This window comes from Dyella sp. CR10, assembly GCF_055814425.1.
The window spans coordinates 3,292,493-3,349,733 of sequence record NZ_CP185986.1; the positions used below are offsets into that span (position 1 = coordinate 3,292,493).

Below are 57,241 nucleotides of genomic sequence, written 5' to 3' on the forward strand. Positions count from 1 at the left end.
ACACATGAGCGCCTTTCGCCGCATCAACGCCGAAACCCTGCGCACGGAAGCCTGGGCCAACGGTGCCGGCACCACTACCGCTCTGGCCAGCGGGCCGGATCCGCAGGCATGGCGCTGGCGCCTGAGCATCGCCAACCTCGAACGCGACGCCGACTTCTCCACCTTGCCCGGCGTGCGCCGGCAGTTCGCCGCACTGGACGCGCCGCTCACCCTGCATTTTCCGCACAGACACGAACAGCCGCTGCTGCGCTTGGCCGTCATCCGTTTCGACGGTGGCGAACCGCCGCACGCGCGCCTCACGGAAGGCCCGACCCGTGCGTTCAACCTGATGCTGCGCGATGACGCCGAAGGCGAACTCATCGCACGGCCCTTGAACGGCGCGATGCTGCTGCCGCCTGCCGCGAAGGCACTCTGGTTCCTGCACATGCTGACGGGACAGACCCGGTTGCAAGCAGACGACGAAAGCCTCGCGCTGAGCCAAGGCGAATCGACGTGGGTCGAAGCGCGCGGACGCTTGCGCATCGAGGGCGGCGGCGAAATCGTGCTGGTCCGCCTGGCGCTTTGATCTGCGGATGGTCTCGCCCGCGAACGTCGGGGTTCGCTGCGCTCACTCCAACCGGCAGCCACGCATCGAGCGGAATAGAAGGTGTCGGTGCTGCGGGGACTCGCTGCGGTTGAGGGGACGCCCGGAGCGGAGCGCATCACTTCCACGCTCCGCCCGAACCCTCACGCCGTCCCCTCCCAGAGGGAGAGAGGCTTACATCGCGGCACGCCTCAGAACGCGGCGCGCCGTCCGCCGCCGTTGATCGAACGCGCTACTTCCGCCAGCGCGAACAAGCGCGCGGTGCGCATCCACGCGATCGCCGCCACCGCCAGCTGAGTCAGCACAAAGGCCAGCAGGAAATTGGCCCCCACCGCCGTCGTATTGGCGCGTGCCACGCCGAACGCGAAGGCGACGCCGAAGCCGATCGCGCTGACGAACAGATAGCCGAACAGGCTGCTGAAGGGCCGCCGCAGCAGTTGCCACAGGCCGCGCCAGATCGCCTTGGTCGCCGAGCGCAGGCCGAGGTCGGCAATGAACGCGGCACGGCCGGATTCGACGATCACCTGCGCCAGCACCACGCACAGCGCGCACAGCACCAGTGCCACGTGCGTCGCCGAGTGCGCCTGCGCCTCCAGCACCGCCAGTTCGGTCTTGTCGTCCAGCGCCTCCATACCCTGCTTCACTGCCCACACTGCGGCCGCGTACGGCAGCAGCGACCACAGCATCAGGCGGAACATGCGCCCGTACTCCACGACGCCGCTCTGCAGCAGATGGCCAAAGCCGAGCGGCCGGCCGGCACGACCGCTGCCCACCACCATGCCGTTGAGCAGCGGCGACAGCAGCACAGTCAGCAGCAACCCGGCAAGGAAGCCGCCGCGCAGCGCGCCGCCGTTGCTCATCAGCTCGCGCACCGAATCGCCGAACATGATCGCGTCGAACTGCCTCGCCCATGCGTCGGCGTGCACCGAATGCCCGAGCAGTTCATCCAGCGCACGCAGCAGCGGCAGTGCGGCGGCAAGCGTCGGCAGCAGCATCAGCAGTGTCCACAGCAGGATCAGGCGCCATTGCAGCGCCGCGAACGGCGCGCCCAGCACGGCGCCGAAGGAAACGCGACGAGAATTCTTGAGAGCCATCACAGCGTCACCAGGAAGGAGTAGAAGGCCTGCAACAGGGCGGCGACATCGGCGGTCCAGCGACGCGAAGCGGCGCCGTTGTACTTGTCGGTGCGGCTGTCGTTGAGCTTGTTGGCGTCGAGCAGGACGGTCCGGTCCGGGTCGAGTTCGGCCGACACGATCCGGGTCGGCTTCTCGAAGGTGAAGCGCGCCCAGCGCCGCGCGTCATTCCAGCGCACGTCTTCGTGGCTGCCGTCGGCGAACGTCACGCGCAGCAGCTGCGGCACCGGCGCGCCATCGCGCACAACGGTGACGGTGCCGCGCCAGGGGAACGGCCCGGCTTCCGATTTCTCGCCGCGATGCGCTTTATGCCAATCCTCACGCTGCTGGTCGAGCTGCTTCTCCAGCGCTTCGGCATCCACTTCGGTGCGCTTGCCGTCCTTGTCGATGACGCCGGCCTGCGGCACGGCCTCTTCGTTGTCGATGGTGGCGATGCGGTCGTCGATGAAGGCGGTGCCATAGACATACTGGTCGAAGATCTCGTTGACGTTCTTCGCATCGCCCGACACGTCGATCAGGGTGGCGCGCAGGTCGGCCACCGAAGGATGGCGGAAATGCCAGCGCCGGTAGTACTCGCGAAAAGCCTTCTCCAGCACCGGCTTGCCCAGGCGTTCCTCCAGGTCATGCATGGCGGTGGCGGTGCGCGAATACACGGTGCCGTAGCTGCTGCTGGAGAAGCGGTCCCACGCGTTCTGCGCGAGCGGGTCGTACGGCGACTTCAGCCCCGCACTCATCCGTTCCATCGCGAACACGTCCATCGACGGCCGGATGCCCAGCCGTGCGGCCCACGAGCCGGGCACCAGGATGCGCTGGTTGCGCTCGCGCAGCATGCGCTGGTCCCAGTACTCATTGAGGCCTTCGTCGAGCATCGGCTCCTCGAATTCGTTCGAGGCGAGCAGGCCGTAGAAATAGCCGTGACCGAACTCGTGGATGGTGACGAAGTCGATCTCCCACTGATCGGAGGTGCGCGGGTCGATCTTCGAATAACCCTCCGCGGTGAAGAACGTGGGGTACTCCATGCCGCCGGCTTCCGCCGCGTTATACGGCGGCACCACCGCCGTCACCGTGCGATATGGATACGGCCCCAGAGTGCGCGAAAAGTAGTCCAGCGAATCCGTGGTCGCCTTCAGCACCGGCTGTGCGCTGGCCTGGTACTCCGGAGGATAGATCACGCGCACCGCCACCTTGGGCACGCCGGGACCCGAGTAGCTGCCGTCCAGCGTCTGGTAGCCCTTGGCGGCCACCCAGGCGAAATCGTGCACGTCACCCTGCACGTAGTGATAGGTGGTCTTGCCGCCGTTCTGCACGGGCCCGCCCTGCAGCTCGCCTACCGCGCCGACGGTGTAGTCGGAGGGCACGGTCAGGCGCACGTCATAGCTGCCGAAGTCGGCGTAGAACTCGCTGTTGAAGTGGAACTCATGGGCGTTCCAGCGTGTTTCCTTTGCGCCACGCTCGCCGGGCAGCTCGAGCACCGCGATCTTCGGGAACCACTGCGCGACGAGATTGAAATCGCCCCACCAGCCGGTGCGCTCGACCACGCGCGGCAGCTGGCTGAGGAAGTCGATGTCTAGCGTCAGCGTCTCGCCCGCACCCACCGGCTGGGCGAGATCCACCTTCACCACGGTCTCGTCGGTCTTCGGTCCGCCGTCCGGCTGCACGAAGTTCCACTTCAGCGCTGCCTCGCCCTGCTGCACGCGGCGCAGGTCGATCCAGCCCCACTGCCCTTTCTTCAGCGTCGCAGCGCCGCGCGAATGCCCGTGTGCGGTCAGCACGCGGCGTTCGCTGAAGAAGGTGCTGCCCTCGTTCTTGAAGGCATTGAGATACAGATGCAGGTACACGCTGCGCACCGGGCGGTCGCTGCGGTTGCGCCAGGTCATCTGCTCGCGACCGCTGACGGCATGCCTGGCCGCATCCAGCTCGGCATCGATGCGGTAGCCGACCACGCGATCGGACAGCGTGGCTTCGCTACCGCTGCGCTCGCCGCCCCAGGCATTCGGCGCGCTCGGTTCGCGCACGCCGGCAGCGTCGGCGCCGGCCAGCGGGATGTCCGTCGCCGCTTCGGCGGCCGGCGGCGCGTTCGCTACCGCGGTACTGGCCGCGGGCACGGGTGCGTCCTGCGCGAGCGCCACCCACGATGCGGCGCCCAGCGCCAGCATCAGCCCAAGGCAAACCTGCTTGCCCCCACGTCCCACCATGCTCGTCTCTCCCCTGGCGATACGCCAGCCTGCGCCATGTGCGCATGCGCCGGCATAGGCCAAAGGTCACGGCGGCGACGTGTATCTCAGTAGACGTCGCGGCGGTAGCGTCCTTCTTCGCGCAATCGCTCGACGGTGGTGGTCCCCAGGGCCTCACGCAACACTTCGTCGACGCCGGGTGCCATGCCCGCCAGGCTGCCGCATACGCAGATCGCCGCGCCCTGTGCGATCCATGCGTGCAATTCAGTGGCGGCTTCGCGCAGGCGCTGCTGCACATAGGCCGGGCTCGCGTCGCGCGACCACGCCAGGTCCAGTCGTTCCAGCCAGCCGCCGCGGTGCCAGCGTTCGATCTCTTCTCGGTGAAAGAAGTCGTGCCGGGCCTGCCTTTCGCCGAACAGCAGCCACTGCCGCCGCGCTCCCGAAGCGATGCGCGCCTTGAGCAAGGCGCGCAGACCCGCCAGTCCGGTGCCATTGCCGATCAGGATCAGCGGCCGCTCCGGCGCGGGCGGGTGGAACGATGGATTGGCGCGTACGCGCAGCGCGATCTCCGCGCCATCCGCCGCATCCCGGGTCAGCCAGCCCGAACCCAGTCCCAGGCGGCCATCGTCGCGGCGCATCTGCCGCACCAGCAGGTGCAGCGCGCCGTCGGCGGGCACCGAGGCAATCGAGTATTCGCGATGCGGCAGCGGCGACAGCGCCGCGTCCAGGCGCGCCACGTCCCAGCCGACGACGTCGGCGACCGGGGGCAGATGGCTGCGCGCGAGGCGATCGGCGAGGGTTTCGCCCGGTACGGCGCCGGCGATTGGCGCCGTGCCGTCGAAGCCTGTAGCGGCGAGCCATCGCGCCACATCGTCCGCGGCATGGCGAGGTTCGATTTCCGCAATGTCGCCGGCTTCCCATGCCAGCTCGCCCTCGATCGGCCGCAGGGCAAGATGGAAGCACGGCGCCCCTATGCTGCCGGGATTGAGCAGGCGACGCCCGACCAGACGCCAGCGCCGATACGGTGCGCGTTGCCAGTCTGGCATCTCGCTGGCGCCGCTAAGCAGGCTCAGATGATGCTGCCAATGGCGCAGCGCGCCGGCATCGCCATCGTCTACTTCCACTGCGTCGAACAGCGGCTGCGCGCCCGATTGCGCCAGCCAGTGACGTAACCGCCGGCCGAAGCCGCAGAACGCCGCGTAGTCCCGATCGCCCAGCGCGAGCAAGCCATAGCGCAACTCCGGCAAGGCGACCGTGCGCGCCAGACAGCGTCTTTCGAACGCGGCTGCGCTATCCGGCGCATCGCCTTCGCCGGTGGTGCTCACCACGAACAGCACGCGGCCGGGGGCGCGCAAGGCCTTGTCGTCGAGGCTGCCGAGTTCGACCACCTGCGCGGGCATGCCGGCGGCACCGAGCTGGTCAGCGGTCCGGCTGGCCAGCTGCGCGGCGAAGCCGGTCTGGCTGGCGTAGGCAATCAGGACGGCGACGCCGTCACTCTCATCGCCTGGTCTGTTCGCACGCTGCCGGTACCGCAACGCGATGAGCATCAGCCATGCGGTGAAGCTCACGGCCGCCGCCCACCAGCGCGCCGGGCCCGGATCGCGCCACTGCATCGCGCCTGTGTGCAGCGCAAAGAACCAGGCAGCGAGCGTCAGCAAAGGCAACAGCGCGAGAACATGGCCCAGCGTTTCGTGCGCGATGGCACGTGCCGTGCCGCGCGTCATGCGTTCAAGGCCGCGGCGAACGCTGGCGACATGCGCGTTTCGAAACCCTGCGCGCCGCGCAGCACGAACAGCACCGCCAGGCCGTGTTCGCGCGCGAAGGCGAGGCCGGCGTCCACACCCAGCAGCGTCATCGCCGTGCCGAGCGGATCGGCCTCGATCGCGTGCGTCGCGAGCACGCTCACGGAAGCCACCGGCGAAGCGACCGGGCTGCCGCTGCGTGGATCGATATGGTGCGAGCGCGCCACGCCGTCATGCGAGTAGCTGCGGCGATAATCGCCCGAGGTAGCGATCGCGCGCCCGCTCAGGACAACCGCATGATCGTACGCACCCGAGCCGTCGGGACGCTCGATCCCCACACGCCAGGGTGAACCGTCTGGCTTCATGCCGCGTGCCTTCATCTCGCCGCCAACTTCCACCAGCCACGCGGATACGCCGGCACCATCCAATGCCTCGCCGGCCCGATCGACTGCGTAGCCCTTGGCGATGGACGAGAGATCCAGATACACGCCGCCCGGCTGATAGACGCGCCGCGCGGCTTCGTCCATGCACAGCTTCCACCAGCCCGTGCGCGCTCGGGCGGCGGCGATCTCAGCATCCCCTGGCGTTTGCGACGGCTGCGCATCGGGGCCGAAACCCCACAGGTTCACCAGCGGCCCCACGGTCGGGTCATAAGCGCCATCGGTGTCGCGAGCGAACCGCAGCGCCTGCGCGATCACCATGAAGCACGCGTCCGGCAATTCGACCCAGGATCCGGCGGTTGCCGTGTTGAAACGCGACAGCGCGGACGCGCTCTTGTACGTGCTCATCTGCGCATCGATGTCGTCGAGGCAGCGCTGCATGCGATCCTGCCAAGCACACACAGGCGCATCGGCCGGTGCGACGATGCGCGCCGACCACGCCGTGCCCATGGTCAGGCCATGCAGCGCGAGCACGCCAAGGGATGATGTTGCCGTCATGGCGTGCTTACTGCGGCAGCACTTCCAGCGTCGCGGTGTAGGCCAGGCGGCGCTGCGTCGCTTGCTTCACGCTGGTCTTGCCGTCCTGCACGCTGGCGTTGATCCAGTACATACCGGCACGCGGCCAGCTCAGCGTGAACTTGCCGTCCTTGCCGGTGGTGGCGGTGAATTCTTCCTGCGCGTTGCGATAGCGCGTCGCACCCGCGATCGCGGTGACCTTCACGTCGCCGGCCGGCTTGCCGTCCAGCAGCAGCTGGAAGGTAGCTCCCTCGCCTGCCACCAGATCGGTGACATGCGTGAACGGCACCAGCTCCAGCCCCTTGCCCTCGGGTTTGAGCGCGGTACCGCTGGGCTTGCCGTTGCTGACGAAGGTCTCCACCCGATTCACCGCTTCGGTGACTTCGACATTCGTCGCACCGGCCGGCAGCTCCTTCGCCAGGTTCGCCGCGTCGCCGCGCCAGCGCTTCTTCTCGCCGCCCAGTTCATAGCTGGCGAACACACCGGCATTCACCAGCGCGAGCTTGTAGGTGCCCTGCTGGGTGAGGTGCAAGTCGAACACGCTGCGGTACTTGCCGGTCACCGCGTTCTCCGGCTTCGCCGACTGGCCGTCCGGCGCGGTGATGACCAGCCGCGACAGATCGCCCGGCACATGATCGGGGTAGAACAGGTCGTTGGACACGGCCGCGTCCACGGTGACCCAAGGGTCGGCGCCGGAGACATTGGTGGCCGAGGGCAGCATCCACATCTTGTGTGCCTGCGCCGCAAGCGGCAGGCACAAGGCGAACGCGGCGAGGATGAGCGAGCGCTTGATCATGGTCGACTCCTTTGGCATGCGGCGATGGAAAAGGCGCACTGGCGCATCAGGGCGCGAGGTCGAGCCTCACCGCGCCCAGCTCGGCGGCGCCCTTCGCATCCAGGTGTTGCGCCGAGACGGCCGGCCAGGTGAACGGCACGCGCACGACCTCGCGCCCGCCGACTTCGCGCGCGGCCTCGACGACCAGCTCGTACTTGCCGGCGGCGAGCTGGCCCAGCGGCGCCTTGCCTACCTTGAACTTCAGCTGCTGCAGGCCAGCCGGGCGCGTGGCGCCGGAGACGCCATCCACCGGCATCTGCAGGTCGCGGCCGCCGCGCCGCCACCACTGGCGCAGCTCGGGCAGCCACTTGGTGCCGGCGCCCTCCTTGCTGTCCTTCTGCGCGTACCACACAGCCAGTTGCGCGGCGACGCTGTGGTCTTCACGCTCGATCCACACCGCCGTGTAGGGGCGGTGGTACTCGGCGACCTCCATCGAAGGAATCTGCACGGTGACGTCCAGATCGGCCGCCGCCACCGGCGCGGCAAGCAGCAAGGCAGGCATGGTGAACAGCAGGCGACGCATCGGACGCGCTCCTCGGTCAGTGAATGAAGATCAGGGCCAGCAGCAGCGGCAGTACCAGGCCGAACGCGACCAGCGGCCAGGTGGCCCCGCGCTGGGCGGCATGCATTTTCAGCAACAGCAGGCCGGTGACGGAGAACACCACGCAGGCCAGCGCGAATACATCGATGAACCAGCCCCACACCGGCCCGGCATGTCGACCCTTGTGCAGGTCGTTGAGATAGGAGATCCAGCCGCGCGATGTGTCCTCGTACTCCAGCTTGCCGTCGACGCGATCGATGCTCAGCCATGCATCGCCACCCGGGCGCGGCATGGACAGATAGATCTCGTCGGCGGACCAGTCGGCGCCGCGCGCGGCCACGTCCACGCCGAGGGTGCTTTCGATCCAGCCGGTGACGTCGACGGGCAGTGCGACGCCCTTGCGCACGTCCTCGCCGGACAGCGCGCGCAGCAGCGGCGCGGGCAGGTGCGCTTCGCGATGTTCGGTGCGCGGCTTCGCTTCGATGCCGGCGGCGTGATTGAGGGTGAAGCCGGTGAGCGCAAACAGCAGCATGCCGACCAGGCACAGGGCGGAGCTGATCCAATGCCAGCGATGCAGCTGCTTGAGCCAGAACGCGCGGCCTGCCCGTTCCCGTCCTGCTTGTGCCGTCTCGACCGGAAGCCTTCCCATGCGTGTGCCCGAAGTGATGTGCGGGCCGTGCAACTCCACAGCCTTCCATCTGTCCCAGCGAACCATCCGGGCGCTAAGCTGCCCGGCGCCCGGACCGCTGGAATGCGGCCGCAGCGGATAGTGTCATAAATGAGAATCACTCGCAATTACTCGTCCCGACCGGCCCGCCATGCCCGGGGCGATCTCCGGAGCTCCCCATGCGCATCCTCATCGCCGAAGACGATCCCGCCATCGCCGCCGGTGTAAGCGCCTCGCTGCGCCAGAGCGGCCACGCGGTCGATCACGTGAACGACGGCGCGCGCGCCGACAACGCGCTACGCGATACCCCTTACGACCTGCTCATCCTCGACCTGGGCCTGCCCAATCTCGATGGCAGCGAGGTGCTGCAGCGCCTGCGCAAGCGCGGCGCCGGCATGCCGGTCCTGGTGATCACCGCGCGCGAAGGCCTGCGCGAACGCGTGCGCGTACTCGACCTGGGCGCCGACGACTATCTGGTGAAACCGTTCGCCCTGGCCGAATTCGAAGCGCGCGTGCGCGCCCTGCTCCGCCGCTATACCGCGCAGGGCGCGCCGGAACTGGCGATCGGGCGGCTGCGCCTGGATCTGCCCGGCCACCGCGCCTGGGTCGACGACAAGCCGCTGGAACTGACCGCCCGCGAGTTCGGCCTGCTCGAAGCCCTTGCCGCACGCCCGGATCGCGTCACCAGCCGCGCGCAATTGGTCGAGGCGCTGTGCAACTGGGACGAGGAGCTCACCGACAACGGCCTGGACATCGCCATCTATCGCCTGCGCCGCAAGCTGTCCGGCTCCGGCACGCAGGTGCGCACCATCCGCGGCCTGGGCTACCTGCTGGAAGAATCCAAGGAAGGCGCCGCGTGAACGAAGCCAGCGAGCCGCAGCCCTGGCTGTACCGCGTGCTGGAGCCGGACGGACGGCAGAGCCTGCGCCGCCGCCTGCTGGCCTTCCTGCTGGTGCCGCTGATGGGGATGCTGCTGATCGAAAGCCTCATCACCTACACCGGCGCGCTGGTCTATTCCAACCACGTGCACGACCGCGATCTCGCCGGCGGCGCCGAAACCGTGGCGCGCATGCTGCAGATGGGCCTGGACGGCCCGCTCTCGGAGCAGGCCAGTTTCCTGCTGCAGTACGACCCGGAAGGGCACAACAACATCAATTACTTCAGCATCGTCAGCCAGCGCCACGGACTGATCGCCGGCACCGACGGACTCGCCCCGCCCTCGCGCCTGGGCCTGGCCGTCAACGGCGAACCCATGCTGTTCGACGTCATGCTGGACCGTCGCCGCGTGCGCGCGGCCGGCGTCATGATCGACAGCGCGCACGAAGCCGGGGACGTGCTCACGGTGACCGTCGCCGAGACCCTGCGCGACCGTCGCCTGCGCGCGCGCGAAATCCTCCTGCTGAGCATCCCGGCGCAGGCCCTGCTGATCGCGGCGGTCTTCGTGCTGGTGTGGTTCGGCGTTCGCGTGGGCTTGCGCCAGCTCGATCCGCTCACCGCGCGCCTGGCGTCGCGCGAGCACGACCTCGCGCCGATCGGCGACGCCGACGTGCCGGTGGAAATCCTGCCGCTGACGCGCACCATCGACGGCCTGTTCGCGCGCCTTCGCGGCATGCTCGCGTTGCAGGAGCGCTTCATCGCCGATGCGGCGCACCAGCTGCGCACCCCCCTGGCCGGACTGCGCGTGCATGTGGAGCGCGCGCAGATCGATCCGTCACCTGAAACGGTCAAGGATGCGCTGGCGCACATCCTGCGCCTCACCCAGCGCGCCACGCGCACCTCGGCGCAGCTGCTGGCGCTCACGCGCGCGCAATCCCCCGAGCATGAAGATCCGCATGCGCTGCTCGACCTCGCCCGGTTGATACCGGACATGCTCGCGCTGCGCGTGCACGAAGCGCTGGCCGCAGGCGTAGACCTGGGCTATGACGGCCCGTCGCATCCGGTATGGATCGACGGCGATCGCATCACCTTGCAGGAACTGCTGGATAACCTGCTGGACAACGCCCTGCGCTATGCCGGCCGCGGCAGTATGGTGACGGTCGGCGTCGCCAGCGACGAGCGCGGCGCCTGCATGAGCGTGGAGGACAACGGACCCGGCGTGCCGCCGGCGTTCCTGGCGCGACTGGGCGAGCGCTTCTTCCGCGTGCCCGGCAGCAGTGAGGAAGGCACCGGCCTGGGTCTGGCGATCGTGCAGCGCATCGCCGAACGCCATCATGCGCAAGTGCGCTATCTGTCCGGCAGTGCGGGTGGCCTGCGCGTGGAAGTCTGGTTCCCGCCGGCACGCACCGAAAAAAAAGACGGCGACGCATGAGCGTCGCCGGGTCGGCATCCCCTGCATGGGAGCGCTCGACACAAGAAAAAACCATGGACGGGCGGCGCCATCGGACGCCGCACGCGTAAGGCTTACATCGCCTTCTTGGCCTTGGTCAGCAGCTGGTCGAGCAGCGCGATGGCCAAGTCGATTTCTTCGTGGGTGATGTCCAGCGACGGCGCGAAGGTGATCACGTTCTTGTACCAGCCGCCCACGTCCAGCACGAGGCCGATCTTCTTGCCCTTGTGCTCCAGGTCGCCGGCGAGGCCGATGTCGACCATCTTGTCCAGCAGCGCCTTGTTCGGGGTGAAGCCGTCGTCGGTGCAGATCTCCGCACGCAGCGCCAGGCCCAGGCCGTCGACGTCGCCGATTTCCTTATGGCGCTTCTGCAGGTCCTTCAGCGCATCCAGGAAGTGCGCACCCTTCTTCGCCACGCTGGTCTCGTAGTCGAGCTCGTAGCCCATCTTGATGACTTCGAGGCCGAGCGAGGTGCCGAGCGGGTTGGAGTTGAAGGTGGAGTGCGTCGAGCCCGGCGGGAAGATCTCCGGATTGATCATTTCCTCGCGCGCCCACAGGCCGGACAGCGGGTTCAGGCCGTTGGTCAGCGCCTTGCCGAACACCAGCACGTCCGGCGTCACGCCGAAGTGCTCGATCGACCACAGCTTGCCTGTGCGCCAGAAGCCCATCTGGATCTCGTCGACCACCATCAGAATGCCGTACTTGTCCAGCACCTTCTTCAGATCCTTGAAGAAGTTCTTGGGCGGGATCACGTAGCCGCCGGTGCCCTGGATCGGCTCGACGTAGAAGGCGGCGTATTCGGCCTGGTTGACCTTAGGGTCCCACACGCCGTTGTACTCGGTCTCGAACAGGCGCTCGAACTGGCGCACGCAGGCGTCGGAGTACTCCTCCGGCGACATGCCCTTCGGGCGCCGGAACGGATACGGGAACGGGATGAACATCGCGCGCTCGCCGAAGTGACCGAAGCGGCGGCGGTAGCGGTAGCTGGAGGTGATCGACGAAGCACCCAGCGTGCGGCCGTGATATCCGCCCTCGAAGGCGAACATCAGGCTCTTGCCGTTCTTGAAGTTGCGCACCAGCTTGAGCGAGTCCTCGACCGCCTGCGCGCCGCCCACGTTGAAGTGCACGCGGCCCTTCAGGCCGAACTTCTGCTGGGCATCGACGGCGATCGTCTTGGCCAGCTCGATGCGGGTCTGGTGCAGATACTGGCTGGCCACCTGCGGCAGCACGTCGATCTGCTGCTTCAGCGTGTCGTTCAGGCGCTTGTTGCCGTAGCCGAAGTTGACCGCCGAGTACCACATCTGCAGGTCCAGGAACGGCACGCCGGCAGTGTCGTACATCCAGCTGCCCTGACCGTGGCGGAAGATCTTCGGCGGATCGACGTAATGCACGGTGTCGCCGAAGGAGCTGTACTGCGCCTCGTCGGCGAGCAGCTGCGCGTCAGGAATCACACCGGTAGCGGCGTTGGGATCGTAGGCGTTCATCGAGAAGTCCGAATGGGGAATTGCGGGGTACGGAAAAAGCGCGACCGCGGGCTCAGCCCGCAGCGATGGCCGGCGCCGGGCGCGCGTGCTCGGCGAGCAGGCTGCCGTCCAGGAGACGCGGCAGCAGTTCCAGCGCGTCCTCGAAACCAGTGATCGGCACGTAGGGAATGCCGGCGGCGCGGCAATGCTCGATCAGGCGATGCTTGGCGAACACGAAGTCCACGCGGTCGGCGGCGCAGAAATCGGAAGCGCCATCGCCGATCAGCAGCGTCTTGGCGCCGCCCTTGCGGGCCTGCGCCACGCAGGCGCACTTGCAGGTGCCGCTGCGGCAGCCTTCGGCCTGGAACGGCGAAGTCAGCTGCCACTGGCGCGGCGGCTCGGCCGGCGACAGATGGTTGGCGGCCAGCGGCAGGTCGTCCAGGCCGTAGCGGCCGAGGATCTGGTGGATGGCGTAGTCGAGGCCGTCGCTGACCACGCGAATCGGGGTGCCCAGCTCGCGCGTCTTCGCCACGAACGCCGGGAACGCATGGTCGATCCACAGACCTTCCAGGTGCTTGTTCAACTGCTCGCGGCTCATGTCCAGCAGGGCGACCTGGCCGCTCATGCACTCGCGCGAACCGATGCGGCCCGCGCGCCAGTCCTGCTCCAGCGCTTCCCAGCCGGGACGGCCGAAACGGTCCAGCAGCGAGTCGATCACGTCCTCGACGGAGATGGTGCCGTCGAAGTCGCAGAGGATGTTCCAAGCCGTCACGCGGACACTCCGGTTTTCACGATGCGCTCACCATAGGCGCCTACCCCTTTCGGCCTCCTTTCCGCTCCTGGCGCGCGAACGGACGCTACCGTGCCGAAGGTCATATGTCACAAGCAGGCCTGATGATCGTCGTATGACCGCCAGCGGTATGCTTGGCCGCCATGGATGGCATTGCCGATGGTCACCCTGGCCCGATACCCTGCACGGCTTGGCTCGCCGCCATCCCCGTGCTGCCGCGTCTTGCGATGCCGGCCGGCACTTCGGCGCTCCATGGCAGTCCAAGCGGCCGCGACCTTGCAGCCATCCTCCGCTCATGATCTGGAAACACGTGTCCTCATCCGCAGCCAACCCGTCGAATGCGCGTCCCGGCAAGGCGGGCAGGCGCACCGCCCTGTTCCTGTGCTGCACGGCGTTCTGCCTCACGCTCGCCGGTTGCGCCGTCGCGCCCCTGCCCGAGCTGAAGGCGCCGATCCCCGACGCATGGCGCAATGCGCCGGCTGGCGTGGCGCCGCCCGCCGCCGACCTGCGCGGGTGGTGGCAGGCTCTGGGCGACCCGGCGCTGGACGGACTGATCGACCGCGCGCTGCGCAACAACCTCGACGTGGCCCAGGCCGCCGAGCGCCTGCAGGCCGCGCGGCAGCTCAGCGGCCACGCGCACGACGGCTATTTCCCCAACGTGCATGCACGCACCAACGACGTGGTGAACCCGGACACCAGCGCGTCGTATTTCATGGTCGGCTTCGACGCGAGCTGGGAGTTCCCGCTGTTCGGCGCCTGGCAAAGCACCAGGCGCGTCGCCGACGGCCAGCTCAATGGCGCCCAGGCCGCGCTGCGCGGCGCCCAGGTCTCGCTGGTGGCCGAAGTCACCCGGCGCTGGGTGGAGCTGCGCTCGGCGCAACGGCAGGAGGCCCTGCTGCTGGCCATCCATGACGCGCAGCAGGAAAAGGCGCGTCTGCTGCAGACCCGGGTGAAACTGAAGCTGGCCGCGCCGGCGGAAGCCGCGCGCGCGCAGGCCGAGCTGGCCCGCGCCGAAGCTGCCCTGGCCGAGCCGCGCCAGGCGATCAATGCGGCCGCCCAGCAGCTGGCCGTGCTGCTGGGCCAGAACGAACCCGACCAGGCCTGGCTGGAACCCGGCACGCAACCGCGCCTGGGCGCCTGGCAACTCACCTCCGCCCCGGCCGACCTGCTGCGCACGCGGCCGGAGATCGCGAACGCCGAGGCCGAGGTACTGCGCGCCGCCGGCGAACTGGGGCTCGCGCGCAAGGACATCTATCCGCACATCGGCTTCGGTTCGTCAATGATGTGGTCGATCAACATCGCCAGCAATCATCGCGCGCGCAATCACGAAGGTATCTTCTCGATCGGCCCGGTCATCGATATCCCGTTGCTGGACTGGGGCCAGCGCGTGGCCGCGGCCCACGCCAAGGGACACGAGCTCAACGCCGCGCTGTTCGCCTACCGCCAGGCGGTGCTGCAGGGCGTGGCCGAAACCGAAGTGGCGATGGGCGACCTCGAACAGCTGCGTTCCCGCGAACAAGCGCTGACGCAGGCCGCCGACGCCTCGCGCAGCGGCGCCGACGCCGCGCGCAAGCGCGCCGAGCTCGGCCTGGGCAGCGGCCTGGACGTGCAGGACAGCATGATCGATGGCCATCGCGCCGAACTGGAACTGGCCAGCGCGATCGCCGCGCGCGACCTCGCCTACGTCTCTCTCTACAAAGCCCTGGGCGGCGCGCCGATGCCGACACCGCCCGCGCCACTCCCGCCGCGGAGTACGGACTGATGGTGGCGCTCGCCCGCAAGACGCTGGTCTACGAATGGCGACGCTTCCTGCCAGCGATCCTCGCCGTGGGCTTCGCCGGCCTGCTGCAATTGCTGCAGGCCGCCCTGGTGCTGGGCATCTTCGGCAGCGCCAGCGTGTACATCACCGGCTCCTCCGCTGACCTGTGGGCCGGCTACCCCGGCACGCAGAGCGTGAACCTCGGACGGCCGATCGACGCGGGCGTGGAAATGCGCCTGCGCATGGATCCGGCGGTGACCCAGGTCGAACCCTTCCACTGGGTGGACGCCGACTGGCGCGGCCCGCATGACACCGGCGGCGTGTCGGTCTTCGTCTCCGGTATCGACACGCGCGCGGACGGCATGATGTTCGCGCATGCCTTGCCCGCCAGCCTGCGCGCTCGCCTCAACGAACCCGATGCGGTGATCGTCGATCGCGCCGACCTGGACAGCCTCGGTGTCAGCGTGGGTGACAACGCAGTCATCAATGGCCACCGCGTCCGCGTGGCCGGTGTGAGCAGCGGCCTGCGCGCGCTCGGCGGCGTCAACGTGGTGGCCTCGCTGGTCACCGCGGCGGAACTGGACACCGATCCGGCCAATGCCAGCCGCATGACCTACTTCGTCGCCCGGCTGCAGGATCCGGACCAGGCCGACGCCGTGGCCGAACGCCTGCGCGGCACCACTTCCTTCGGCAAGTACGACGTATGGACCGCGCGCGACTTCGCGCGCCGCTCGCAGCTCTACTGGATGTTCGACACCGGCGCCGGCGCCGGCGTGCTGTTCCTGGCCGGCATCGTGTTCCTGGTCGGCGCGGTGATTACCAGCCAGACCCTGGTCGCGGCGGTGATCGGCTCGGTGCGCGAATACGCCACGCTCAACGCGCTCGGCGTGGGCGTCGGCGCGCTGCGCAAGGTGGTGATGGAGCAGGCTTTCTGGGTGGGCGCGATCGGCCTGGTCGGCAGCGCCGTGCTGGGCGGGATTCTGTTCGCCTTCGCGCGCAGCCGCAGCGTGCCGGTGGCACTGGATCCGCTCACCACCGTCGCCTGCCTGCTGCTGGGCATGGGCCTGGCGATCGTGTCGGGACTGGCGGCGATGCGCAGCCTGCGCCGCGCCGACCCCGCGAGCCTGCTGAGGTAAGCCATGGCCCGCACCACGCCCTCCGCACCCACCATTTCGCTGCAGGCTCGCGGCGTAGCCAAGTCGTTCGAGTCCGGCCGCGTGCGCAGCACCGTGCTGCACGACCTCACGTTGGACATCCGCTCCGGCGAACTGACCCTGATCTCCGGCCCCTCGGGCTGCGGCAAGAGCACGCTGCTGGCGATCCTCAGCGGGCTGCAGCGTCCCGACAGCGGCCAGGTGAGCGCGCTGGGCCAGGACCTGGGACAGCTCGACATCCGCGCGCTGGAGCGCTTCCGCCTGCTACACACCGGCTTCGTGTTCCAGGGCTTCAATCTCTTCCCCGCGCTCAATGCGGTCGAACAAGTGGAGCTGCCGTTGAGCTATCTCGGCCTTTCGCCGGGCGAGGCGCGCCGCCGCGCGATCTCCTCGCTGGAGGAAGTGGGACTCGGTCCGCGCATGCGCCTGCGTCCGTCCGAACTGTCCGGCGGCGAGAAGCAACGCGTGGCGATCGCGCGCGCGCTCGCCAAGGAGCCGGAGCTGCTGTTCGCCGATGAGCCGACCAGCGCGCTCGACGCGGCCAACGGCCAGACCATCATCGACATCCTGCATCGCATCGCGCGCGCGCATGGCACCACCGTGCTGTGCGTCAGCCATGATCCGCGCCTGGTCGGCCATGCCGACCGCGTCCTCGCCATGGAGGACGGCCGCATCCTCAGTGACCGCACTCAGCCGTCGCTGCCGGACGCCGTCCCGGGCCTCAAGGAATCTTCCGCATGACTTCGCGCCCGCTCTTTTCGGCCCTGCCCTTTCCGCTGTTCGCCCTGGCCGCCGCGCTTGCGCTGGCCGGGTGCTCGCGCGATGACACCGCCAGCTCCGGCAAGCAGGCGCCCGCCACGCAGGCCGCCGCTGCGTATGCCGCGGTCGCGCGCGGCAAGATCGACATCGAAGGCGGCCTGCTCAAGCTGAGCGTGCCGCGCGATGGCGTGGTCGCCGAGATCAAGGTTCACGAGGGCGACCACGTGAAGAAGGGCCAGCTGCTGGCCATGCTCGACACCGAGCCGGCCAAGCTCGCGGTGACCGCCGCCGAAGCCGAACAGAAGCAGATCGAAGCGCAGACCCGCCTGCTGGACTCGCGCCTGCAGGCCGCCGACCAGCGCGCGCAGCGCCTCGAAGCCGCAGCGAAAGCCGGCGCCGGCGACGCACAGAGCGCCGACGACGCGCGCGAAGCCGCGCGGCAATTGCAGGGCGAACTCGACAACGCGCGCGCCAGCGCCGCGCTGGCCGCGCAAAAGCTCGCCGGCGCCCGCTATGAACTGGCCCAGCGCAGCCTGCTCGCGCCGGTGGACGGCGAGATCGTGCAACGGCTGATCCAGCCCGGCGCGCTCGCTTCGCCGCAGAGCGGCCCGGCCTTCGTGCTGTTGCCCGAACAGCCGCGCATCGTGCGCGCCGAGCTCAACGAATCGTTCGTGCGTGTGGTCAATGCCGGCATGCGCGCCGAAGTGATCGACGACAGCGGCAGCGGCATGCCCAACCTCACCGCGCATGTGCTGCGCGTCGGCACCGTGTTCGGTGCCAGCGCGCTGGAAGAAGATCCGCTGGTACGCGCCAACACCCGCACGGTGGAATGCGTGCTCGCCTTCGACCAGCCGCCGCCGGCCTCCGCGCGCATCGGCCAGCGCGTGCTGGTGCGTTTCGCCGCTGCCGGCGCGGAGAACAAGGCGCCGTGACCATGCGCGGCTTGCTCGCCTTCGCCGCGCTGCTCGGCGCCGCGATGGCCAGTCACGCCGACAGCGCGCCCGGTACGGGCGCCGACGAAAACCTGCTCGGCGCCGGCTTCATCCGCCTGCCCAACTGGCAGGGTTCGCGCGCGCACCGCGACCAGCTGGCGCCCTACGTGCAGGTGAAGCTCGGCGATCGCCTCACGCTGTCCACCGACGACGGTGCCACGCTGGACCTGATCGATGGCCGGCACTGGCACGCCGGCCCCTACGGCAACTACCAGTGGGGACGCAGCCACGAAGACCTCGGCAAGCTCGGCGGCAAGGTCGCCAGCCTGTCGCCGCGCCTCAACGCCGGCGGCTATGTGGAGTACGACTTCAGCGACGCGCAGAACATCGGCGTCACGCTATCGCACGACACCCTCGGTGCGGGAGCCTACGCTACCGCCTACGCCTTTACCGCGCTGCCGCCGCTGGGCGGCTACGAGCACGGCCTGCAGCTGCAATGGCAATGGATGAACGGCCCGGCGATGCGCCGCTTCTTCGGCCTGACCGCCGTGGAGGCCGCGACGCTGGGCGTGGCACCATGGCAACCCGGCGCGGGCGGCCAGCAGGTCGGCATCGAATACGACGGGCTGATTCCGCTCGGCCCTCATTTCGCCACGGTGTTCTCGCTGTCTTACGCGCGCCTGCTCGGCAAGGCGGCGGACAGCCCGCTCGTGCGCACGTACGGCACGCCCAATCAGGTCACCGGCTCGATGGCGGTGGTGTACCGCATGAGTCCCTGAGGACCGTGCCCGTGCGTCAGCCGCGGTCGTCGCGCGTCCAGATCCCGCCGTGCGCCTCGCGCACCGGAAAGCTCGCGATCGGTTCGTAGGCCGGCGGGCACAGCACCGCTCCGGTGCGCAAATCGAAGCGTGCGCCATGCCGCGGGCATTCCACTTCGAAACCGTGCACCTCGCCGCCGGCCAGGTCGCCGCCGTCGTGCGTGCACAGGTCCTGCACCGCATAAAGCTGGCCGTCGATGTTGTAGACGGCGATCGGCTCTTGCGTGACTTCGTCGTAGACCACCTTGAACTCGCCGGGCAGCAGTTCGGCGCGCGTACCCACGTAGGTCCAGCCGCTCACGTCGTCGCTCATGCGGCGTTTCCCGCCAGCGGCTTCACCAGCCATTCGAAACGCAGGTCGTCGCGGCGCGGGATGCCGAAGCGCTCGTCGCCGTAGGGAAACGGACGGTACTCGCCGGTGCGCTGGTAGCCGCGACGCTCGTACCATGCGATCAGCTCCGCACGTTGCTCGATCACCGTCATGCGCATGGCCAGGCATTGCCACTGCTCGCGCGCATGGCGCTCGGCCTCGGCCAGCACGGCCTTGCCGATACCGCCGTTCTGCAGCTGCGGATTGACCGCGAACATGCCGAAGTAACCGGCCTCGCCCTGCCGCTCGACATGGCAGCACGCCACGAGCTCACCGTCGCGCTCGGCCAGCAGCACGATGCTATCGGCCTGTTCGAGCAGCGCACCCACGCCGTCGACATCCGTACGGCGCCCATCGAGGAGATCGGATTCGGTGGTCCAGCCGAGCCGACCCGAATCGCCGCGGTAGGCGGATTCGACCAGCGCGACGATGCCGGGGACGTCGGCAACGGTGGCGGTACGGAAGATGGGAAGGGAGGTCGTGGTCATGCGCGGCATGATAATGCCCGTCCTGCCCGCCGGCCATGGCGCCGGCCATGGCGCCGGCGGGCGCGATGGTCAGTGCGGCGCCGCCACCAGCAGGGTGAAGCCCTCCACCGGCTTGCCTTTCTCGTGCGCCGCGGCGGCCACGAGATAGACCTCGTGCGAAGCCGGATCCAGCGCCATGGTGCGGGCGCTTTTCTGCGTGGGAACGTTGCCGAGCAGGTGGTAATGATCGGCATCGTCCTGCGCCACGACACTGAGCAGCCCCTCATCTCCGCCCGAACTCAGCACGAGGTGGCGCTCGGCGTCGTAGATCACCGCGTCGGGCCCCTTGCCCACTTCGATCTTGGCGACCTGATGGCCGTCGCCGGCATCGGTCACGATCACCCAGCCGTTGTCGCAGGCGGAAAACAGGCGGCCGTGCGCGGCGTCCAGCGCCAATCCCGTCGGACCTTCGCAAGGCGCCAAGGTCCACACGGCGGTCACCTTGCCAGCCTTCAGATCCACGCGCGCCAACTGGTTCTTGTCTTCCAGGTTCAGATACAGCGTGCCCTTGCCGTCCGCCACGGCGAACTCCGGGCGTCCTGGCACGGCGATGGTCGACAGTTCCTTGCCGGCATGCGCGTCGATCACGCTGATGTCGTTCGTGCGGCCGTTCATGGTCAGGAGATGGCCGGAGTCGCTATCGAACAGGATCGCGTCGGGGTTCTTGCCGCTGACCGCGATATGCCCTGTCACCTTGAGCGTCTGCGTGTCCATGATGCTGACATCATCGCCGCGACCGTTGCTGACGAACGCCTTGTGCGCGTCGGGCTGCAGCGCCACGCCGTGCGCATGCTGCATGCCGGGCACTTCGCCGACGAGCTTGCCGCTGGCGGCATCGACGACCATCACACGATCGTCGCGCGCGATATAGAGGCGATGCGCGGCGGCGTCGAGGCTCAGGTAGTCCCAGCCGCCAGCGCCGCCCAGCACATGCTGCCTGGCGATCGTATAGGGAGCAGCGGATGGCGCCGCCAGCGCGGGCAAGCTCGCCGCGAACAAGCAGAGCACGCCGGGCAGCAGTCGGATCGATAGCTCTCTCATACAGTCTCCGCAGGAAATGACGGTCGAAGCGCACGCTTCACGCAGCGTATCGTCCATACCTTACGGATGCCCAAGCTCGCCGCGCAGGCGCCTGCGCGCGGCGAGCCGGTCCATGGAGCTACCGTGCTCAGGCCAGGTGATCGGCCGCGAAATCCCAGTGCACGAGCTGCCAGAACGCCTGCAGATAGCTTGGCCGCGCATTGCGGTAGTCGATGTAGTACGCGTGCTCCCATACATCAGCGACCAGCAGGGGGCGATCCGCGCCGGTCAGCGGCGTTTCTGCATTGGCGGTGTCGACGATCGCGAGCGTGCCGTCCGGGCGCTGCACCAGCCAGGTCCAGCCCGAGCCGAACAGCGTGGCGCCGGACTTGGCGAACGCTTCCTTGAACGCATCCACCGAACCGAAGTCCCGCGCGATGGCATCGGCCAGCCGGCCCTGCGGCGCGCCGCCGCCGCGCGGACTCATCGAGTTCCAGTAGAAGCTGTGGTTCCACACCTGTGCGGCGTTGTTGAACATCGGGCCGCTCGCGCGGCGCACGATCTCTTCCAGTTCCAGTGCTTCGAACTCGGTGCCGGCGATCAGCGTGTTGAGATTCGTGACGTAGGCACGGTGGTGCTTGCCGTAGTGGTATTCCAGTGTCTCCGCCGAAATGTGCGGGGCGAGCGCGTTGAGCTCGTACGGCAACGGCAGCAGTTCGATGGCCATTGTGATGTTTCCTTTTGTCAGTGTCGGTTATCGGGAGAAATCAGGCGCGTGTAGCGCGACGCGCCACCGGCAGGCCCAGCGCGACCAGCACGGCGAAACCGCCCAGCAGCCACAGCGCCGCCGCACGCGCACCGGCCACGCCGCCCGGGTCGCTGAGGCCAGCGGCATTGGCGACCCAGCCAGCTACGGCAGCGCCCAGCGACATGGCATAGAGCTGCACGGTGGAAATCGACGATGAAGCGAGCGCCCCCTCTTCCGGCGGCGCGGCCTCGAGCAGGGAGGTCAGCAGGTGCGGCCAGGCCAAGCCGATGCCCAGGCCTACGCCGGCAAGGAAGACACACAACATGACGAAGCCCGCGCCCTGCACCATCGACGCAGGCTGCTGCAGCAGCCACGCCAGCAGCGCCAGCGCGCCCGCCATCAGCGCTGGTCCGACACGGATGCAGCGGGCACCGAACGCGCCACCACGACCCGCGCTCAGCATTGAGCCGAAGCTCCAGCCGCCAGCCATCACCGCCGTGAGATAGCCGGCCACCAGCGGCTCGTGACCGAGGATGGTCTGCAGGAAATACGGCACGAAGATCTCTACCGTGCTGCCGATCACCAGCAGCGCGATCACCACATAGAGCGCGCGCAGGCGCGATGGCGCATAGGCGCCGGTGGGCAGCAACCGCGCGCCTGCCTGGCGATCGGCGCGCACGATCAACGCCGCGAGCAGCAGGCTTGCGCCGATGAACACGCATTGCAGCGCGCGCGACTGCGCCAGGCTGGCCAGCGATACCGCCAGCACAGACAGCGCCAGCAGGGCCAGCCTTCCACCCGGCACGGCGGCGCGCTCGCCGCCGATCTGGCCTGACGGTAGCCACGCCAGCACGATGCCGACCAGCACCACCACTGCCGGCAGCAGGCTCCAGAACGCCCAGCGCCATTCGCCCAACTGCGCGAAGACGCCGCCGAGCGCCGGGCCCGACAAGGTGGCGATGCCCCACATCGCCGACACCAATCCCATCGCGCGCGACCACAGCGCTGGCTCGAACACTTGCCGGATCAGCACGTAGGCCAGCGATACCAGCACGCCGCCACCTAGCCCTTGCAGGCTGCGGCCGGCCAGCATCCACGGCATCGACGCCGCGCCGGCGCAGACCAGGGTGCCGAGCGTGAACACCGCCAGCGCCAGCAGGTAGGCGCCCTTCCCGCCCAGACGGCTCGCCAGCGCGGCCGCCAGCGTCGCGCCGATGATCGATGCGACCACGAACAACGTGGTGTTCCATGCGTAATAAGCCAGGCCGCCGATGTCCGCCACGATCGACGGCATGATCGTGGTCACCACGTACACGTTGACCGCGTGCAGCGCCGTGCCACCGGCAAGCGCGACCGAACGGATGCCATTACGGCCGGAAAGGAGATCTGCCCAAGAGGCGGATACGATAGTTGCCATGCGTTCCTCGACAATGCGCGCCGCGCGCGCCAATATCCAAGTTGTTACTTGGGATATTAGACCCAGCTCGAGGAATTAAACAAGCATGAACTTGGAAAATAACCACCCCATCGAGATGGACCCCAGCAGCGACCGCATCCTGCGCCAGCTCAAGACACAGGGCCCGCAGAGCACCGCGGCACTGGCCGAGGCCTTGGGTGTCAGCAGCGAGGCCGCGCGCCAGCAGGTGCAGAAACTGCTCGACACCGCGCTGATCGCCGGCGAACAGGAGCGCTCCGCCGGCGCCGGCCGGCCACGCCAGCTGTGGTCGCTCACTGCGACCGGCCACGCGCGCTTTCCCGATGCGCACGCGCAGCTGGCGGTGGATCTGATCGCCTCCGTGCGCGCGCTCTACGGTGAGGCCGGCGTAGACAAGCTGGTCGACGCACGCCGCGAAGACAATCGGCGCAACTATCTCGACGCCATCGGCAGCGCTCGCAGCGTGGCCGAGCGGGTGCGCCGCCTTGCCGCGATTCGCGCTCACGAGGGCTATATGGCGCGCGCGGAAAAAGACGGACGCGATTGGCTGTTGATCGAAGACCACTGCCCCATCTGCTCCGCCGCGCGCGTCTGCCAGGGCTTCTGCCGCGCGGAACTGGAACTGTTTCAGGACGTAATGGGCGACGAAGCGAGCGTCGTGCGCGAACAGCACCTGCTGGCGGGCGCGCGGCGTTGCGTATACCGCATCAGCCCGCGCAAGCCGGTGAAGACGCCGGTCAGGCTGGAATAAAGCGGGGACCCGGGAAGAACATCGCTCTCTGCGAGCGTTGTTCCCGCCCCTCGCCTCTCGCCCTCAAGCCATGACCTCCGGCACTGCCTTCCCTTCTCGGGCACTGCCTAGCCTGAGCGGCTGACCGCGCGTCCGTACCGCGGCCACCTGCCACCGAGGGAGCATCCATGAAGAACATCGCGAAACCGCTGGCCCTGGCCGTCGGCCTGGCCTTGTCCACCGTCGCCATTGCCGGCCCGTCCGGCCATTTCGACGTGAAGGAGCTGGACAAGAAGATCGACCCTTGCGCCGACTTCAACGGCTTCGTCAACGCCAGGTGGGTGGCGGCGCATCCGATCCCGCCCGACCGCACGCGCTGGGGCTCCTTCGATGCGCTGCGCGAGGGCAGCCTCGATGCTCAACGCACGATCGTCGAAAGCGCATCGAAGAATCCGGCGCAGGCCAAGCCCGGCTCGATCGAGCAGAAGATCGGCTTCCTGTATGCCTCCGGCATGGACGAAGCGGCGATCGAGCAAGCAGGCTATACGCCGATCAAGCCCCAGCTGGCGCGCATCGATGCGCTGAAGAATGCGGGAGACATCGCCGCCTACATCCGCGACACCTATGCGCGCGGCGACGGCGTGGTATTCCGCTTCTACGGCAATGCGGACTTCAAGGACTCCAGCCGCCAGATCGCCTACACCGGCCAGGGCGGCCTGGGCCTGCCCACCGCCGACTACTACAGCAAGCCGGACTTCGCCAAGATCCGCGACGCTTATGTGGCGCATATCGCGCGCACGCTCCAGCTCGCAGGCGTGAGCGCCACCGACGCACAGACGCAGGCCAAGGCGGTGATGGCCTTCGAAACGCGCCTGGCCGGCGCCTCGCTGGTGCCCACCGAGCTGCGCAAGCCGGAGAATCGCTATCACTACGTCAGCCTCGCCGAGGCAGGCAAGCTCACGCCCCATTTCGACTGGGCGGCCTTCTTCAAGGCGCAAGGTGCCGACGTGAAGGACGGCTTCTCGCTGTCGCACCCGAAGTTCTTCGCCGAGATGGACAAGATGCTGTCCGACGTGCCGGTCGCCGACTGGCAGGCCTACCTGCGCTTTCATGCGGTGGACGGCGCCGCGCCGTATCTGTCCAAGGCTTTCCAGCAGGAAGACTTCGACTTCAACGCCAGGACGCTCAACGACCAGAAGGAAATGAAGGCGCGCTGGAAGCGCACGCTCGATGCGGTCAACGAAAGCATGGGCATGGCGCTGGGCGAACTCTACGTGGCGAAGTACTTCTCGCCCGAATCCAAGCAGCGCGCGCAGTCCCTAGTGGACAACCTGCGTGCGTCATACAAGGCGCGCATCGAAAACCTCGAGTGGATGAGTGCCGAAACCAAGCAGAAGGCGCTGGAGAAATGGGCCAGCTTCACGCCCAAGATCGGCTATCCGGACAAGTGGCGCGACTGGAGCGGCCTGACGCTGAAGGCAGGCGATTACTTCGGCAACGTGCAGGCAGCATCCAAGTTCAACTACGACTACATGGTCGGCAAGATCGGCAAGCCGGTGGATCGCACCGAATGGGGCATGACGCCGCAGACGGTGAATGCTTACTACAACGCACAGAAGAACGAGATCGTGTTCCCGGCCGCCATCCTGCAGCCGCCGTTCTTCGACGCCGCGGCGGATGACGCACTCAACTACGGCGGCATCGGCGCCGTGATCGGCCACGAGATGGGCCACGGCTACGATGACCAGGGCAGCAAGTTCGACGCCCAGGGCAACAACGTCAACTGGTGGACCGACGCCGACCGCAAGGCGTTCGACGAACGCACCGCCAAGCTCGCCGCGCAGTTCAACGGCTACGAGGCGCTGCCGGGCAAGTTCGTCAACGGCCAGCTCACCATGGGCGAGAACATCGGCGACCTCGGCGGCCTCAACGCGGCCTACGACGCCTTGCAGATGGCGCTGGCGAAAAACCCGAGAGAAGCGAAGAAAACCATCGACGGCTATACCCAGGACCAGCGCTTCTTCCTCAACTGGGCGCGCGTGTGGCGCGGCAGCATCCGCCCCGCCGCGCAGCTGACCCTGCTCAACACCGATCCGCACGCACCGGCGCAGTTCCGCGCGATCGGCGCGCCCTCGAACATGGCCGCGTTCGCGCAGGCGTTCCAATGCAAGGCGAACGCCAAGATGGTCCGCTCGGGCGATACGCAGGTGAAGATCTGGTAAGCGCAGATATCCGCTGAACAAGAAAAACCCGCGGGTGCGAGCCTGCGGGTTTTTCTTTGGACCTCACCAGCGGTCGGAAGAACCACCGCCGCCGGAGTCTCCGCCGCCGCCTGAAAAACCCGAACCGGACGAACCCGAACCGCCGCCCCCGCCGCCTCGGAAAAGCAAGCCGACAAGAAACCCCAAGACCCCGGTGCCACCGGACGATCCACTTCCGCCGCGCCGCTTTCCACCCTTTTCGCCAAAGCCCCGCCACAGCCATACATCTACGAAGCGCGGCGGCCAACGACCGAACCGGCCCATGGTCCGCTGCTGTTCCTTGGGCGTGTGGCGCAGCATCAGGCGATAGCGAAGGACGTACACGCCAACCAGCTGTCCCAGCAAACTGACCAGCCCCGCCGGCCACCCCCAGATCGCCAGCGCGAAGGCGGATGGAATCAAGAGAAAACCCAAGGCCAGGACGCCGCCTGTCGCCACGGCGCACCAGAAGAACAGCGCCACGAGCAGCAGCGCCGACAAGTAACCCACCCAGGTGAAGAACACATCGCGCAGAGACATCTTTTCCGGCAGCGGTATCTCCGGTCGCGCCAGCTCCTGTCCGGCCAGCACGCCCAGCACCGCATCCACGCCGGCCTCCATGCCGCTGGCGTAGTCGCCCTTGGCGAAGTGCGGATGCATGGTGTCGCGCAAGATGCGCGAGGTGTCCAGGTCGGTCAGCGTGCCTTCCAGGCCGTAGCCGACTTCGATGCGCGCGCTGCGCTCCTTCACCGCCAGCACGATCAGCACGCCGTCGTCGATGCCTTTGCGGCCGAGCTTCCAGGTGTGGAAGACCTGGTTGGCGTAGCTCTCGATGTCGCGGCCACCGAGATCCGGCACCGTCAGCACCACGACCTGGTTGCCGGTCGCGCCTTCCTGCGCAGCGAGTTTCGCGTCGAGCGAGCCGGCTTCCGCACCGAGCACGCCTGCGAAGTCATTCACGCGGCCTTTCAAAGGCGGCACGCCGGCCTCATCGGCGAGAGCCGGCCATCCGATCGCCACGCACAGCAGCAACAGGCAACGCATCCATCGCTTCATGGGTATCGTCCTTCGTGTCTCACCAGCTGTCCGAAGAGCCGCCGCCGCCCGAATCGCCGCCACCACCGGAAAAGGCATCGGAAGACGAATCGGACGAAGAGAAAGGCGATCCGCTGCTGCTTTCCCAGAATGTCACGCCACCATCCGTTCCTCGCACGACGCGACGGCCTTCTCCGCTGCCAGGCCAGCGCCAGACGTCCATGAAACGCGGCGGCCATGTCTTCACCGTCGAGTTGGCCGGCCGCCGCCCACCTTTCGTGCGGCGCAGGAACTCTTTGCGCATCCAGCGCCGGCGCAGGCCGAAGATGCCCGCCAGAAGCGCCAGTACGATCGCCAGCGCCGCCGGCCATGGCGCCAGTGCGAAGGTGAAGATCTGGCACACCAGCGGCAGACACAGGATCTTCCAGCCGCCGACGGCCGCCGCCAGCAGGCCGAACAGCGCGCTCACCACGAGCGGAAGGATGAAAGCCCACCACGGCGCCCAGGCGTCGTCATGAGCGGCCGGCATTCCCATGGGCTCCTGCCCGGCAAGCGCGGCGATGACCGCATCGACGCCGGCTTCGACGCCGCCGGCGTAGTCGCCCGCGGCGAAATGCGGATGCATGGTGTCGCGCAGGATGCGCGAGCTGGCAAGGTCGGTCAGCGTGCCTTCCAAACCGTAGCCCACTTCGATGCGCGCCCGCCGATCCTTCACCGCCAGCACGATCAGCACGCCGTCGTCGACGCCTTGGCGGCCGAGTTTCCAGGCGTGCAGTGTCCGGTTCGCGTAGCTTTCGATATCGCGCCCGCCGAGGTCGGCCACCGTCAGCACCACGATTTGGTTGCCTGTCGCGCGTTCCTGGGCCGCCAGTTTCGCTTCGAGCGCGCCGGCGTTCGCGCCCAGCACACCGGCGTAGTCGTTCACGCGCCCCTGCAATGCCGGGATATCGGCACTCTCGTCGGCGTGCGCCGGCCAGCCGGGCACGGAGCACAGCAGCACCAGCCAGAACATCCCTATCAGCCGCATCGTCCCTTGCATCGTTCGCTTCCTGCGCTCCCGTCGATCGTCCGTATCGCGCCCCGGCGTGGTTCACATCAGCAGCGAGCGCACCTTCAGCAGCGCGGTGATGAAGGCATCGACCTCCTCGCGCGTGTTGTAGAACGCCAGCGACGCGCGCAGCGTGGCCGGCACGCCGTAGAACTGCATCAGCGGATGCGCGCAATGATGGCCGGAACGCACCGCCACGCCTTGCAGGTCCAGCAGCGTGGCCAGGTCGGTCGCCTGCGCGCCTTCGACCAGGAAGGAGATCACCGGTTCTTTCTCCCTCGCTTCGCCGAAGATGCGCAGCCCGGGGACCTCACGCAGGCGCTCGGTGGCGTAGGCGAGCAACTGCTGCTCCCACGCGTGGATAGCCTCGAAGCCGACCGATTCGTAGTAGTCGATCGCCGCCGTCACGCCTGCGAAGCCGGCGATGTTCGGCGTGCCCGCCTCGAAGCGGTGCGGCGGGTCGGCAAAGGTAGTGCCGCTGAAGCGCACCTCGCGAATCATCTCGCCGCCGCCGAAGAACGGCGGCATCGCCTGCAGCAGCTCCTTGCGCGCCCATAGCGCGCCGGTGCCGGTCGGCGCCAGCATCTTGTGGCCGGTGATGGCATAGAAATCGCAGCCCAGCGCCTGCACGTCCACCGGACGATGCGGCACCGCCTGCGAACCGTCCACCAGCAGCGGAATGCCGCGCTTGCGGCATTCGCGCGCTAGCTCGCGCACCGGGTTGACCGTGCCGAGCACATTGGACACATGCCCCACGCAGGCCAGCTTCACCTCCGGGGTGAGCAGCTTGATGAATTCCTCGACGATCAGCTCGCCGCGCTCGTCGATCGGCGCCGGCTTCACCGTGGCTCCGGCGCGGCCGGCCACGATCTGCCACGGCACGATATTGGCGTGATGCTCCATCACGGTGGTGACGATCGCATCGCCAGGCTTCAGCTGCGGCAGCGCGTAGCTGTAAGCGACCAGGTTGATCGCCTGAGTGGTGCCGGAGGTCAGCACGATCTCATTGCGCGATCCGGCGTTGATGAATCGCGCCAGCCGGTCGCGCGCGCCCTCGTACGCCGCGGTCGCCTCTTCGCCCAGCTGGTGCACGGCGCGCGACACGTTGGCGTTGTGCCGGCGGTAGTGCTCGTCCACCGCCTCGATCACGCTCTGCGGCTTCTGGCTGGTGTTGGCGTTGTCGAAATACACCAGCGGCTTGCCGTGCACGCTGCGCGACAGCAGGGGGAAATCGGCGCGGATGCGCTGCACGTCGAAGGCGGTGGGAAGCTGGGCTTGAGCATTCATCGGCAGTATTCCGTGGGCGTAGGCGTCATTCAGCCGGCAGGTGCGCGAGCAGCAGATGGGAGAGATGGTCGCGCAGCGCGTCGTTCGGCAGGTCCTGCAACACGGCGCGGCAGAACGCCGCCGTGAGCATCGCGCGCGCTTCCGCCTGCGGGATGCCGCGCGAGCGCAGGTAGAACAGCGCGCGCTCGTCCAGCTGGCCGACCGTGGCACCGTGCGCCGCCTTCACTTCGTCGGCGTAGATCTCCAGCTCCGGCTTGGTGTCGATCTCGGCCTGCGCTGACAGCAGCAGGTTCTTGCTGGAGAGCGACGCATCGGTACCGTCGGCGCCCTCGGCCACCACGATGGCACCGCGCAGCACGCCGCGCGAACGCTGATCGGCCACGCCGCGCCAGTTGGATTCGGATGCGGTACGCAGCGCCTGATGCCGTACCGACAGCTGCGTGTCCACGTGCTGGCGGCCGTGCAGGGCGAAGACGCCGCGCGAGTCGAAGCGGGCTTCGTCGCCCGTCAGCTCGGCATGCAGGTCGTGGCGCACCAGGGCGCCACCCAGTTCTGCCACATGCAGCGCGACGTGCGCGCGGGCGCCGAGCTGGAACTGGCTGCGCCGGACCAGCGTGGCGTCTTCGGCAGCATCCTGCATCACGACATGTTGCAGCGCCGCGCCGTCGCGCAGCACCACGTCGCTGAACACGGTGGAGAGATGACGATGCGCGCCGCTCGCCGCGTGATGCTCGATCAGGGTGAGACGCGCGCCCTCTTCCAGCACCACGACATTGCGCAGATGCCAGCCCAGGTCGCCGTCGGCCGGCGCGCCCACGAACAGCAGATGCACGGGCTGCGCGACCGCGGCGCCTGCCGCCACGCGCAGCACCACGCCGTCACCGGCCAGCGCAGCGTTGAGCCGCGCGAACGCATCGCCCGCTTCGCGGTAGCGATGCGACAACGCAAAGCGCAGACCCTCGGCATCCTCATGCAGTGCCTGCGACAGCGAACGCACGCTCAGGCCCGCCGGAATATCAGCCAGCAGCGACAGATCGGCGCGAAACACGCCGTTGACGAAGACCAGGCGCGGACCGTCGACGCCGGGCAGGGCCAGCATCGCCGGATCGACGGCGCGCTTCGTCGCTTCCGCATCGCCATGCGCGAACCGGCGCTGAGCCAGCGCGCGCAGTGCGGTGTACTTCCAGGCCTCCACCCGCGTGTCCGGCAGGCCGGCCTGCGCGAGCCCGTCGAGGTTCTCCCGCCGCGCCGCATCGAGCCAGGCCACGCCGCTGCCGGGCAGCCCCGCCAGGGCGTCGGCCGCCGGCAGCGATTCGACGAACGGCGAACGCACCGGCTGGCTCATGCCTGCGCTCCGGCCTGGACCGGGCTGCGCTCGTTCACCCAGGCGTAGCCGTGTTCTTCCAGCTTCAGCGCCAGCGTCTTGTCGCCACTCTCGACGATGCGGCCATCGGCCAGCACGTGCACGAAGTCCGGCTCGATGTAATGCAGCAGGCGCTGATAGTGGGTGATCATCAGGAACGAACGTTGCGGCGAGCGCAGCGCGTTAACGCCCTGGGCCACCTGCTTGAGCGCATCGATGTCCAGGCCCGAATCGGTCTCGTCCAGGATCGCCAGCTTCGGCTCCAGTACGGCCATCTGGAAGATCTCGTTGCGCTTCTTCTCGCCGCCGGAAAAGCCTTCGTTCACCGCGCGATGCAGCAGCTCGTCCGAGATCTGCATGATCTTGAGCTTCTCGCGCACCAGCTTGAGGAACTGCATGGAATCGAGTTCCGCCTCGCCGCGCTGCTTGCGCTGCGCATTGAGCGCCGCGCGCAGGAAGTAGGTGTTGTTAACGCCGGGGATTTCCACCGGATATTGCAGCGCGAGGAATACGCCGGCGGCGGCGCGCTCTTCCGGCTCCAGCGCGAGCAGGTCGCGGCCTTCGAAGATCACCGAGCCTTCGGTTACCTCGTAGCCGTCGCGCCCGGACAGCACATTGCCCAGGGTGGACTTGCCGGCGCCGTTGGGCCCCATGATGGCGTGCACCTCGCCGGGATTCACGGTGAGCGTGAGGCCCTTGAGGATGGGCTTGCCCTCGACGCGGGCGTGCAGGTTCTCGATCTTGAGCATGGTCACTTCGATTTCAGTTCCGTGGAATTTTTTACCGACCCGGCGCAGACGTCGCCCTCGTCCGACCCATCGAGCCAGGCTTTTAGCTGCTCGGTGCGCTGCCGGGTCAAGGTAGCCTTGGCCTCGCCCACGCACATCGGATAGGCCGACCCGTACTGCGCGCGCGGGTCGTCGTTCTTGCCCACCGGATAAGTGGCTTCCAGTTCCGCGTCGCGGAACTGGATCCACAATTTCTGCGAAGCCTTCAGCTTCTCCAGGAACACCGGCTGGTCCTTGTACCTCGTCTGTATGGCCTTCCAAACCCGGTTGAGTTCCGCATCGGCCTTGGCGAAATCGTCGCCGGCGCAGGCATTCAGCTCCCGCTGCGAGCCGGTCGGATTGCAGTCCTCCTGACCGCCGGCCAGCGCGGCAAACGGCATCGCCAGCAAGGCGGCGAACAGTGCTGCGCGTTTCATCCGACGGCCCCTTCCAGCGAGACCTCGAGCAGTTTCTTCGCTTCCACCGCGAACTCCATCGGCAGTTCGCGGAAGACCTGCTTGCAGAAGCCGTCGACGATCATCGATACGGCGTCTTCCTCGCCGATGCCGCGGCTGCGGCAGTAGAACAGCTGGTCGTCGGAGATCTTCGAGGTGGTCGCCTCGTGCTCGACGATCGCGCTGGGGTTCTTCACTTCCATATACGGGAAGGTGTGCGCGCCGCAGCGCTTGCCGATCAGCAGCGAATCGCACTGGGTGTAATTGCGCGCGCCTTCGGCGCCCTTCTCCACCTTCACCAGGCCGCGATAGGCATTGGAGCTGCGGCCGGCGCTGATGCCCTTGGAGACGATCTTCGACTTGGTGTGCTTGCCGATGTGGATCATCTTGGTGCCGGTGTCGGCCTGCTGCCGATGGTGGGTCAGCGCCACCGAGTAGAACTCGCCCACCGAGCGGTCGCCGCGCAGCACGCAGCTGGGGTATTTCCAGGTGATGGCCGAGCCGGTCTCCACCTGCGTCCAGGAAATCTTGGAATCGTCGCCGCGGCAATCGCCGCGCTTGGTCACGAAGTTGTAGATGCCGCCGACGCCGTTCTCGTCGCCAGGGTACCAGTTCTGCACGGTGGAGTACTTGATCTGCGCGCGCTCCAGCGCGACCAGCTCCACTACCGCGGCATGCAGCTGGTTCTCGTCGCGCATCGGCGCGGTGCAACCTTCGAGATAGGAGACGTAGGCGTCGTCCTCGCACACGATCAGGGTGCGCTCGAACTGGCCGGTGTTCATCGCGTTGATGCGGAAGTACGTGGACAGCTCCATCGGGCAGCGCACGCCCTTGGGCACGAACACGAACGAACCGTCGGAGAATACCGCCGAGTTGAGTGCGGCGAAGTAATTGTCGCCCGTGGGCACCACGCTGCCGAGGTACTTCTGTACCAGGTCGCCGTGCTCGCGGATCGCTTCGCTCATCGAGCAGAAGATCACGCCGGCGGCGGCCAGCTCCTTGCGGAAGGTGGTGCCGACGGAGACCGAATCGAACACCGCATCCACCGCCACACCGGCCAGCTTGGCGCGCTCGTGCAACGGCACGCCGAGCTTGTCGTAGGTTTCCAGCAGCTTCGGATCGACCTCGTCCAGCGATTTGGGGCCGGCCTTGGGCGCGGCGTAGTAGCTGATCGCCTGGTAGTCGATCGGCGTGAGGTTCAACTTGGCCCAGTCCGGCGTCGGCATGGTCAGCCAGTGGCGATAAGCCTTCAGGCGCCACTCGGTCATCCACTCCGGCTCCTGCTTGATCGCGGAGAGCTGGCGGATGATGTCTTCGTTGAGGCCCGGCGGCAGGCTGGTGGTTTCGATGTCGGTGACGAAGCCGGCTTCGTAGCGGCGGCCGAGCGCCTCGGCCACCTGGGCGTTGTCGCGCAGCGCGGTGACGGTGCTCTCTTCGACGGCCGTGTTGCTGGGTTCGCTGGTCATGCGGTGGTCCTGCTTTTCAGGGTGCTGAGTGCGACGGTGGCGATCTGGGGCGGCACCGGCGGCTTGAGCATGTCGGCTAGGCTCACTGCGCGCAGCGCGTTGTCCACGACATGGCTCACCAGGCGCCAGCTGCCGCGCACGTTGCATTGCGATTCGCGTTCGCACTGCCCTTCGGCGACGCCGCACTCGGTCATGCCGATCGGTCCTTCCATCGCTTCGACGATCTGCGCCAGCGAGATGGCCTCGGCCGGGCGCGCCAGCCGGTAGCCGCCGTTGACGCCGCGGAACGATTCCACCAGCCCCGCGTGGCTGAGCGACTTCAGCAGCTTGCTGACGGTGGGCAGCTCCAGCCGCGCCTCGTCGGCGATCTGCGCGGTGCTGAGCACGTCGTGCGGATGGGCGGCGATGCAGGTCATCACCACCGTGGCGTAATCGGTGAGGCGGCTGACGCGGAGCATGGGGAATAGGAAGGAGACGAATCGGCTCGAATCGGGACCAAAATGGTACGGATTAAGCGGCATCGGGTCAATGCACGGTATTGCACCAAGAGTACGCAACAGCGCACCGCCTTAGCGCCAAACAAGCGCTAAGGCCACACCTGCCATGGGCTAACCCTATGAATCCGTGCGGATACGCGCGAGGCGCTCCGCTGGCACGCATCGTGCTGCACCGCCACATACAACCAGAACCCGGGGGAGCGCCGGATGAAGTGGATCACCGCCATCATCAAACCCTTCACGCTGGACGACGTGCGGCAAGCCCTGGCGGAAGCCGGCATCGCCGGCATGACCGTGACCGAAGTGAAGGGCTTCGGCCGCCAGCACGGCCATACCGAGCTCTACCGCGGTGCCGAGTATGTGGTGGATTTCCTGCCTAAATTGAAAGTGGAAGTCGCCGTCGCCGACGAGCAGCTGGACCATGCCATCGAAGCGATCAGCGGCGCGGCGCGCACCGGCAAGATCGGCGACGGCAAGATCTTCGTGAGCGAGCTGGAACAGGCTATTCGCATCCGCACGATGGAGGTCGACACCGATGCGCTCTAACCAGCGACTGATCCTGCGTTCCGCTTCCATCCTTCCGCTCATGGCACTCGCGCTGCCGGCCTGGGGCCAGGCAGCGGCGCCGACGCACATCGACAGCGGCGATACCGCGTGGATGCTCACCGCCACCGCGCTGGTGCTGCTGATGACGATCCCGGGGCTGGCGCTGTTCTATGGCGGCATGGTGCGCGCGAAGAACCTGCTGTCGGTGTTGATGCAGTGTTTCGCCATCACCGCGATGGTGACGGTGCTGTGGATCGTTTACGGCTATTCGCTGGCCTTCAGCAGCGAAGGCATGCAGGCGGGCGTTACGGGACTGCACTCGATCATCGGCGGACTGGATCGGGCGATGCTCGCGGGGCTGAAGCCAGACTCGCGTTACCAGACGGTGCCCGAGGCCGTGTTCGTGATGTTCCAGCTCACCTTCGCGATCATCACGCCGGCGCTGATCGTCGGCGCCTATGCCGAGCGCATGAAGTTTAGCGCGATGCTGTGGTTCAGCGGACTGTGGCTGACCTTCGTCTATCTGCCGGTGGCGCATATGGTGTGGAGCGGCCCTGGCTCGCTGCTTGGCGACCTGGGCGTGCTCGATTTCGCCGGTGGCACGGTGGTGCACATCAACGCGGGTATCGCCGGTCTCGTCGCGTGCCTGGTGATCGGCAAGCGCCGCGGCTACCCGCAGGTGCCGATGCCGCCGCACAACCTGGGCTACACGGTGATCGGCGCCAGCCTGCTGTGGCTGGGCTGGTTCGGCTTCAATGCCGGCTCCGCCGTCGCCGCCAACGGCAGCGCCGGCATGGCCATGCTGGTGACGCAGATCGCCACCGCCGCCGCTGCGCTGGGCTGGCTGGTGGCCGAGTGGATCACGCATGGCCGCCCGAGCGTACTGGGCATCGTGTCTGGCGCAGTCGCGGGGCTCGTCGCCGTTACGCCCGCGGCCGGTACCGCAGGTCCCGGCGGCTCGCTGGTCCTGGGCTTCGTCGCCGGCGTGGTGTGCTTCTTCAGCGCCACGCGCCTCAAGCACAAGCTCGGCTACGACGACTCGCTCGACGTGTTCGGCGTGCATGCGGTGGCCGGCATCCTCGGCGGCCTGCTCACCGGTCCGCTCGCCTCACCCACGCTGGGCGGGTTCGGCACGGTGACGTCGCTGTGGGGGCAGTTGTGGATCCAGGCCAAGGGCGTGGGCTTCACCATCGCGTGGAGCGCGCTGCTGAGCTTCGTGCTGCTGAAGCTGATCGATAAGACGCTGGGCCTGCGCGTGGACGACGAGCAGGAAATGATGGGCCTGGACATCGCACTGCACGAAGAGAAGGCCTACAACCTCTCCTGACCATCGATCGCCGCAACAGAGCCCGCGCGAAGCATCGCGCGGGCTTTTTCATGCCAGTGCGCCCCGCTAAGCTGCCCGCCAAGCCAAACGCCAGCACGCCATGACCGACCGCTCCGCCGCCCGCCTCGCCTGGGCCCGCTCCGTTCTCGACGACCCCACGCTCGCCCTGGAACCGGCGTCGTCCGACGCCAGCTTCCGCAGCTACTGGCGCACCCGTCACGGCGGTACCAGCTGGATCGTGATGGATTCGCCGCCGGCGCAGGAGGATCCGCGCCCCTGGCTGGCGATCGGCGAGCGCCTGGCCGCTGCGGGCCTGCACGTGCCGGCGGTACGCGCCAAGGATCTGGAGCAAGGCTTCCTGCTGATCGAGGATCTGGGCCAGCGGCTCTACCTGTCCGAGTTGAACGAACGGAATGCCGATGCGCTCTACGGCGATGCCATGGATGCGCTGCTGCGCATGCAGACGCGCATGGAATGGCGCGAGCTGCCGCTGTTCGACCGCGACGTGCTGGTGCGCGGCCTGGAAGTGATGCCGGAATGGTTTCTCACGCGCCATCTCGGCCACACGCCGACCTGCGATGAGTGGGACGTACTGGAAGCGACGTTCGGCCTGATCGTGAGCAACGCGCTGGAGCAGCCGCGCTGCTTCGTGCATCGCGACTATCACAGCCGCAACCTGCTGATCGTCGAACGCGACAATCCCGGCATCATCGATTTCCAGGGCGCGCTGGCCGGCCCCATCACTTATGACCTCGCCTCGCTGCTGCGCGACGCCTACATCGTGTGGCCGCGCGAACGCGTCGAAGCCTGGGTAGAGTCCTATCGCCGACGCCTGCTCGACTCGGGCGTGATCGATGCCGATGTGGACGCGGCGCGCTTCCTGCGCTGGTTCGACCTCACCGGCCTGCACCGGCACATACGCGTCCTCGGCCAGTTCTATCGGCTGTGGTATCGCGACGGCAAGCCGGGCTATCTCGCCGACGTGCCGACCGTATATCACTACGTGATCGCGGTGGCGCGCAGCTATCCGGAGCTGGCCGACTTCGCCGCCTTGCTGGAGCGCCATGCCGCCGGCCGCGACCTCACCCAGGTGGCCGCCGCATGAGGCACGCGCTGATCTTTGCCGCCGGACTGGGCGAGCGCATGCGCCCGCTCACCGACCACACGCCCAAGCCGCTGCTGCTGGCCGGCGGGAAGCCGCTGATCGTGTGGCATCTGGAAAAGCTCGCGGCGGCGGGCGTGCACTACGTCGTGATCAACACCTCGCACCTGGCCGAACAGTTTCCCGATGCCTTGGGCGATGGTTCGCGCTGGGGTCTGCGCATTCGCTACGCCTACGAAGGGCCGACGCCGCTGGAGACGGGCGGCGGCATGCTCAACGCGCTGCCACTGCTCGGCCCGGAACCGTTCATCGCAGTGAGCGCCGATATCTATAGCGACTACGACTACGCCATGCTGCCGCTGGAGCCCGCCGGCCTCGCCCACCTGGTCATGGTGCCCAATCCGGATTGGCATGCCGCCGGCGATTTCGTGCTCGCGCAAGATCAATTGCACGAGCACGGCGAGGGCGAACGGCTGACCTTCGGCAACATCGGCGTGTACCGACCGGAGTTCCTTCGCGGCCAGGCGCCAGGACGCTTCAAGCTGCTGCCGCTGTACCAGCAGGCCATGCGCGATGGCCAGCTGAGCGGCGAACGCTACGAAGGTTTCTGGCACAACCTCGGCAACCCGGCGCAGCTGGCCGAACTGGACGCGCAACTGCGTCGCTGAACCGGGCGCGCGCAACTTCCTGCCGGATGGAAGGCGCCGCCGCCCGGCGCTATCCTGTACCGACCGGTTCTGTAGAAGCCATGCGGTCTCCCGCCGCGCTTCGCGCCTCGCTTTCCACGTGCAGGATCGGCCGTTTTTTCCTGCAAGGTATCGATGATGGTCGCGTTCTGGTCCCACCTGGTCACTTGGTTTGCTGGCCATGGCGTCCTCCCCGTCCTGCAATTCCTGCATCTGGACGGACTGGCGGGCGACCCCAAGGACATCGCCGAAGCGCTGCTGGTCGCCACACTGCAGCTATGCATCATCGGCTTCATCTTCCGCCCGCTGGAAAGCCTGGTGCCGGCGGAAAAGTGGACCGACCGCAAGCTCACCCGCGTGGATTTCCAGTACACGCTGATGATGCTGATCGGCATCTTCCCGCTCTTCAGCTTCCTGATTCTCACGCCGATCGCCAACTACTTCGGCGGCCCCGATACCGGCCCCTCCGATGCGAGCGCCTCGCCGCTCGCGCTTACGCATTGGATCCCGTGGCTCAAGCAGCATCCGTGGCTGCTGTTCCTCTGCTATTACCTGGTCTACGACTGCGTCTATTACTGGATGCACCGCCTGCAGCACGCGCTGCCCTGGTGGTGGGCGCTGCACAGCATGCATCACAGCCAGCGCCAGATGAGCTGCTGGACCAACGACCGCGGCAGCCTGGTGGACGGCTTCCTGCAGTCGATGGTGCTGGCGACGGTGGGCATCGTGATCGGCGTGGAACCCGACCAGTTCGCTTGGCTGATGCTGATCGGCGAACTGGTGCAGAACTTCTCGCACGCCAACGTGCGCATCGGTTTCGGCCCGGTGTTCGGACGCATCTTCGTCGATCCGAAATTCCACCGCCTGCACCACATGCTGGTCGATCCCGAGCGACCGGGGCTGCACAACTGCAACTTCGGGCAGGTGCTGTCGGTGTGGGATGTACTGTTCAAGACATCGCTATATGGGATGGCACCGCGGCCGACGGGCGTGGGCGATCCGACCGTGGATGCCGACAACGATCATGGGCTGATCGGGCTGCATTGGGCGGCGCTGAAGCGGTTCTGGGGGGCGGTGCGGAGGCCGGCTGGATGGCGGCTGGGCGAGGTGGCGTTCGGGCCGGGGTATGAGCCGATTCCGGTGGAGCAGCTAGATCTGCATGACCTAGCCCATCACGTGCACCCGTTAACCCAACAGGAAAACGATCAAGTTAGCCCGGACAGTGCATCCACTGGAACGATGCCAGCGGCATAGAAAAATCGCCGGCGAAAGCCGGCGATTCTCAAATCGTCATATTGCTCAGTGAAGTCCAGGCAAGAGCGGATTCGCACCTTGCTCTGCCACAGGCCACGGACCCAACTGGGAACAAACAGGCCATCTTGAGCAGAAGGTTTGCCGAAGCTCTACAGGTAAACCGATATCGAAATCGACCTTTACAGAGCCGTCCGAACAGCTCCAATAAACGGTAACACTGTCTCGATTGGCGTCATCCGCCTGCCCCCAGTGCCGGTTATCCCCGCTGCAATAGAGCAGTGACTCTCCAATCACCTGCCCTTGCTCGTTGAAGTACGTACGCTGCGAAGACTTTGAACCCACGGCTCCAACATTGCTCGCCAAACCAAGCAACATGACCGGGGCTAGCGCAGTGGCGACGATCTTACGCATAAGGCTCTCCTCCATGGACGGAACTTACTGCTTTATTACCCCCTTTCAATACAAGACATGGATTGCGCCCGAAAACGCAACCCATGTCTCTTTTTGACTGCAGCAACCGCTTAGAAGTCGTAGCTGACCGAGAAGCGGGCGTAACGCGGCGTGGTCTGGTATAGAGCCGCACCGTAGGTGTTGGACACCGTGAAGCGATCATCCTCGTAGGTGGCATCGAGCACGGTCGGCTTGCGCTCGTTGAACACGTTGAAGACGTTGAAGTTGAACGCCAGCTTGTTGTCTGCGAAGGCAGGACGGTAGGTCACGCCAAGGTCGACGATCTTGGTCCACGGCAGGTGGCCCATGCTGCCGAGCGTGGCCGGCTGGCCTGCGCACCAGCGGTAGGCCGAGTAATAGCCACCGGCGGGGTCGGAGTTGTCAGCGCCGTAGTAGCCGAGACACGCCTTGGGTGCGCCCGACTGCACACGCAGCGCGCCGGACACCAGCCACTCCTTGGTGATCGCGTAGCTGCCGTAAGCCTTCAACTGGTGCGTGTGGTTGTTGGAAAGCTCGCCATTGCTGTTCTCCATCAGCGACGGGGCATCCCAGTCCTGCGTCTTGGAAACGTCCGTCTGACCGACCGTGGAGAGCACCTGGCCTTCCGTGTTGCCGTAGCTGCGCGAGAAGGTGTAGTCGATGCGACCCTGCCACTTACCGTCGAACGGGTGCTCCAGGAACATGTCCAGCGCGTAGTACTTGCGCTTCGCGCCCGTGGTGAAGCCCCAATCATGGGTGGACATGCTCACGCGCTCGTAGCCACTACCGTCCGTCTTGGCCAGGAGGAAGGTGTTGGTCTTGCCCGGGTTGAAGATCAGGCAGCTGTGCGGCAGCGAGATGGAGTCCGGGTTGATGCCTTGAGCGATCGCCTTGGCAACCAGCGGATCGGTATCGCACACGTCATCGATAGCTGACTGCAGCTTGCGCACGGTGACCTTGGCGCCATAGACCCAGTTCTGACCGAAGGTCTTGCTGAAGCCGAGGATCGCCTCGTCCTGGTACTGTGACTTCAGGTTGCTGGCTGTCACCGTCTTCGGATCAGGCGTCACGCCGTACTCGCCGTTGGTCGACACGGGGCCGGGCCCGAGCGGCGACAGGCCGGTCGGATAACCGTTGGCATCGATGCCAGTGTAGGTGAAGTACTCGTAGGTGAAGGTCGACGGCGAAGCGCCGCGGATCGCCACGCTATTGGGCAGCGCGAGGTAGTAGCGGCCTAGGTTGCCGAACACCTTGAACGAGGAGTCACCGAACACGTCCCAGCTGAAGCCCAGGCGCGGCGCCCACTGGTTCTTGTTCTTTACATATGCCTGGCCGGCAGCGTTGTAGTTGGTGAACTGGTCGTCACGCAGGCCAAGGCTCAGCAGCCACTTGTCGTTGATCTGCCAGCGGTCCTCGATGTACTGGGCCTTCTGGCTGACCGACATGCTGGTCGTGGTCTTGAAGATGTACTTGCTGACGTAATAGCCATTGCCACCGGGGGCACCGACACCCTGCTCCTCGAGAATCGGAGCATTGGGCTTGGAGGAATGACTATAGATCCACGCATAACCCGGACCGCTGACCTGCTGGCCTTCGTTGGTAGCGGCGTAATGCATGTTGTCGATACCAGCCGTCAGCGTGTGATCGCCCAGCTTGTATTCGAGGTCGAGGCGCAGACCGTGCGTCTTGTTCTTTGCGCTCGGATCCTTCACGTAAAAGATCGAGTTGCCGTTGCGGATCGGCGTACCGCCGGTGATCGCCGGATCCTGGTTGTTCGGGCCGCGCACATAGACGAGGCTCGGATCGAGCCCCGGCACGGTCGAGTAGTCGACAGCGCGGTTCTGGCCATAGGTAGCCGAGAAAGTCAGGTCATCGGTGATGTAGCTGGTGTACTTACCGATGTAGATATCCGAACCGGTCTTGGTCGACGTGTCATTGCCGAGGAAGGAAACGTCCTTACGGGTGTCGTAGTCGTAGACGTACTGCTTGCCGCTGTACTCGGTCTTGTTGGAAATGCCGGTCAACTCGAGGATGTTGCTCTCGTTGATGTTCCAGTCGAGCTTCACGTAGTACTTCGGCATCTTGTACGTGTAGTACGTATTGGCCGGCGTCGACGCGAGGATGGAAGAGGTGGACTTGCCTTCCTGCTTCTCGGCCTCGGCCGACACGAACATGAACAGCTTGTCCTTGATCAGCGGACCGCCGACATAGGCGCTGTAAGTGGTCGACCAGCTGGTGTTGTCCTTACGCGAGCGGTAAAGCGTACCGGGCAGCGACGAGTCGGTATAGGCATAACCGTCGGGCAGGGTCTTGTTCGGGAAATAGATGCTCTTCGGATCCTGCGCGAGGAAACGGGGCGACCACAGTACCTGGCCACCGAAGTGCCACTCATTGGTGCCGCGCTTGCCGACCTGGCTAAGCACGCCGCCGTCCGAACGACCGTACATGGCGCTATAGCCGCCGGTATAGATTTCCTGCTGGTCGATGGAACCGTAAGGCAGGCTGATGCCACCCAGGCTGCTCAGCGGGTCGGTCGTATTGTAGCCGTTGATGTAGTACGCGTTCTCGGTCACCGAGGAACCGCCGAACGACACTACCGACGAACCGGCCTTCTGGCCCGAGAAGTAGCCGCTGCCCTGCACCACACCCGGCGCAAGCAGCGCGATCGCTTCGGCGCTGCGGCCCAGCGGCAAGTGCTCGAGCTGCTGCGCGGTGATCACCGTACGCGAATCCACCGACGACACGTCGATGGCCGGCAGAGCGTTCGCCGTCACGGTCACGGACGACAGCGCCTGGGCATTAGCGGCGCTAGCGAACGACACTTCGGTACCCGCGTTCACGGTGATCGCGACGTTGTTGCGCGAGTCGACCGTCTGGCCATTCTTCTGCAGGACGACCGTGTAGGTGCCAAGCGGCAGGTTGCTGATGCGGTAACGACCCGAATTGTCGGCGACGGCCTGGCGGCTGACACCCGTCGAGCTGGTCGCCGTGACGGTCTCGCCAGCTTCCGCCTGGCCAAAGATCGTACCGGTGGTCGACTGGGCGAACACCGCACCGGTCATGCCCATCGCCAGGGCAGCCGCCAGCGCCGAACGACGCAGCAAATAACCGCGATTCAACGAACGAAAACTCATTTGGATCTCCCCGAAAAAGCCCGCGTGGGGTAGCGGGCAAAAATTAAGCAACAACGCCCGATGCCTTGGGCGAAACGCCAAAAGTTTGCAAAGGCTGCGCCTGTAGGAATCCCCCTGCAGACTGCCCCTCTGCATGCTCTGTCATGACGACGATTTCTTGCGGGCCTCCCGTGGCTGTAAGCAAGCTTTCGTCAGACTGTCGTGACAGGAACACTCTGAAAATAAGTCTGTCGTTACGACAAGTCAACAATTACTTAATGAAACGCATCACAGTGCGGTTTCCCACGGACCGCACGTCCACCATTCCTTGACGTATGGCGCAGGGAAGCACGAACGCTCGCGATAACTCCTTGGCACGTATCGCAATATCTTGCGGATGAAGCGTATTGAAGATAATCGCCGCTCGCGTCCGTTACAGCCGTAACAACCCCCTTTGGCATTAATGACTTAATGCGCCCATTGCTCGGATCGACCCGCCAAAGAAAAAGGGCCCGGGATTAACCGGGCCCTTTTTCATGACTTTCGGCACGGGATTTACGGCCGCCGTGCGAGTTCCGGGTTTTCCTTGGTCTGCGGCATCAGGTCCTTCTTGGAGACGCCCAGCCACAGCAGGATCGGGCTGGCCACGAAGATGGACGAGAGCGTGCCGACCAGGATGCCGATCAGCATGGTGATGGCGAAGCCCGCCACCACCGCACCGCCGATGAAGTACAGCGCCGCCATGGTGATCGCGGTGAACAGCGAGGTGATGATGGTTCGCGACAGCGTGCTGTTGATCGAGCGGTTGAGGATCTCCTCCGGCTCGGCCTTGCGCGCCAGGCGGAACAGCTCGCGGATACGGTCGAACACCACCACCTTGTCGTTGATCGAGTAGCCGATCACCGCCAGCACCGAGGCCAGCACGGTCAGGTCGAACTCGCGACCGGTGAGCGCCAGCACGCCCAGGGTGACCAGCACGTCATGCACCTCGGTGGCCAGCGCGGCGATGGCGAAGCGGCGCTCGAAGCGGATCCACAGATAGATGCCGATGCCGAGGATCACGAACACCGCGGCCACGACACCGTCGCTGCGCAGCTCGTCGCCCACCTGCGAGCTCACCGAGGAGCGGCTCTTCAGCTGCGCGTCCGGACGGGCCGCCTGCAAGGCCTTGCTGACGACGTCGGACACCTTGTCCAGGTTCACCCGGTTGCCCTGATCCAGCATCGCCGCGGTCGGCTGCATGCGGATGGACACTTCCTTGGTGCCGCCCAGGCTCTGCACCACGGCGTGCTCCATGCCCGCCTTGGCCAGCGCCTCGCGCACATCGGACACCGACACCGGCTGCTGGTAGTTCACCTCGGCGGAGATACCGCCGGTGAAGTCCAGGCCGTAGTTCAGGCCGCGCGTGGCGAGCAGTGCGATCGAGACGAGCATGAGCAGCACGGCGATGCCGATGCTGACCTTGCGCATGCCCAGGAAGTTGACGTTCGCGTTGTGGTTGAAGATTTCCATGATTGCCAGTTCCTCTTCAGACCGACAGCGTCTTGAGCTTGCGATGGCCGTGGATCAGCGCGGTGATCGCGTGAGTCACGGTGACCGAGGTGAACATCGAGGTCAGGATGCCGATCAGCAGCGTCACGCCGAAGCCGCGGATCGGGCCGGAGCCCATCGTGGTCAGCGCCAGCGCGGCGATCAGGTGGGTGACGTTGGCGTCGAGAATGGTCGCCCAGGCCTTTTCGTAGCCTGCGCGGATCGAGGCCAGCGGCGAGGAACCGTTGCGCAGTTCTTCGCGCACGCGTTCGCAGATCAGCACGTTGGCGTCGATCGCCATGCCCAGGGTCAGCACGATACCGGCGATGCCCGGCATGGTCAGGGTCACGCCGATCATCGACATCACCGCGACCAGGATCACCAGGTTGAAGAACAGCGCCACGTCGGCGACCAGGCCGAACAGCTTGTAGTAGATGGCGGCAGCCAGCAGCACCAGACCCAGGCCGATCAGCACGGCCTTCATGCCCTTGGCGATGTTGTCCTGGCCCAGGCTCGGGCCGATCACGCGCTCTTCGACGATGTCGATCGGCGCGGCCAGCGAACCGCCCTTCAGCAGCAGCGCCAGGTCCGAGGCTTCCTTCGGGCTGCGCAGACCGGTGGTCTGGAAGTTCTTGCCGAACACGCCGTTGACCGTGGCGTAGTTGATCACTTCCTCGGTGATCTTCGGCGTGCGCACTTCCTTGCCATCGACGACCTTGGTCTCGACCACGCGTTCCACGTACACCACGCCCATCGGCTTGCCGACGTTGCTGGTGGTGTAGTCCAGCATTTTCTTGGCGCCGGCGGCGTTGAGCGTCACCGACACCATCGGCGAGCCGGATTGCTGCTCGGTGCCGGAAGCGGCATCGACCAGCTGATCGCCGGTGACGATGATCTTCTTGCTCAGCAGATACGGACGGCCATCGCGGTCCTTGTACAGACGCGCATCCGGCGGCACGTTACCGCTGCGCATGGCATCCAGCGCCTGCTGCGGCGTGCCGTAGCCGGCGCGGTATTCCAGTGTGGCGGTCGCGCCGATCAGCTTCTTGGCCTCGGCGGTGTCCTGCACGCCGGCCAGTTCGACGATGATGCGGCTGTCGCCCTGCTGCTGGATGATCGGCTCGGACACGCCCAGCGCATTGATACGGTTGCGCAGCGTGCCCAGGTTCTGGCGCACGGCGCCGAGCGAGGTCTCGCGCAGCTTGTCCGGGCGCAGCACGGCGTTGAGCACGAAGCGGTCGCCGGTCACCTGTCCGTCCTGCACGGAGAGATCGTGATATTCGGTGGCGATCGCATTGGCCGCCGCGGTGCGGTCTTCGGCCGAACGCAGCACGATCGCCACGCCCTGGCCGCGCACGGCATTGCGGCTGACCGAGTCGTAGCGGATGTTCTTCTCGCGCAGCAGGCTGCGGATGTCATCCGCGTAGCGCGTCTCCTGCTTGTCCACCACGTCGTTCTGGTCCACTTCCATCAGGAAGTGCACGCCGCCCTGCAGGTCCAGGCCCAGCGGCATGGAGCGCGCGCCGATCATGGACAGCCAGTGCGGCACCGTCGACTTGAGGTTGAACGCCACCGTGTAGTCGTCGCCCAGCGCCGCCTTGATGGCGTCGCCCGCGCTCTTCTGCACATCGGCATTGCCGAAGCTCACCAGCAGGTGGTCGTTCTTCAGCTCCGCGCTCTGGTAGGCGATGTTCTGCTGCTTGAGCGCACCCAGCGCCTTCTGCTCGAGCGCCTGGTCGACCACACCGTTGCGGTTGGCGGTGACCTGCACCGCCGGCTGCGGCAGGAACGCGTTGGGCAACGCGTAGACGATGCCCAGCACCAATACGATGGCGACCAGGAAATATTTCCAGCGAGGAAAATCACTCATGCCTTGCATCCGTCAAAAGCCGCGGCACGGAAGGCCGCGGCGGTAGCATCGTTCGCTTCGCGGCGCGGGGCGTCCACCCCGGCCGGCTCCCCCTTGAAACCTGCTTCAGGACGACTTCAACGAGCCCTTCGGCAACACCTGGGACACGGCGCCCTTCTGCACCTTGATCTTCACGTTCGGCGCGATCTCGAGGCTGATGAACGACTCGCCCACCTCATCCACGCGGCCGGCGAGGCCGCCGTTGGTCACCACTTCGTCGCCCTTGGACAGGGCCGAGACCATGGCGCGATGCTCCTTCTGCCGCTTCATCTGCGGGCGGATCATCAGGAAGTAGAACACCACGAACAGCAGGATCAGCGGCAGGAAGGTCATCAGCGGGTTCGGCGCCTGGGCACCGGCGGCCGGAGCGGCCTGAGCGATCACGAAAGCGTTCGGAAGATTCATCATCTTGTCTCGTAAGTAGCGGCACCGGCTGGAAATTCCGCCAGCTGCCTGAAAAAGATCGTGGATTATGCCACGCCCCCCGGTCCCCACGCACACGGCCCAAACGGCCATGGCGCGGGCAGAAGCCACGGGTTTATGGGGTTCCCCCCGGGTTGCTTGCAAGGGGCCCGGGCCTTTCCCGCCGGCCCGGATGCTGCAAATGCGAGCCGGACCACGGCCCACCCCGCATGGACGCGGGGCTAGAGACCGCCCACGGGCGCTTTCGTTCGCCTCCGGGCGGGCTCAGCCTTCCGGGCGTGCGCGCCGGGCGTAGAACTCCGCCACGAAGTCGTCCAGCTTGCCGGCCGCGATGGCCTCCCGCAGTCCGGCCATCAGGCGCTGGTAGTGCCGCAGGTTGTGCATGGTGGCCAGCTGGCTGCCGAGGATCTCGTTGCAGCGGTCCAGATGGCGCAGGTAGGCGCGGCTGAAGCCGCTGGCGCAGGCGTAACAGTCGCAGCCCTCCTCGATCACCCGCGTGTCCAGCGCGAACTTGGCGTTGCGGATGCGCAGCGTGCCCTCGGCGGTGAACAGGAAGCCGTTGCGCGCGTTGCGGGTCGGCATCACGCAGTCGAACATATCGATGCCGCGGCGCACCGCCTCGACGATATCTTCCGGCCGCCCCACGCCCATCAGGTAGCGCGGCTTGTCGAACGGCAGCAGCGGCACGGTGAAGTCCAGCGTGTGGTTGCGCTCGGCCTCCGGCTCGCCCACCGCCAGGCCGCCCACCGCGTAGCCGTCGAAGCCGATGCCGACCAGCCCCTCGGCCGAACGCCGGCGCAGGTTCTCGTACACGCTGCCCTGCACGATGCCGAACAGCGAGTTGGGATTCTTCAGATCGTCGAAGGCCCGGCGCGAGCGCTCGGCCCAGCGCAGGCTCAGCTCCATCGAGGTCGAGGCCACCTTCTCCGTCGCGGGGTACGGCGTGCACTCGTCGAAGATCATCACGACATCCGAATCCAGCGTCTTCTGGATCCGCATCGACTCCTCCGGCGAGAGGAACACTTTGGAGCCATCCACCGGTGAGGCGAAGGTCACGCCCTCCTCGGTGATCTTGCGCTTGTGCGCCAGCGAGAACACCTGGAATCCGCCAGAGTCGGTAAGGATCGGCTTGTCCCAGCCGATGAAGCGGTGCAGCCCGCCGAACTGCTCCACCACCTCCAGGCCGGGGCGCAGAAACAGGTGGAACGTATTGCCCAGGATGATCTCGGCGCCGATCTCGCGGATGTCGCGCGGCGTCATGGCCTTGACCGAACCATAGGTGCCCACCGGCATGAAGGCCGGGGTTTCCACCGTGCCGCGGTCAAAGCTGAGCCGGCCACGCCGGGCCGCGCCGTCGGTGGCGGAGATGTCGAAACGAAGGGAAGTCATGACGCAATTATCGCCGGTTTGACGGCCGCCTGCTCGGCGCCCCGCGCCCCATCAGGTGCGAGGCAGGATCATCATCGCGTCGCCGTAGGAGAAGAAGCGATAGCGCTGCTCCACCGCGTGGCGATAGGCATCCAGCACGAACTCCCGTCCCGCCAGCGCCGAGACCAGCATCAGCAAGGTCGACTGCGGCAGGTGGAAGTTGGTGATCAGGCCGTCGATGCTGCTGAAGCGGTAGCCCGGGAAGATGAAAATCTGCGTCTCCCCGGCGAACGGCATCAGCACGCCATCGCGGCTGGCGCTCTCCAGCGCGCGCACCACGGTGGTGCCCACAGCGATCACGCGGCCGCCGCGCGCACGGGTCTTGCATATCTGCTCGACCAGTCCCGCGCCGACATTGAGCCACTCGCGGTGCATCTGGTGGTCCTTGAGGTCGTCCGCGCGCACCGGCTGGAACGTACCCGCACCGACATGCAGCGTGACGTAGCCGAATTCCACACCCTGTTCGCGCAGCGCGCCCAGCATCGCCTCGTCGAAATGCAGGCCGGCCGTCGGCGCCGCCACCGCGCCGGGTTCGCGGGCGAACACGGTCTGGTAGCGCTCCAGATCGCTGGCGTCGGCATGGCGCTCGATATACGGCGGCAGCGGCATCTCGCCGAGGCGGCGCAGCAGTCGTTCCAGCGGCTCGGGCGATTCGAAGCGCAGGCGGAAGAACTGCCCGTCGCGCCCCAGCACCACGGCATGGCTGCCATCGGCCAGCTCGATGCGGCCGCCCTCTTTCGGCTTTTTGCTCACGCCCAGCTGCGCGATCGCCTCGTGCGCACCGGTGACGCGCTCGAGCAGGATCTCCACCGCGCCGCCGCTTTCCTTGCGCCCGTACAGGCGCGCGGGCAGTACGCGCGTGTCGTTGAAGACCAGCAGGTCGCCCGCGCGCAGCAGCCCGGGCAGGTCACGGAACATGCGGTCCTGCAGGGCCTGCCTTTCCGTGTCCAGCAGCAGCAGGCGGCTGGCCGAGCGCTCGGGCAGCGGCGCCTGGGCGATCAGTTCGGGCGGGAGCTGGAAATCGAAATCGGACTTCTTCAACGGCGGACTCGGCTGGCGCCCGCGGGCGGCGGGAAACGGCGCATTATCCCGCACCCCGCCCGCCCCGGCACGCCCTGCCCGCTCAGGCCGTCGGCGCGCCCCGCTTGCGCCGACGCACGAACCAGAAGCCGAACGCCGCCGCCAGCACCACCGCGCCGCCGCCGATCCACGGCAGGTGGTGGCGCACCGCCCGCTTGGCTTTCACCACGTAAAGGTGGCGCTGCATGGCGCGTGCGCGGTCGAAGTCGGGCTCTTCGCAGGTCTGGCCGAAATCGTCGGCCCAGGCGACATACGGACCCTGCTTCACGTAGCGGTCGTACAGCGCCTGTGCACGGCGCAGCCGCTCCGGCACACCAGCGGGCTTCGCGTCGCCGTACCCCTGGTAGTTGTCCTCGTAATCCGGCGGACCTTCCAGCATCCAGCCGGCGGCCTTGCACAGCACGGCGGCGAACGCCTGCGAGCGCGGCGGCAACAGGTCCGCGGCGCTGGCCGCACGGTCGGCAGCGAGATAGCGGTAATGGAAGCGGTGGTCGGGCTTGGCGGCGCTGTCGGCGAAGCGCTGGCGCTCGCCGTCGGTGACCATCGACTGCTTGAGATCCTCCGCGGAGTGGCCGCTGCCGCCCTGGAAGCCGCCGCCTTCGTCCTGATAATCCGGCCCCTGCTCGTAGCCGAACAGCTCCATGCCCTGCTCGCGCTGGATCGCCGCCGCGGCATAGCGCGCCTCGGCCTTGCCGATATCGGTCCAGGCGTGGTCGGCATCGTGCACGGCCTGTGCGAACGCACGCGCCCGCGCGCGCAAATCTTCCTTGCCGAAGCGCGTATCGCCGCTGGCCGGGAAATAAGCCTGGGCCTCGTCGTAACGGCCGGCGCGCATCAGGCGGCGCGCCAGCAACCAGCGCAGATTGTCGGCCAGCGACGCGCCGTACCCGTACGACTCCGGCTCCGCCGAGCCAGCCTTGGCCGGTGCGGGGGCCGGCGTAGCGGGAGCGCGTGCATCCACGAATTGCTTGAGCTCGTCGATGGTCAGCACGCGCTCGGCGATGTACGACACGTCGTTGCCGAAGCCGATGCCGCTGGTCTCGTCGTCGACCGAAAACTCGTTGCCGCTGCTGCCCACCGCACTGGCGGCGTCGTACAGCCGCCCCAGCGCCTCGACGTATTCGCCACGTGCAAGTGCGAGCACGCCTTGTTCGCCCACCAGCAGATGGGTGTTTCCGGGCTCGATGCTGGCCTTGGGATCGTCGGCCTTGGGAAAAGCCTTCGCTGCCTCGGCGTAGGCGGCGGCGGCGGCGGCGAGATCGCCCTTCTGCAGCGCCAGCTTGGCGCGCACCCAGCTCGACAGCGGACCGGGTGCCTTGTCGATCAGCTTGGCAGCCAGATCGTAGCGGCCTACGCGATAGGCCAGCGCGGCGAGACGGTCGGCACCCTCCACGTGATCCAGCCCGCGCTGCTCCATCGCCGACACCAGCGCGACCAGGCTCGGATTGGGCTTGCGGACGGAACTCTTGCCGTCGGCCGCTTCGCTGACCACGTCGTCCATGCGCGCCAGCGCATACGCGACCAGCAACCGTTGAGACACCGGCTGATCGATCAGCGCGGCAGCGAGCTTGTCGTCGCGCAGCGCGGTATGGGCCAGGATCGCCAGCGACTGCACCGCGCCGCCGGAACCGTGGCCTGCCTGCGCGGCATACAGCGTGATGGCGTGCTTGAGATCGTCCGGCGCCAGACTCAGGCCGCAGTCGTTGTCCGGGCCGCTGATTTCGTCCCAGCCGCACGGCTTCCCGTCGACGTACAGATGCAAGCGCGCTTCCTCGCCGAAGCTGGACAGCGCCAGGCCCTGCGTATCGCTGGCGCCGCCGAGGGCGCGCGTGCGGGCGAGCTGGAACGCCTTGGCCGCCGCCTCGCTTTCGCGCTTGAACACCGCCGCGTCGCCCGCCTGATCGCGTGCCTCCTGGGCGTGGATGCGGCCAAGCATGTAAGCCGCCCAGACCGAGCGCAGCCTGGCCTGCTCGGGCGGCAACGCCAGCAGCTTCTCGAAGCTGGCCACGGCATGCTCCGCGTCACGTCTGTAGGCCGCCTCGCACTCCGCTAGCGCGGCGGCGTCCTCGCCTTCGTCGACGCCTTCGCAGGCGTTGCGCGCCACGTCGTAATCGACGGCGCCCGCGGTATAAAGGCGCAGATCCTCCGGCAGGCCCTTGCCCTTTTCGTAAGCCTCGCTGCCGCTTCCGAGTTCGCGCAACGGTTCGATCTGCTGCCACTGCGCGGCGGTCAGACCAAGCGACTTGGCAACCGTCGCCGGATCGTCCGGCTTGGCCTCCCCACCGGTATCGTCGGCGGACAGCTCATCGGTCGCGGGCAGCAGCCGGGCCGCCTCGAAGGCGAAGCTGTTCTGCGGCGTCGCCTTCAGCGTGGCCTCGCGGTGATCCAGCAACTGGCTGGGAAAGTCCGGGCCGCAGGCCCAGACGGCGGCACCCGCGACGCCGGCGAGCAGGCCGGCGGCGATCCATTGGCGCTTGTGCATCGGAAATCCTTTCTCTACGGGAGTGGCGCTTGGCCGCAAATGATGCGGGCAAACCGGCCGAAGCGGAATAGACGGCGAACGATCCGCCACCGCGTCAGGGCGCCAGGCGAGGTGGCTCCGCCGTGTCGCGGCAGCGCGCCCATCCGACCGCGCGCTGATAGTGCGCGCGCAGCCACCCGTCGCGGTCGCGCCGAAGGAAAGGCCGACCGTCGCGGTAGGTCAGCGCATAGCCATTCACGCCGTCGGCGATGACGCAGCCCGCCGGCAAGTCGATGCGTTGCGGCAGGCGCGCGTCCACGTCGCCTTCGTTGCGCAAGATCACGTCCATCGTGCCGGCTGCGGCACCTGGCTGGAAGAACACCGCCAGCGACTGGTCCAGCGGTGCGCCGGCCATCACCGCGCGCCAGGTCGGCAGGCTCCAGGCGCGGCTGTCCTGAGCCGTAGGCAGACGGAACCAGACCACGCCCGCCAGGCCGTGCGGCGGCTCTTCGCGCAGGCCGGCGAGCAGCTTCGCCACCTCGGCCGGCGCCGCGGCAAGCTCGCTCGCCTCCGTGCCGCCGGCAAGCAAAGGCGCCTCGCTTTCCACCGCGACCACCCGCCCGTCACCATCCCACGACACGCGCGAACCATACGTGGGCAAGGCCACGCGGAACGGCTTGCCGACGCGCCCGGCGAAGCGGTCGATCCAGCTTCGCGCCAAGGTCGGATCGAACAACCCCGCGCGCGGCGATTGCACCGCATGCACCTGCAAAACCACTTCATCCACTTGAGCGGCCACGCGCTCCAGCTCGCCGGAACGCAGCCACGCGGGCAAGGCGGTGATCGACAGGGGCGTCGCGCCGAGCGCGTGCTTGAGCTGCGCGAGGAAATCCGCATAGGCCGGCAGGCGCGCCGTGCCGCAATCGTGATCGATCTCCACGCCAGCCAGCGGAAGATCCTTCCACGCCTCGCGCAACGCGACGGTCTGCGCCAGCAGCGCTTGCGCATCCCATTGCGGCAACTGCCCATCGATGCGCACCACCATCACGACCGGCCGGCGCGTGGCGGCGAGCGCGGCACGGTCGATCGCCACCGGTTGCAGGCGGCCACTGGCATCGGTCTGCGCCGCAAGCACACGCCACGCGTGGATCGCATCGGCCGATTGCATCAAGGCGGATGCGACGGCGCCATTCCATTGGCGCTGCCATACGTAGGCATCCTGCTCCAGCGGACCCGCCTGGCGCTGGCAGGCGGCCATCGCGACGCCAGCCAGCAGCACGGCCAGCCATCGGCGTCCCTTCATCCATGTGCCAAGCGCCACGCGTGCCCCACGACTGTGCGAAAGAACGGCATTCTAGCCACGCAAAGAAAAAACGCCGCCCCGGAGGGCGGCGTCAAGCAATGCCGGCGCGAAAGGCTCAGCCCTTCACGCACAGCACCTGGCGCAGCGTGTGCACCACTTCCACCAGATCGGTCTGCGCGGCCATGACCGCATCGATCGACTTGTAGGCGGCCGGCGACTCGTCGAGTACGCCGGCATCCTTGCGGCATTCCACGTGCGCGGTGGCCTCGCGGTGCTGGGCCAGCGTAATGCTCTGCTTGGCCATGCCGCGGCTCATCACACGACCGGCGCCGTGGCTGCAGCTGTGGAAGCTGTCCGCGTTGCCCTTGCCGCGCACGATGTAGCTTTTCGTGCCCATGCTGCCGGGAATGATGCCCAGCTCGCCCGCACGGGCGCTGACCGCGCCTTTACGGGTGACCAGCAGCGATTCGCCGAAGTGCGTCTCGCGCTGCACGTAGTTGTGATGGCAGTTCACCGCCAGCTTGTCGAGCTGGAACGCCGGCAAGCGGTGGCGCATTTCATTGAGCACCCGCGACATCATGGCTTCGCGGTTATGGCGCGCGTAGTCCTGCGCCCAGGACACCGCTTCCACATAGTCGTCGAACAGCGGCTCGCCTTCCATGAAGAACGCGAGATCCTTGTCCGGCAAGTGGAAGCCGAGTACGCGGTGGGCCAGCTGTTCGCGCGCCCGCTCGATGAAGTACGTGCCGATCAGGTTGCCGGTACCGCGCGAACCCGAGTGCAGCATCACCCACACGCGGTCTTCCTCGTCCAGGCAGACCTCGATGAAGTGATTGCCGCCGCCGAGCGTGCCCAGTTGCGCCCCGAACTTGTCGGTGCGGATTTTGCGGTGCTTCGCCTTGATCGCCTCCAGACGCTGTTCGAGCCCCGACTGCGTCAGTCGCGTGCCGATGCTGTCCGGCAGGCGGCGATGTTCGCCGCCCGCACCGTTGCCCACCGGCACGCCACGCTCGATGCTCGAACGTAGCTGCGCCAGGCTGTCCGGCAGGTCGCTCGCGCGCAGCGTGGTCCGCACCGCGGCCATGCCGCAGCCGATATCCACGCCGACCGCGGCCGGAATGATCGCCCCGCGCGTCGGCACCACCGAGCCCACCGTGGCGCCCTTGCCCAGATGCACGTCGGGCATCACCGCGATCCACGGACCGACGAACGGCAGCGCCGCGATGTTCCGCAGCTGGGCGTGCGCCTGCGCTTCCAGCGGCACGCCGTCGACCCAGCCCTTGATCGGCTTGGCGCCTTCGGCGTGCAGAAATTGAAATGACGTCTCGTTACTCATGACTTTGATTCCTTGTGAAGCCGGAGCCGCGATTCCGTCCGCCGCTCCGGCTGTTTTACTCCTTCAGGGTCACCAGCTGCTTCAGCACGCCGTCCAGGCCGCCGAACACGGTCAGCTTGCCGATCTTCTCGGTGACCTTCTCCAGCGCTTCCAGCTCCTTCAGGCGCATCAGCACCGGACTCTCTTCGATCAGGCGCGCGGTGTTCAGCAGGGAACGCGTGGCGTTCGCCTCTTCGCGGCGGCGGATCACGTTGGCCTGCGCCGTCTTCTCCGCCTGCACGACACTGTTGAGGATGTCCTTCATGTCGCCCGGCAGGATCACGTCCTTGACGCCCACGCCGAGTACCTCCACACCCAGCTCGACCACGCGGCCGCGCACGTAGGCGAAGATGTCCGCGTCCAGCGATGCCTTGTCGCCGAGCAGTTCGTCCAGCGTCTTGGCGGAGACCGCCTTGCGCAGGCCGTATTGCAATTCGCGATAGAGGTAATCGCCGTACTTGGCCACCTTGGTGCGCGCGGCGACCGGATCGGTCACGCGCAGGCTGGCGGCCAGGTTCACGCGCAGGCTCACCTTGTCGCGGGTCAGCAATTCCTGGCCCGACACTTCCAGCGACTGCACGCGCAGGTCGATCACCTCGGCCGCGGCGTTCTTGCGGAAGTTCCAGAACGCATAAGCGCCCGGCGCCAACGTGCGCACCAACTTGCCGTCCACGAACAACAGGCCGGCCGACTCGGACGGCACGTCCAGCGCCACCGCCACCTTGGCCAGCATGCCGAGCTGGCGCAGGCGGTGCACGACGTCGCCTGGCACGTCCAACGCGCTGGACAGCGAAGCCAGGCGCAGCTCGATTGGCACCAGCTCCTTCCAATACAGCTTGCGGGTGCCCGGGGCGAGCACGTCTTCCAGCTTGCCGTTCTTCAGCACCAGACCGACCTGGTCCACGCCGACGTCGGCGAGCAGGAAGTGCTCGGCCAACCTGGCGTCCATCCGCGCCATCAGCACATCGGCATCCGCGCCGCCGTATTCCGGGCGGGTGACGTTGTGCACGGCCACGGCCTTCCGGCCGAGCGGATCGAAGAAGCGGTACGCACCCGGGGCGAGCACGCGCTGCAATCGACGGTGGCGATACAGCAAACCGCGCTCGCCGTCGCCGATCACGATTTGCTTGATCCAGAACATGGGAATACTCCTTATCCCTGACATAAGCCGGCCTGAGTTAATTGCTTTGCGCGGGGCGGCCGGTAACGCGCAAATCATTCTTTTGATAATCCAGGAGCGCAGCTCGCCCTCCCTTTCGGGATAATCGTCCGTAAATCGCTTCGCGGACGATCGGAAAATAAGGGGAAGCGCCCCTGGCGTCGGCGACGCGGGACCGTCGCGCCTCCATGGAGGGGACGGACACTGTCCGCGGCGCGGCGAACCGCCCGCTTGCCGGCGACCGTCCGCCCCATCTCGGGACGACGATCCGGCGTGGCTTCCGCTGCGGCGAAGCCGGCCCGCCTTCCCTGGCGATACCGGCAACGGCGCGCGGGGCGCTTCCTGTGGAGGGAGCTTTCGCTCCCGGGGTTTTGGAGCGGGAGTCGAACCCGCGACAACCGACTTATCAGGTCAGTGCTCTACCCGACTGAGCTATCCAAACAAGCGACGTGCCGGATTCGAACCGGCGCCCGATGGCATGCGAAGCCATTGCTCTACCCGACTGAGCTAACGTCATTGCCGAAACACCGCCGTGCAGGCCCGGGCATACGCTGTCGGCAACGCCGCGCGCACCGGCCGGGCGCTTGAACCCGAGCCGCTGGAGCCTGTCGTATCGATGCTTCGCATGGCCGGCTGTTGCCAACCGGTCATCCGTGTGGGCGCAAGCGCCCGCATTCGTTGAAACCTCCCGGTCACCCGCCGCCCGTGCCGAAGCATCAAGGCACAGCGCATCCATGCGCCTCTCGCGGTCGCCCCTGCCTCGGCCAGCCGGCCGGATGCTTCAGGGCGGAAGTCGCCTTCCGGTGTCCGGTCGTTTCATCACCTTTCGGTGCATGGACCCGTTCCTTGCGAACGCCGGAAACAAAACGCCCCCGGGTGAAGAACCCGAGGGCGTTCGCGTTGCCTCGGGAGATCGGGGTGACCGATCTCCGCGGAAGGCTAGAGATCAGTCGATGGCGGTGAAGCGGCCGTCCAGCGCCAGCCGCATGCCATGCACGCACGGCAGCGCGTCGCGGCTTTCGCGCGAGTTCGGCGTGTTGTGAATGACAAGGAGCGACATGGTTGAATCCGGGCCTTTTCGAGTTAATGCGTTCGCCGGTATTGGCGAGGCGCGAACATTACGCGACGCCGATTATCGGCGCAAGCATTTTTTTAATGCCTACGAATAATTCTTACAGCCACCCTTTTTGCCGCGCGAGGCGATAGGCCTCGATACGATTGGCCACGCCCAATTTGCCGATCGCCTCGGAAAGATAATTGCGCACGGTGCCGTGCGAGAGATTCAAGTGCGCGGCGATTTCCGTCGCCGACTGCCCCTCGCCGGCCAGGCGCAGCACCTGCCGTTCGCGATCGTTCAAGGGGTCGGCTTCCGACCACGCTTCCAGCGCGAGCTGCGGATCGATCGCGCGTCCGCCACGATGCACCATGCGCAAGGCCTCCGCGAGATTCTCCGCCGGAGCATCCTTCAGCAGATAACCCGACACGCCAGCATCGAGCGCGCGGCGCAGAAAGCCCGGACGCGCGAAAGTCGTCACGATGATCACTTTCATCGGCAACTCGTGGCGCTGGATGCGCTGCGCCAGCTCCAGGCCGGTGAGGCCGGGCATTTCGATATCGGTCACCAGCACGTCGGGCTTCAGGCGCTGCACTTCGCGCCACGCGGCTTCGCCATCCGCCGCGGAACCGAGCACCTCGATATCCGATTCGAGGTTCAGCAGCGCCGACAACGCGCCGCGCACCATCGCCTGATCTTCGGCCAGCAGCACGCGGATCATGCCGCGCTCTCCGGCAGGACGGCAGAGGCCGCGTCGGCCCGCGTCGCGAGCGGCACGCTCACGCGCAGCGACGTACCGCGGCGCGGCGGCGAGTCGATGTCCAGGCTGCCGCCGAGCGCGCGCACGCGCTCACGCATGCCGCTGACGCCGTTGCCATGCGCGGCGAGGCCACCGCATCCGTTGTCGCTGATCTGCATGTCGAACCTTCCGTTGTCGATGGCGAACCGCACGCTGGCCGAGCTGGCCCGCGCGTGGCGATGAATATTAGTGACGGCCTCGCGCAGCACCAGCGCCAGCGGCGCCTCGATCGCCGGCGCGATCGCCAGCGCTTCCGGCAGCTCGCTGTAGAAAGCCACCCCGGACGCCTCGAGCATCAAGCGCGCGGATACGATCTCCGAGGCCAGATCGCTGCGCCGCATACCGGTGACCGCCGCGCGCACTTCCGCCAGCGCATGGCGCGCGACGCGCTCCACTTCGGCCATTTCACGTTGTGCGCGCGGTGGATCTTCCAGGGCAAGCCGCCGGGCCAGTTCCGACTTGATCGTCACCAGCGACAGCGTGTGGCCGAGCAGGTCGTGCAGGTCGCGGCCGATGCGCTCGCGCTCGGCCAGCATGGCCAGGCGGCGCACTTCCATCTGCGACAGGCGCAGGTCGGCATCCTTGCGCAGATTGTTGATGTAGAGAAAGTTGCCCGAGCCGCCCAGCACGCTGCCGAGGAACA

Annotated in this window: 50 protein-coding genes and 2 tRNA genes (1 of these 52 only partly in view); 15 read left to right on the top strand and 37 right to left on the bottom strand. The window is 67.0% G+C overall.

Translation table 11 applies throughout. The annotated features are described in order from the left end of the window. Positions 1-4: 4 nt before the first annotated feature. Positions 5-565: a HutD/Ves family protein gene (locus tag ACNR9O_RS14770; RefSeq protein ID WP_473687531.1), complete on the top strand. Its 561-nt coding sequence runs from the start codon at positions 5-7 to the stop codon at positions 563-565. 209 nt (positions 566-774) lie between these two features. On the opposite strand, the gene ACNR9O_RS14775 is transcribed toward ACNR9O_RS14770, so the two are convergent. From ACNR9O_RS14775 to ACNR9O_RS14805, 7 genes are all read right to left on the bottom strand, one after another. Then, a complete protein-coding gene (locus ACNR9O_RS14775; RefSeq protein ID WP_473687529.1) occupies positions 775-1,677 on the bottom strand; it encodes a hypothetical protein in 903 nt (300 codons plus the stop codon). After that, the gene (locus ACNR9O_RS14780; RefSeq protein ID WP_473687527.1) at positions 1,677-3,911 is read right to left on the bottom strand and encodes a M1 family metallopeptidase; all 2,235 of its coding nucleotides are present in this window, start codon (positions 3,909-3,911) and stop codon (positions 1,677-1,679) included. The genes ACNR9O_RS14775 and ACNR9O_RS14780 overlap by 1 nt, the downstream gene beginning before the upstream one ends. 86 nt (positions 3,912-3,997) lie before the next feature. Next, complete coding sequence (locus ACNR9O_RS14785; RefSeq protein WP_473687525.1) at positions 3,998-5,614, bottom strand: sulfite reductase subunit alpha; 1,617 nt, start codon at positions 5,612-5,614, stop codon at positions 3,998-4,000. Then, positions 5,611-6,570: an FAD:protein FMN transferase gene (locus ACNR9O_RS14790; RefSeq protein WP_473687523.1), complete on the bottom strand. Its 960-nt coding sequence runs from the start codon at positions 6,568-6,570 to the stop codon at positions 5,611-5,613. The genes ACNR9O_RS14785 and ACNR9O_RS14790 overlap by 4 nt, the downstream gene beginning before the upstream one ends. Positions 6,571-6,577: 7 nt before the next feature. Beyond that, a complete protein-coding gene (locus ACNR9O_RS14795) occupies positions 6,578-7,381 on the bottom strand; it encodes a DUF4198 domain-containing protein (RefSeq protein WP_473700787.1) in 804 nt (267 codons plus the stop codon). Between the two features lie 49 nt (positions 7,382-7,430). Beyond that, the gene (locus tag ACNR9O_RS14800) at positions 7,431-7,946 is read right to left on the bottom strand and encodes a DUF2271 domain-containing protein (protein ID WP_473687519.1); all 516 of its coding nucleotides are present in this window, start codon (positions 7,944-7,946) and stop codon (positions 7,431-7,433) included. 16 nt (positions 7,947-7,962) lie between these two features. Next, entirely contained in the window at positions 7,963-8,613 is a 651-nt protein-coding gene (locus ACNR9O_RS14805; protein WP_473687517.1) for a PepSY-associated TM helix domain-containing protein, read from the bottom strand. 197 nt (positions 8,614-8,810) lie between these two features. On the opposite strand from ACNR9O_RS14805, the gene ACNR9O_RS14810 reads away from it, so the two are divergent. Together ACNR9O_RS14810 and ACNR9O_RS14815 are read left to right on the top strand one after the other, a co-directional pair. Continuing rightward, complete coding sequence (locus ACNR9O_RS14810) at positions 8,811-9,491, top strand: response regulator (protein WP_473687515.1); 681 nt, start codon at positions 8,811-8,813, stop codon at positions 9,489-9,491. Positions 9,492-9,592: 101 nt separating this feature from the next. After that, positions 9,593-10,939 (top strand): ATP-binding protein, encoded by a 1,347-nt coding sequence (locus ACNR9O_RS14815; RefSeq protein WP_473700788.1) that lies wholly within the window; start codon positions 9,593-9,595, stop codon positions 10,937-10,939. Between the two features lie 92 nt (positions 10,940-11,031). Here the strand turns inward: ACNR9O_RS14815 and ACNR9O_RS14820 are convergent, their stop codons facing one another. Further along, the gene (locus ACNR9O_RS14820) at positions 11,032-12,441 is read right to left on the bottom strand and encodes an aspartate aminotransferase family protein (RefSeq protein ID WP_473687511.1); all 1,410 of its coding nucleotides are present in this window, start codon (positions 12,439-12,441) and stop codon (positions 11,032-11,034) included. Between the two features lie 52 nt (positions 12,442-12,493). After that, positions 12,494-13,192 carry an MtnX-like HAD-IB family phosphatase gene (locus ACNR9O_RS14825; protein WP_473687509.1) on the bottom strand — a complete coding sequence of 233 codons (699 nt, stop codon included), beginning with the start codon at positions 13,190-13,192 and terminating at the stop codon, positions 12,494-12,496. A gap of 328 nt (positions 13,193-13,520) precedes the next feature. Here ACNR9O_RS14825 and ACNR9O_RS14830 point away from each other — a divergent pair, with 328 nt between their 5' ends. Genes ACNR9O_RS14830 through ACNR9O_RS14850 form a run of 5 tightly spaced genes read left to right on the top strand, consistent with a single transcriptional unit; the run spans position 13,521 to position 18,593 of the window. After that, positions 13,521-14,972, top strand: coding sequence for a TolC family protein (locus ACNR9O_RS14830; RefSeq protein WP_473687507.1), 1,452 nt, complete (start codon positions 13,521-13,523; stop codon positions 14,970-14,972). Continuing rightward, positions 14,972-16,105, top strand: coding sequence for an ABC transporter permease (locus tag ACNR9O_RS14835; RefSeq protein WP_473687505.1), 1,134 nt, complete (start codon positions 14,972-14,974; stop codon positions 16,103-16,105). Before ACNR9O_RS14830 ends, ACNR9O_RS14835 begins: the two co-directional genes overlap by 1 nt. Before the next feature lie 3 nt (positions 16,106-16,108). Further along, positions 16,109-16,864, top strand: a complete 756-nt coding sequence (locus ACNR9O_RS14840) for an ABC transporter ATP-binding protein (RefSeq protein ID WP_473687503.1) — start codon at positions 16,109-16,111, stop codon at positions 16,862-16,864. Further along, complete coding sequence (locus tag ACNR9O_RS14845; protein WP_473687501.1) at positions 16,861-17,814, top strand: efflux RND transporter periplasmic adaptor subunit; 954 nt, start codon at positions 16,861-16,863, stop codon at positions 17,812-17,814. Before ACNR9O_RS14840 ends, ACNR9O_RS14845 begins: the two co-directional genes overlap by 4 nt. 2 nt (positions 17,815-17,816) lie before the next feature. Then, positions 17,817-18,593, top strand: a complete 777-nt coding sequence (locus ACNR9O_RS14850; RefSeq protein WP_473687499.1) for a MipA/OmpV family protein — start codon at positions 17,817-17,819, stop codon at positions 18,591-18,593. A 16-nt stretch (positions 18,594-18,609) separates the two neighbouring features. Here the strand turns inward: ACNR9O_RS14850 and ACNR9O_RS14855 are convergent, their stop codons facing one another. The 5 genes from ACNR9O_RS14855 to ACNR9O_RS14875 all read right to left on the bottom strand — a co-directional run bounded on the left by ACNR9O_RS14855 (position 18,610) and on the right by ACNR9O_RS14875 (position 22,714). Then, the gene (locus ACNR9O_RS14855; RefSeq protein ID WP_473687497.1) at positions 18,610-18,945 is read right to left on the bottom strand and encodes a non-heme iron oxygenase ferredoxin subunit; all 336 of its coding nucleotides are present in this window, start codon (positions 18,943-18,945) and stop codon (positions 18,610-18,612) included. Further along, complete coding sequence (locus tag ACNR9O_RS14860) at positions 18,942-19,490, bottom strand: GNAT family N-acetyltransferase (protein WP_473687495.1); 549 nt, start codon at positions 19,488-19,490, stop codon at positions 18,942-18,944. Before ACNR9O_RS14860 ends, ACNR9O_RS14855 begins: the two co-directional genes overlap by 4 nt. Positions 19,491-19,559: 69 nt before the next feature. Next, positions 19,560-20,570, bottom strand: coding sequence for a YncE family protein (locus tag ACNR9O_RS14865; RefSeq protein WP_473687493.1), 1,011 nt, complete (start codon positions 20,568-20,570; stop codon positions 19,560-19,562). Between the two features lie 127 nt (positions 20,571-20,697). After that, the gene (locus tag ACNR9O_RS14870) at positions 20,698-21,276 is read right to left on the bottom strand and encodes a superoxide dismutase (RefSeq protein ID WP_473687491.1); all 579 of its coding nucleotides are present in this window, start codon (positions 21,274-21,276) and stop codon (positions 20,698-20,700) included. A 40-nt stretch (positions 21,277-21,316) separates the two neighbouring features. Beyond that, positions 21,317-22,714, bottom strand: coding sequence for an MFS transporter (locus ACNR9O_RS14875; protein WP_473687489.1), 1,398 nt, complete (start codon positions 22,712-22,714; stop codon positions 21,317-21,319). An 85-nt stretch (positions 22,715-22,799) separates the two neighbouring features. On the opposite strand from ACNR9O_RS14875, the gene ACNR9O_RS14880 reads away from it, so the two are divergent. Both ACNR9O_RS14880 and ACNR9O_RS14885 read left to right on the top strand, forming a co-directional pair. Beyond that, positions 22,800-23,483, top strand: coding sequence for a helix-turn-helix transcriptional regulator (locus ACNR9O_RS14880; protein WP_473687487.1), 684 nt, complete (start codon positions 22,800-22,802; stop codon positions 23,481-23,483). Between the two features lie 167 nt (positions 23,484-23,650). After that, positions 23,651-25,684 carry a M13 family metallopeptidase gene (locus tag ACNR9O_RS14885; RefSeq protein WP_473687485.1) on the top strand — a complete coding sequence of 678 codons (2,034 nt, stop codon included), beginning with the start codon at positions 23,651-23,653 and terminating at the stop codon, positions 25,682-25,684. A gap of 63 nt (positions 25,685-25,747) precedes the next feature. Here the strand turns inward: ACNR9O_RS14885 and ACNR9O_RS14890 are convergent, their stop codons facing one another. The 8 genes from ACNR9O_RS14890 to ACNR9O_RS14925 are packed head-to-tail and all read right to left on the bottom strand — an operon-like array spanning position 25,748 to position 33,581. Beyond that, complete coding sequence (locus ACNR9O_RS14890) at positions 25,748-26,758, bottom strand: TPM domain-containing protein (protein ID WP_473687483.1); 1,011 nt, start codon at positions 26,756-26,758, stop codon at positions 25,748-25,750. A 19-nt stretch (positions 26,759-26,777) separates the two neighbouring features. After that, on the bottom strand, positions 26,778-27,776 hold the full coding sequence (locus tag ACNR9O_RS14895; RefSeq protein WP_473687481.1) for a TPM domain-containing protein: 999 nt from the start codon (positions 27,774-27,776) through the stop codon (positions 26,778-26,780). 51 nt (positions 27,777-27,827) lie between these two features. Next, on the bottom strand, positions 27,828-29,072 hold the full coding sequence (locus ACNR9O_RS14900) for a cysteine desulfurase (protein ID WP_473687479.1): 1,245 nt from the start codon (positions 29,070-29,072) through the stop codon (positions 27,828-27,830). Positions 29,073-29,097: 25 nt separating this feature from the next. Then, a complete protein-coding gene (sufD, locus tag ACNR9O_RS14905) occupies positions 29,098-30,417 on the bottom strand; it encodes a Fe-S cluster assembly protein SufD (RefSeq protein ID WP_473687477.1) in 1,320 nt (439 codons plus the stop codon). Next, entirely contained in the window at positions 30,414-31,184 is a 771-nt protein-coding gene (gene sufC / locus ACNR9O_RS14910; RefSeq protein ID WP_473700650.1) for a Fe-S cluster assembly ATPase SufC, read from the bottom strand. The genes sufD and sufC overlap by 4 nt, the downstream gene beginning before the upstream one ends. 2 nt (positions 31,185-31,186) lie before the next feature. Beyond that, positions 31,187-31,639: a lysozyme inhibitor LprI family protein gene (locus ACNR9O_RS14915; RefSeq protein ID WP_473687473.1), complete on the bottom strand. Its 453-nt coding sequence runs from the start codon at positions 31,637-31,639 to the stop codon at positions 31,187-31,189. After that, entirely contained in the window at positions 31,636-33,123 is a 1,488-nt protein-coding gene (gene sufB / locus ACNR9O_RS14920) for a Fe-S cluster assembly protein SufB (RefSeq protein WP_473687471.1), read from the bottom strand. Before sufB ends, ACNR9O_RS14915 begins: the two co-directional genes overlap by 4 nt. Beyond that, positions 33,120-33,581 carry an SUF system Fe-S cluster assembly regulator gene (locus ACNR9O_RS14925; RefSeq protein ID WP_473687469.1) on the bottom strand — a complete coding sequence of 154 codons (462 nt, stop codon included), beginning with the start codon at positions 33,579-33,581 and terminating at the stop codon, positions 33,120-33,122. Before ACNR9O_RS14925 ends, sufB begins: the two co-directional genes overlap by 4 nt. Before the next feature lie 246 nt (positions 33,582-33,827). Here ACNR9O_RS14925 and ACNR9O_RS14930 point away from each other — a divergent pair, with 246 nt between their 5' ends. The 5 genes from ACNR9O_RS14930 (at position 33,828) to ACNR9O_RS14950 (ending at position 38,535) form a co-directional block, all read left to right on the top strand. Then, positions 33,828-34,166 carry a P-II family nitrogen regulator gene (locus ACNR9O_RS14930; protein ID WP_473687467.1) on the top strand — a complete coding sequence of 113 codons (339 nt, stop codon included), beginning with the start codon at positions 33,828-33,830 and terminating at the stop codon, positions 34,164-34,166. Beyond that, the gene (locus ACNR9O_RS14935; protein ID WP_473687465.1) at positions 34,156-35,493 is read left to right on the top strand and encodes an ammonium transporter; all 1,338 of its coding nucleotides are present in this window, start codon (positions 34,156-34,158) and stop codon (positions 35,491-35,493) included. Before ACNR9O_RS14930 ends, ACNR9O_RS14935 begins: the two co-directional genes overlap by 11 nt. Before the next feature lie 100 nt (positions 35,494-35,593). Further along, a complete protein-coding gene (locus ACNR9O_RS14940) occupies positions 35,594-36,598 on the top strand; it encodes an aminoglycoside phosphotransferase family protein (RefSeq protein ID WP_473687463.1) in 1,005 nt (334 codons plus the stop codon). After that, positions 36,595-37,263, top strand: a complete 669-nt coding sequence (gene murU / locus ACNR9O_RS14945; protein ID WP_473687461.1) for an N-acetylmuramate alpha-1-phosphate uridylyltransferase MurU — start codon at positions 36,595-36,597, stop codon at positions 37,261-37,263. Before ACNR9O_RS14940 ends, murU begins: the two co-directional genes overlap by 4 nt. Before the next feature lie 153 nt (positions 37,264-37,416). Beyond that, entirely contained in the window at positions 37,417-38,535 is a 1,119-nt protein-coding gene (locus tag ACNR9O_RS14950; protein WP_473687459.1) for a sterol desaturase family protein, read from the top strand. A 45-nt stretch (positions 38,536-38,580) separates the two neighbouring features. On the opposite strand, the gene ACNR9O_RS14955 is transcribed toward ACNR9O_RS14950, so the two are convergent. The 15 genes from ACNR9O_RS14955 to ACNR9O_RS15025 form a co-directional block, all read right to left on the bottom strand. Continuing rightward, a complete protein-coding gene (locus tag ACNR9O_RS14955; RefSeq protein WP_473687457.1) occupies positions 38,581-38,946 on the bottom strand; it encodes a hypothetical protein in 366 nt (121 codons plus the stop codon). A 110-nt stretch (positions 38,947-39,056) separates the two neighbouring features. Next, positions 39,057-42,098, bottom strand: a complete 3,042-nt coding sequence (locus ACNR9O_RS14960; RefSeq protein ID WP_473687455.1) for an outer membrane beta-barrel protein — start codon at positions 42,096-42,098, stop codon at positions 39,057-39,059. Positions 42,099-42,632: 534 nt separating this feature from the next. Further along, entirely contained in the window at positions 42,633-43,589 is a 957-nt protein-coding gene (secF, locus tag ACNR9O_RS14965) for a protein translocase subunit SecF (protein ID WP_473687453.1), read from the bottom strand. A 16-nt stretch (positions 43,590-43,605) separates the two neighbouring features. Continuing rightward, the gene (gene secD / locus ACNR9O_RS14970) at positions 43,606-45,477 is read right to left on the bottom strand and encodes a protein translocase subunit SecD (protein WP_473687451.1); all 1,872 of its coding nucleotides are present in this window, start codon (positions 45,475-45,477) and stop codon (positions 43,606-43,608) included. A 105-nt stretch (positions 45,478-45,582) separates the two neighbouring features. Then, positions 45,583-45,921: a preprotein translocase subunit YajC gene (gene yajC / locus ACNR9O_RS14975; protein ID WP_473700789.1), complete on the bottom strand. Its 339-nt coding sequence runs from the start codon at positions 45,919-45,921 to the stop codon at positions 45,583-45,585. A gap of 282 nt (positions 45,922-46,203) precedes the next feature. Beyond that, positions 46,204-47,328 (bottom strand): tRNA guanosine(34) transglycosylase Tgt, encoded by a 1,125-nt coding sequence (gene tgt / locus ACNR9O_RS14980; protein WP_473687448.1) that lies wholly within the window; start codon positions 47,326-47,328, stop codon positions 46,204-46,206. A gap of 51 nt (positions 47,329-47,379) precedes the next feature. Next, a complete protein-coding gene (gene queA, locus ACNR9O_RS14985) occupies positions 47,380-48,408 on the bottom strand; it encodes a tRNA preQ1(34) S-adenosylmethionine ribosyltransferase-isomerase QueA (protein ID WP_473687446.1) in 1,029 nt (342 codons plus the stop codon). Positions 48,409-48,490: 82 nt separating this feature from the next. After that, a complete protein-coding gene (locus tag ACNR9O_RS14990) occupies positions 48,491-50,929 on the bottom strand; it encodes a hypothetical protein (protein WP_473687444.1) in 2,439 nt (812 codons plus the stop codon). A 94-nt stretch (positions 50,930-51,023) separates the two neighbouring features. Beyond that, on the bottom strand, positions 51,024-52,211 hold the full coding sequence (locus ACNR9O_RS14995; RefSeq protein WP_473687442.1) for a DUF3142 domain-containing protein: 1,188 nt from the start codon (positions 52,209-52,211) through the stop codon (positions 51,024-51,026). A 115-nt stretch (positions 52,212-52,326) separates the two neighbouring features. After that, on the bottom strand, positions 52,327-53,547 hold the full coding sequence (locus ACNR9O_RS15000) for an RtcB family protein (protein ID WP_473687440.1): 1,221 nt from the start codon (positions 53,545-53,547) through the stop codon (positions 52,327-52,329). 55 nt (positions 53,548-53,602) lie between these two features. Further along, entirely contained in the window at positions 53,603-54,727 is a 1,125-nt protein-coding gene (locus tag ACNR9O_RS15005) for a slipin family protein (protein WP_473687438.1), read from the bottom strand. A 385-nt stretch (positions 54,728-55,112) separates the two neighbouring features. After that, positions 55,113-55,187 (bottom strand) — tRNA-Ile (locus tag ACNR9O_RS15010). 4 nt (positions 55,188-55,191) lie between these two features. Then, positions 55,192-55,262 (bottom strand) — tRNA-Ala (locus ACNR9O_RS15015). Between the two features lie 655 nt (positions 55,263-55,917). Continuing rightward, entirely contained in the window at positions 55,918-56,520 is a 603-nt protein-coding gene (locus ACNR9O_RS15020) for a response regulator (protein WP_473687436.1), read from the bottom strand. Continuing rightward, positions 56,517-57,241: the 3' portion of a sensor histidine kinase gene (locus tag ACNR9O_RS15025; protein WP_473687434.1), read on the bottom strand. The gene runs 436 nt beyond the window's last position; 725 of the gene's 1,161 nt are visible here — the last part of the coding sequence; the start codon falls outside the window, past its right edge — the gene reads right to left on this strand; the stop codon is at positions 56,517-56,519. Before ACNR9O_RS15025 ends, ACNR9O_RS15020 begins: the two co-directional genes overlap by 4 nt.

Coding starts and splice junctions, on each gene's coding strand:
- ACNR9O_RS14770 (WP_473687531.1), top strand. CDS start 5: ATGAGCGCCTTTCGCCGCATCAACGCCGAAACCCTGCGCACGGAAGCC.
- ACNR9O_RS14775 (WP_473687529.1), bottom strand. CDS start 1,677: ATGGCTCTCAAGAATTCTCGTCGCGTTTCCTTCGGCGCCGTGCTGGGC.
- ACNR9O_RS14780 (WP_473687527.1), bottom strand. CDS start 3,911: ATGGTGGGACGTGGGGGCAAGCAGGTTTGCCTTGGGCTGATGCTGGCG.
- ACNR9O_RS14785 (WP_473687525.1), bottom strand. CDS start 5,614: ATGACGCGCGGCACGGCACGTGCCATCGCGCACGAAACGCTGGGCCAT.
- ACNR9O_RS14790 (WP_473687523.1), bottom strand. CDS start 6,570: ATGACGGCAACATCATCCCTTGGCGTGCTCGCGCTGCATGGCCTGACC.
- ACNR9O_RS14800 (WP_473687519.1), bottom strand. CDS start 7,946: ATGCGTCGCCTGCTGTTCACCATGCCTGCCTTGCTGCTTGCCGCGCCG.
- ACNR9O_RS14805 (WP_473687517.1), bottom strand. CDS start 8,613: ATGGGAAGGCTTCCGGTCGAGACGGCACAAGCAGGACGGGAACGGGCA.
- ACNR9O_RS14810 (WP_473687515.1), top strand. CDS start 8,811: ATGCGCATCCTCATCGCCGAAGACGATCCCGCCATCGCCGCCGGTGTA.
- ACNR9O_RS14815 (WP_473700788.1), top strand. CDS start 9,593: ATGGGGATGCTGCTGATCGAAAGCCTCATCACCTACACCGGCGCGCTG.
- ACNR9O_RS14820 (WP_473687511.1), bottom strand. CDS start 12,441: ATGAACGCCTACGATCCCAACGCCGCTACCGGTGTGATTCCTGACGCG.
- ACNR9O_RS14835 (WP_473687505.1), top strand. CDS start 14,972: ATGGTGGCGCTCGCCCGCAAGACGCTGGTCTACGAATGGCGACGCTTC.
- ACNR9O_RS14840 (WP_473687503.1), top strand. CDS start 16,109: ATGGCCCGCACCACGCCCTCCGCACCCACCATTTCGCTGCAGGCTCGC.
- ACNR9O_RS14845 (WP_473687501.1), top strand. CDS start 16,861: ATGACTTCGCGCCCGCTCTTTTCGGCCCTGCCCTTTCCGCTGTTCGCC.
- ACNR9O_RS14850 (WP_473687499.1), top strand. CDS start 17,817: ATGCGCGGCTTGCTCGCCTTCGCCGCGCTGCTCGGCGCCGCGATGGCC.
- ACNR9O_RS14855 (WP_473687497.1), bottom strand. CDS start 18,945: ATGAGCGACGACGTGAGCGGCTGGACCTACGTGGGTACGCGCGCCGAA.
- ACNR9O_RS14860 (WP_473687495.1), bottom strand. CDS start 19,490: ATGACCACGACCTCCCTTCCCATCTTCCGTACCGCCACCGTTGCCGAC.
- ACNR9O_RS14865 (WP_473687493.1), bottom strand. CDS start 20,570: ATGAGAGAGCTATCGATCCGACTGCTGCCCGGCGTGCTCTGCTTGTTC.
- ACNR9O_RS14870 (WP_473687491.1), bottom strand. CDS start 21,276: ATGGCCATCGAACTGCTGCCGTTGCCGTACGAGCTCAACGCGCTCGCC.
- ACNR9O_RS14875 (WP_473687489.1), bottom strand. CDS start 22,714: ATGGCAACTATCGTATCCGCCTCTTGGGCAGATCTCCTTTCCGGCCGT.
- ACNR9O_RS14880 (WP_473687487.1), top strand. CDS start 22,800: ATGAACTTGGAAAATAACCACCCCATCGAGATGGACCCCAGCAGCGAC.
- ACNR9O_RS14885 (WP_473687485.1), top strand. CDS start 23,651: ATGAAGAACATCGCGAAACCGCTGGCCCTGGCCGTCGGCCTGGCCTTG.
- ACNR9O_RS14890 (WP_473687483.1), bottom strand. CDS start 26,758: ATGAAGCGATGGATGCGTTGCCTGTTGCTGCTGTGCGTGGCGATCGGA.
- ACNR9O_RS14895 (WP_473687481.1), bottom strand. CDS start 27,776: ATGCAAGGGACGATGCGGCTGATAGGGATGTTCTGGCTGGTGCTGCTG.
- ACNR9O_RS14900 (WP_473687479.1), bottom strand. CDS start 29,072: ATGAATGCTCAAGCCCAGCTTCCCACCGCCTTCGACGTGCAGCGCATC.
- sufD (WP_473687477.1), bottom strand. CDS start 30,417: ATGAGCCAGCCGGTGCGTTCGCCGTTCGTCGAATCGCTGCCGGCGGCC.
- sufC (WP_473700650.1), bottom strand. CDS start 31,184: ATGCTCAAGATCGAGAACCTGCACGCCCGCGTCGAGGGCAAGCCCATC.
- ACNR9O_RS14915 (WP_473687473.1), bottom strand. CDS start 31,639: ATGAAACGCGCAGCACTGTTCGCCGCCTTGCTGGCGATGCCGTTTGCC.
- sufB (WP_473687471.1), bottom strand. CDS start 33,123: ATGACCAGCGAACCCAGCAACACGGCCGTCGAAGAGAGCACCGTCACC.
- ACNR9O_RS14925 (WP_473687469.1), bottom strand. CDS start 33,581: ATGCTCCGCGTCAGCCGCCTCACCGATTACGCCACGGTGGTGATGACC.
- ACNR9O_RS14930 (WP_473687467.1), top strand. CDS start 33,828: ATGAAGTGGATCACCGCCATCATCAAACCCTTCACGCTGGACGACGTG.
- ACNR9O_RS14935 (WP_473687465.1), top strand. CDS start 34,156: ATGCGCTCTAACCAGCGACTGATCCTGCGTTCCGCTTCCATCCTTCCG.
- ACNR9O_RS14940 (WP_473687463.1), top strand. CDS start 35,594: ATGACCGACCGCTCCGCCGCCCGCCTCGCCTGGGCCCGCTCCGTTCTC.
- murU (WP_473687461.1), top strand. CDS start 36,595: ATGAGGCACGCGCTGATCTTTGCCGCCGGACTGGGCGAGCGCATGCGC.
- ACNR9O_RS14950 (WP_473687459.1), top strand. CDS start 37,417: ATGATGGTCGCGTTCTGGTCCCACCTGGTCACTTGGTTTGCTGGCCAT.
- ACNR9O_RS14955 (WP_473687457.1), bottom strand. CDS start 38,946: ATGCGTAAGATCGTCGCCACTGCGCTAGCCCCGGTCATGTTGCTTGGT.
- ACNR9O_RS14960 (WP_473687455.1), bottom strand. CDS start 42,098: ATGAGTTTTCGTTCGTTGAATCGCGGTTATTTGCTGCGTCGTTCGGCG.
- secF (WP_473687453.1), bottom strand. CDS start 43,589: ATGGAAATCTTCAACCACAACGCGAACGTCAACTTCCTGGGCATGCGC.
- secD (WP_473687451.1), bottom strand. CDS start 45,477: ATGAGTGATTTTCCTCGCTGGAAATATTTCCTGGTCGCCATCGTATTG.
- yajC (WP_473700789.1), bottom strand. CDS start 45,921: ATGAATCTTCCGAACGCTTTCGTGATCGCTCAGGCCGCTCCGGCCGCC.
- tgt (WP_473687448.1), bottom strand. CDS start 47,328: ATGACTTCCCTTCGTTTCGACATCTCCGCCACCGACGGCGCGGCCCGG.
- ACNR9O_RS14990 (WP_473687444.1), bottom strand. CDS start 50,929: ATGCACAAGCGCCAATGGATCGCCGCCGGCCTGCTCGCCGGCGTCGCG.
- ACNR9O_RS14995 (WP_473687442.1), bottom strand. CDS start 52,211: ATGAAGGGACGCCGATGGCTGGCCGTGCTGCTGGCTGGCGTCGCGATG.
- ACNR9O_RS15000 (WP_473687440.1), bottom strand. CDS start 53,547: ATGAGTAACGAGACGTCATTTCAATTTCTGCACGCCGAAGGCGCCAAG.
- ACNR9O_RS15005 (WP_473687438.1), bottom strand. CDS start 54,727: ATGTTCTGGATCAAGCAAATCGTGATCGGCGACGGCGAGCGCGGTTTG.
- ACNR9O_RS15020 (WP_473687436.1), bottom strand. CDS start 56,520: ATGATCCGCGTGCTGCTGGCCGAAGATCAGGCGATGGTGCGCGGCGCG.